The sequence below is a fragment of the Apibacter raozihei genome (assembly GCF_004014855.1).
GTDB lineage: Bacteria > Bacteroidota > Bacteroidia > Flavobacteriales > Weeksellaceae > Apibacter > Apibacter raozihei.
The window spans coordinates 1,038,088-1,095,758 of record NZ_CP034930.1 but is presented as its reverse complement, the minus strand read 5'-3'; the positions used below and the strand labels follow the sequence as shown (position 1 = coordinate 1,095,758).

59 protein-coding genes, 1 tRNA gene and 2 pseudogenes (2 of these 62 only partly in view) are annotated in these 57,671 nt (G+C 33.2%); 45 read left to right on the top strand and 17 right to left on the bottom strand.

Annotated elements, in window-relative coordinates; all coding sequences use genetic code 11:
* Positions 1–178, top strand: partial view of a hypothetical protein gene (locus tag EOV51_RS05045; protein ID WP_128150488.1) — the 3' portion only. The gene continues 317 nt to the left of window position 1, outside the view; the window shows 178 of its 495 coding nt (coding positions 318–495); its start codon lies off the left edge, out of view; the stop codon is at positions 176–178.
* A 280-nt stretch (positions 179–458) separates the two neighbouring features.
* Here EOV51_RS05045 and EOV51_RS05040 read toward each other — a convergent pair whose 3' ends face one another.
* The 7 genes from EOV51_RS05040 to EOV51_RS05010 form a co-directional block, all read right to left on the bottom strand.
* Positions 459–1,043 (bottom strand): HAD-IB family hydrolase, encoded by a 585-nt coding sequence (locus tag EOV51_RS05040; protein WP_128150486.1) that lies wholly within the window; start codon positions 1,041–1,043, stop codon positions 459–461.
* Positions 1,044–1,055: 12 nt separating this feature from the next.
* Complete coding sequence (locus EOV51_RS05035) at positions 1,056–1,784, bottom strand: SDR family NAD(P)-dependent oxidoreductase (protein ID WP_128150484.1); 729 nt, start codon at positions 1,782–1,784, stop codon at positions 1,056–1,058.
* 502 nt (positions 1,785–2,286) lie between these two features.
* Positions 2,287–3,594: an FAD-binding oxidoreductase gene (locus EOV51_RS05030; RefSeq protein WP_181951009.1), complete on the bottom strand. Its 1,308-nt coding sequence runs from the start codon at positions 3,592–3,594 to the stop codon at positions 2,287–2,289.
* Between the two features lie 22 nt (positions 3,595–3,616).
* A complete protein-coding gene (locus tag EOV51_RS05025; protein ID WP_128150480.1) occupies positions 3,617–4,480 on the bottom strand; it encodes a decaprenyl-phosphate phosphoribosyltransferase in 864 nt (287 codons plus the stop codon).
* Between the two features lie 71 nt (positions 4,481–4,551).
* On the bottom strand, positions 4,552–5,148 hold the full coding sequence (locus tag EOV51_RS05020; protein ID WP_128150478.1) for a ribonuclease HII: 597 nt from the start codon (positions 5,146–5,148) through the stop codon (positions 4,552–4,554).
* Positions 5,149–5,215: 67 nt separating this feature from the next.
* A complete protein-coding gene (locus EOV51_RS05015) occupies positions 5,216–5,986 on the bottom strand; it encodes a C40 family peptidase (protein WP_128150476.1) in 771 nt (256 codons plus the stop codon).
* Positions 5,987–5,996: 10 nt separating this feature from the next.
* Entirely contained in the window at positions 5,997–6,629 is a 633-nt protein-coding gene (locus tag EOV51_RS05010) for an O-methyltransferase (RefSeq protein ID WP_128150474.1), read from the bottom strand.
* 254 nt (positions 6,630–6,883) lie between these two features.
* Between EOV51_RS05010 and EOV51_RS05005 the strand changes: the two genes are divergently transcribed.
* The 3 genes from EOV51_RS05005 (at position 6,884) to uvrA (ending at position 11,610) form a co-directional block, all read left to right on the top strand.
* Complete coding sequence (locus tag EOV51_RS05005) at positions 6,884–8,005, top strand: GTP cyclohydrolase (RefSeq protein ID WP_128150472.1); 1,122 nt, start codon at positions 6,884–6,886, stop codon at positions 8,003–8,005.
* A 276-nt stretch (positions 8,006–8,281) separates the two neighbouring features.
* The gene (locus tag EOV51_RS05000) at positions 8,282–8,608 is read left to right on the top strand and encodes a YegP family protein (protein WP_128150470.1); all 327 of its coding nucleotides are present in this window, start codon (positions 8,282–8,284) and stop codon (positions 8,606–8,608) included.
* A gap of 188 nt (positions 8,609–8,796) precedes the next feature.
* Entirely contained in the window at positions 8,797–11,610 is a 2,814-nt protein-coding gene (uvrA, locus tag EOV51_RS04995) for an excinuclease ABC subunit UvrA (protein ID WP_394343664.1), read from the top strand.
* A gap of 347 nt (positions 11,611–11,957) precedes the next feature.
* Here uvrA and EOV51_RS04990 read toward each other — a convergent pair whose 3' ends face one another.
* The 3 genes from EOV51_RS04990 to EOV51_RS04980 form a co-directional block, all read right to left on the bottom strand.
* The gene (locus EOV51_RS04990) at positions 11,958–12,401 is read right to left on the bottom strand and encodes a PepSY-like domain-containing protein (RefSeq protein ID WP_128150468.1); all 444 of its coding nucleotides are present in this window, start codon (positions 12,399–12,401) and stop codon (positions 11,958–11,960) included.
* 132 nt (positions 12,402–12,533) lie between these two features.
* A complete protein-coding gene (locus EOV51_RS04985) occupies positions 12,534–14,888 on the bottom strand; it encodes a zinc-dependent metalloprotease family protein (protein ID WP_128150466.1) in 2,355 nt (784 codons plus the stop codon).
* Between the two features lie 265 nt (positions 14,889–15,153).
* Positions 15,154–17,424: an aconitate hydratase gene (locus EOV51_RS04980; protein ID WP_128150464.1), complete on the bottom strand. Its 2,271-nt coding sequence runs from the start codon at positions 17,422–17,424 to the stop codon at positions 15,154–15,156.
* Between the two features lie 757 nt (positions 17,425–18,181).
* Here EOV51_RS04980 and EOV51_RS04975 point away from each other — a divergent pair.
* From EOV51_RS04975 to EOV51_RS04910, 14 genes and pseudogenes are all read left to right on the top strand, one after another.
* Positions 18,182–19,780 carry a T9SS type A sorting domain-containing protein gene (locus EOV51_RS04975; protein WP_128150462.1) on the top strand — a complete coding sequence of 533 codons (1,599 nt, stop codon included), beginning with the start codon at positions 18,182–18,184 and terminating at the stop codon, positions 19,778–19,780.
* Positions 19,781–19,803: 23 nt separating this feature from the next.
* Complete coding sequence (locus EOV51_RS04970) at positions 19,804–23,025, top strand: hypothetical protein (RefSeq protein ID WP_128150460.1); 3,222 nt, start codon at positions 19,804–19,806, stop codon at positions 23,023–23,025.
* 5 nt (positions 23,026–23,030) lie between these two features.
* Complete coding sequence (locus tag EOV51_RS04965) at positions 23,031–24,242, top strand: hypothetical protein (protein ID WP_128150458.1); 1,212 nt, start codon at positions 23,031–23,033, stop codon at positions 24,240–24,242.
* A 12-nt stretch (positions 24,243–24,254) separates the two neighbouring features.
* Positions 24,255–27,923, top strand: a complete 3,669-nt coding sequence (locus EOV51_RS04960; protein ID WP_228427735.1) for a DUF6443 domain-containing protein — start codon at positions 24,255–24,257, stop codon at positions 27,921–27,923.
* Entirely contained in the window at positions 27,916–28,296 is a 381-nt protein-coding gene (locus EOV51_RS04955; RefSeq protein WP_128150456.1) for a hypothetical protein, read from the top strand. The genes EOV51_RS04960 and EOV51_RS04955 overlap by 8 nt, the downstream gene beginning before the upstream one ends.
* Positions 28,297–28,555: 259 nt before the next feature.
* Entirely contained in the window at positions 28,556–29,302 is a 747-nt protein-coding gene (locus EOV51_RS04950) for a hypothetical protein (protein WP_128150454.1), read from the top strand.
* Complete coding sequence (locus EOV51_RS04945; RefSeq protein WP_128150452.1) at positions 29,289–29,798, top strand: hypothetical protein; 510 nt, start codon at positions 29,289–29,291, stop codon at positions 29,796–29,798. The genes EOV51_RS04950 and EOV51_RS04945 overlap by 14 nt, the downstream gene beginning before the upstream one ends.
* Positions 29,799–29,835: 37 nt before the next feature.
* Complete coding sequence (locus EOV51_RS04940) at positions 29,836–30,744, top strand: RHS repeat-associated core domain-containing protein (protein WP_128150450.1); 909 nt, start codon at positions 29,836–29,838, stop codon at positions 30,742–30,744.
* Positions 30,741–31,121, top strand: a complete 381-nt coding sequence (locus EOV51_RS04935) for a hypothetical protein (RefSeq protein ID WP_128150448.1) — start codon at positions 30,741–30,743, stop codon at positions 31,119–31,121. Before EOV51_RS04940 ends, EOV51_RS04935 begins: the two co-directional genes overlap by 4 nt.
* Before the next feature lie 251 nt (positions 31,122–31,372).
* A pseudogene (locus EOV51_RS14980) lies at positions 31,373–31,567 on the top strand (RHS repeat-associated core domain-containing protein); the annotation flags it as partial.
* A 661-nt stretch (positions 31,568–32,228) separates the two neighbouring features.
* A complete protein-coding gene (locus EOV51_RS04925) occupies positions 32,229–32,741 on the top strand; it encodes a hypothetical protein (protein WP_128150443.1) in 513 nt (170 codons plus the stop codon).
* A gap of 334 nt (positions 32,742–33,075) precedes the next feature.
* Positions 33,076–33,363, top strand: a complete 288-nt coding sequence (locus tag EOV51_RS04920; protein WP_228427734.1) for a hypothetical protein — start codon at positions 33,076–33,078, stop codon at positions 33,361–33,363.
* 113 nt (positions 33,364–33,476) lie between these two features.
* Positions 33,477–33,689 (top strand): hypothetical protein, encoded by a 213-nt coding sequence (locus tag EOV51_RS04915; protein ID WP_128150439.1) that lies wholly within the window; start codon positions 33,477–33,479, stop codon positions 33,687–33,689.
* A gap of 14 nt (positions 33,690–33,703) precedes the next feature.
* Positions 33,704–33,991 (top strand): hypothetical protein, encoded by a 288-nt coding sequence (locus tag EOV51_RS04910; RefSeq protein ID WP_128150437.1) that lies wholly within the window; start codon positions 33,704–33,706, stop codon positions 33,989–33,991.
* Between the two features lie 133 nt (positions 33,992–34,124).
* On the opposite strand, the gene EOV51_RS14635 is transcribed toward EOV51_RS04910, so the two are convergent.
* On the bottom strand, positions 34,125–34,271 hold the full coding sequence (locus EOV51_RS14635) for a hypothetical protein (protein ID WP_164875247.1): 147 nt from the start codon (positions 34,269–34,271) through the stop codon (positions 34,125–34,127).
* Positions 34,272–34,339: 68 nt separating this feature from the next.
* Here EOV51_RS14635 and EOV51_RS04905 point away from each other — a divergent pair, with 68 nt between their 5' ends.
* From EOV51_RS04905 to EOV51_RS04855, 11 genes and pseudogenes are all read left to right on the top strand, one after another.
* Positions 34,340–34,855: a hypothetical protein gene (locus EOV51_RS04905; RefSeq protein ID WP_128150435.1), complete on the top strand. Its 516-nt coding sequence runs from the start codon at positions 34,340–34,342 to the stop codon at positions 34,853–34,855.
* Between the two features lie 3 nt (positions 34,856–34,858).
* Positions 34,859–35,356 carry an RHS repeat-associated core domain-containing protein gene (locus EOV51_RS04900; RefSeq protein ID WP_128150433.1) on the top strand — a complete coding sequence of 166 codons (498 nt, stop codon included), beginning with the start codon at positions 34,859–34,861 and terminating at the stop codon, positions 35,354–35,356.
* A 155-nt stretch (positions 35,357–35,511) separates the two neighbouring features.
* Complete coding sequence (locus EOV51_RS14760) at positions 35,512–35,769, top strand: hypothetical protein (protein ID WP_228427733.1); 258 nt, start codon at positions 35,512–35,514, stop codon at positions 35,767–35,769.
* Entirely contained in the window at positions 35,729–36,316 is a 588-nt protein-coding gene (locus EOV51_RS04890; RefSeq protein ID WP_164875246.1) for a hypothetical protein, read from the top strand. Before EOV51_RS14760 ends, EOV51_RS04890 begins: the two co-directional genes overlap by 41 nt.
* Before the next feature lie 158 nt (positions 36,317–36,474).
* Positions 36,475–37,353 (top strand): RHS repeat-associated core domain-containing protein, encoded by an 879-nt coding sequence (locus tag EOV51_RS04885; RefSeq protein ID WP_228427732.1) that lies wholly within the window; start codon positions 36,475–36,477, stop codon positions 37,351–37,353.
* Positions 37,354–37,366: 13 nt separating this feature from the next.
* Complete coding sequence (locus tag EOV51_RS04880; protein WP_128150425.1) at positions 37,367–37,813, top strand: hypothetical protein; 447 nt, start codon at positions 37,367–37,369, stop codon at positions 37,811–37,813.
* Positions 37,814–37,883: 70 nt separating this feature from the next.
* Positions 37,884–38,027: pseudogene (locus EOV51_RS14950) on the top strand (RHS repeat-associated core domain-containing protein); the annotation flags it as partial.
* Between the two features lie 251 nt (positions 38,028–38,278).
* Positions 38,279–38,560 carry a hypothetical protein gene (locus tag EOV51_RS04870; protein ID WP_128150421.1) on the top strand — a complete coding sequence of 94 codons (282 nt, stop codon included), beginning with the start codon at positions 38,279–38,281 and terminating at the stop codon, positions 38,558–38,560.
* 966 nt (positions 38,561–39,526) lie between these two features.
* Positions 39,527–40,495: an RHS repeat-associated core domain-containing protein gene (locus EOV51_RS04865; RefSeq protein WP_228427730.1), complete on the top strand. Its 969-nt coding sequence runs from the start codon at positions 39,527–39,529 to the stop codon at positions 40,493–40,495.
* A 2-nt stretch (positions 40,496–40,497) separates the two neighbouring features.
* Positions 40,498–40,884 carry a hypothetical protein gene (locus EOV51_RS04860; protein ID WP_128150417.1) on the top strand — a complete coding sequence of 129 codons (387 nt, stop codon included), beginning with the start codon at positions 40,498–40,500 and terminating at the stop codon, positions 40,882–40,884.
* A gap of 282 nt (positions 40,885–41,166) precedes the next feature.
* Complete coding sequence (locus EOV51_RS04855) at positions 41,167–41,730, top strand: flavodoxin family protein (RefSeq protein ID WP_128150415.1); 564 nt, start codon at positions 41,167–41,169, stop codon at positions 41,728–41,730.
* 58 nt (positions 41,731–41,788) lie between these two features.
* Here EOV51_RS04855 and EOV51_RS04850 read toward each other — a convergent pair.
* Positions 41,789–41,862, bottom strand: a tRNA-Ala gene (locus EOV51_RS04850).
* 76 nt (positions 41,863–41,938) lie between these two features.
* On the opposite strand from EOV51_RS04850, the gene EOV51_RS04845 reads away from it, so the two are divergent.
* Complete coding sequence (locus EOV51_RS04845; RefSeq protein ID WP_128150413.1) at positions 41,939–42,367, top strand: NUDIX hydrolase; 429 nt, start codon at positions 41,939–41,941, stop codon at positions 42,365–42,367.
* Here EOV51_RS04845 and EOV51_RS04840 read toward each other — a convergent pair.
* Genes EOV51_RS04840 through EOV51_RS04830 form a run of 3 tightly spaced genes read right to left on the bottom strand, consistent with a single transcriptional unit; the run spans position 42,336 to position 44,127 of the window.
* Positions 42,336–42,761, bottom strand: coding sequence for an RrF2 family transcriptional regulator (locus tag EOV51_RS04840; protein ID WP_128150411.1), 426 nt, complete (start codon positions 42,759–42,761; stop codon positions 42,336–42,338). The two genes, EOV51_RS04845 and EOV51_RS04840, sit on opposite strands and share 32 nt — an antisense overlap.
* 13 nt (positions 42,762–42,774) lie before the next feature.
* A complete protein-coding gene (gene rsmI, locus EOV51_RS04835) occupies positions 42,775–43,446 on the bottom strand; it encodes a 16S rRNA (cytidine(1402)-2'-O)-methyltransferase (RefSeq protein ID WP_128150409.1) in 672 nt (223 codons plus the stop codon).
* 6 nt (positions 43,447–43,452) lie between these two features.
* On the bottom strand, positions 43,453–44,127 hold the full coding sequence (locus EOV51_RS04830) for a hypothetical protein (protein ID WP_128150407.1): 675 nt from the start codon (positions 44,125–44,127) through the stop codon (positions 43,453–43,455).
* Positions 44,128–44,200: 73 nt separating this feature from the next.
* On the opposite strand from EOV51_RS04830, the gene EOV51_RS04825 reads away from it, so the two are divergent.
* From EOV51_RS04825 to EOV51_RS04815, 3 genes are all read left to right on the top strand, one after another.
* The gene (locus EOV51_RS04825; protein ID WP_128150405.1) at positions 44,201–44,815 is read left to right on the top strand and encodes a thymidine kinase; all 615 of its coding nucleotides are present in this window, start codon (positions 44,201–44,203) and stop codon (positions 44,813–44,815) included.
* A gap of 13 nt (positions 44,816–44,828) precedes the next feature.
* On the top strand, positions 44,829–47,276 hold the full coding sequence (locus EOV51_RS04820) for a bifunctional UDP-N-acetylmuramoyl-tripeptide:D-alanyl-D-alanine ligase/alanine racemase (RefSeq protein WP_128150403.1): 2,448 nt from the start codon (positions 44,829–44,831) through the stop codon (positions 47,274–47,276).
* A gap of 82 nt (positions 47,277–47,358) precedes the next feature.
* A complete protein-coding gene (locus EOV51_RS04815; RefSeq protein WP_128150401.1) occupies positions 47,359–48,549 on the top strand; it encodes a TonB-dependent receptor plug domain-containing protein in 1,191 nt (396 codons plus the stop codon).
* A gap of 12 nt (positions 48,550–48,561) precedes the next feature.
* Here EOV51_RS04815 and EOV51_RS04810 read toward each other — a convergent pair whose 3' ends face one another.
* The gene (locus EOV51_RS04810; RefSeq protein ID WP_128150399.1) at positions 48,562–49,293 is read right to left on the bottom strand and encodes a S24 family peptidase; all 732 of its coding nucleotides are present in this window, start codon (positions 49,291–49,293) and stop codon (positions 48,562–48,564) included.
* Between the two features lie 235 nt (positions 49,294–49,528).
* Here EOV51_RS04810 and EOV51_RS04805 point away from each other — a divergent pair, with 235 nt between their 5' ends.
* From EOV51_RS04805 to EOV51_RS04775, 7 genes are all read left to right on the top strand, one after another.
* Entirely contained in the window at positions 49,529–50,047 is a 519-nt protein-coding gene (locus EOV51_RS04805; RefSeq protein WP_128150397.1) for a hypothetical protein, read from the top strand.
* A 72-nt stretch (positions 50,048–50,119) separates the two neighbouring features.
* Complete coding sequence (locus EOV51_RS04800; protein ID WP_128150395.1) at positions 50,120–50,386, top strand: hypothetical protein; 267 nt, start codon at positions 50,120–50,122, stop codon at positions 50,384–50,386.
* Between the two features lie 251 nt (positions 50,387–50,637).
* Positions 50,638–50,976 (top strand): hypothetical protein, encoded by a 339-nt coding sequence (locus tag EOV51_RS04795; RefSeq protein WP_128150393.1) that lies wholly within the window; start codon positions 50,638–50,640, stop codon positions 50,974–50,976.
* 17 nt (positions 50,977–50,993) lie between these two features.
* The gene (locus EOV51_RS04790) at positions 50,994–51,422 is read left to right on the top strand and encodes a M15 family metallopeptidase (RefSeq protein WP_128150391.1); all 429 of its coding nucleotides are present in this window, start codon (positions 50,994–50,996) and stop codon (positions 51,420–51,422) included.
* A 4-nt stretch (positions 51,423–51,426) separates the two neighbouring features.
* Entirely contained in the window at positions 51,427–51,990 is a 564-nt protein-coding gene (locus tag EOV51_RS04785) for a hypothetical protein (RefSeq protein ID WP_128150389.1), read from the top strand.
* A 176-nt stretch (positions 51,991–52,166) separates the two neighbouring features.
* Entirely contained in the window at positions 52,167–52,838 is a 672-nt protein-coding gene (locus EOV51_RS04780; RefSeq protein ID WP_128150387.1) for a cysteine peptidase family C39 domain-containing protein, read from the top strand.
* 20 nt (positions 52,839–52,858) lie between these two features.
* Entirely contained in the window at positions 52,859–53,380 is a 522-nt protein-coding gene (locus tag EOV51_RS04775; protein WP_128150386.1) for a hypothetical protein, read from the top strand.
* Between the two features lie 620 nt (positions 53,381–54,000).
* Here EOV51_RS04775 and EOV51_RS04770 read toward each other — a convergent pair.
* Positions 54,001–54,210 carry a hypothetical protein gene (locus EOV51_RS04770; RefSeq protein ID WP_128150384.1) on the bottom strand — a complete coding sequence of 70 codons (210 nt, stop codon included), beginning with the start codon at positions 54,208–54,210 and terminating at the stop codon, positions 54,001–54,003.
* Between the two features lie 222 nt (positions 54,211–54,432).
* On the opposite strand from EOV51_RS04770, the gene EOV51_RS04765 reads away from it, so the two are divergent.
* From EOV51_RS04765 to sufC, 5 genes are all read left to right on the top strand, one after another.
* A complete protein-coding gene (locus tag EOV51_RS04765; RefSeq protein ID WP_128150382.1) occupies positions 54,433–54,801 on the top strand; it encodes a hypothetical protein in 369 nt (122 codons plus the stop codon).
* A gap of 348 nt (positions 54,802–55,149) precedes the next feature.
* Positions 55,150–55,368, top strand: a complete 219-nt coding sequence (locus tag EOV51_RS04760) for a hypothetical protein (protein ID WP_228427728.1) — start codon at positions 55,150–55,152, stop codon at positions 55,366–55,368.
* Between the two features lie 58 nt (positions 55,369–55,426).
* The gene (locus EOV51_RS04755) at positions 55,427–56,071 is read left to right on the top strand and encodes a cysteine peptidase family C39 domain-containing protein (RefSeq protein WP_317126983.1); all 645 of its coding nucleotides are present in this window, start codon (positions 55,427–55,429) and stop codon (positions 56,069–56,071) included.
* Positions 56,068–56,586 (top strand): hypothetical protein, encoded by a 519-nt coding sequence (locus tag EOV51_RS04750; protein ID WP_128150376.1) that lies wholly within the window; start codon positions 56,068–56,070, stop codon positions 56,584–56,586. The genes EOV51_RS04755 and EOV51_RS04750 overlap by 4 nt, the downstream gene beginning before the upstream one ends.
* 405 nt (positions 56,587–56,991) lie before the next feature.
* Positions 56,992–57,671: the 5' portion of a Fe-S cluster assembly ATPase SufC gene (gene sufC, locus EOV51_RS04745; protein ID WP_128150374.1), read on the top strand. It continues 55 nt past the right edge of the window; 680 of the gene's 735 nt are visible here — the first part of the coding sequence; the start codon lies at positions 56,992–56,994; its stop codon lies beyond the right edge, outside the window.

Here is a 57,671-nt window from a genome sequence, read left to right as displayed (position 1 = left end):
TAATGATGAGGATAATTTGGAAACAGACGAAAACGATTTAAAATTTGGAAAAGATGAACAAGGAAATTTAAAACTTATCTGGAAAGGCTATTGTGAAGATTTTATCACCCAGGAAGATCCAATGAAGTTTAAAATTTCATGTTCTTTTACTCAGGATAAATTAGATATTGAGGATTAAAAACTACATTTGTTAATTTCTATATCTGAAGTTCTTTACTGTGTAAACTCAGGCTGAAAGATATTTATTATATTAGCATTAAAGGTTTATTAAGTCTTTAAATAAAATTTATGAGTTATAATACCACTCACTCTGAAAAATACATTATGCATATGCATAATTTGTATTCAATTAAATTACATTGATACATCATGATTCTTTCATGAATCAATAATTATAAAAAAGAAGGATATTTAAATTAAATATCCTTCTTTTTTATGTTGTAATTATCTTTTAATACTTATTCAAAATACTTGAAATGGGGATTGGTTGCCAGTTTTAGCATAAATTTATCTCCATTTGTATCTCCAAATGCATATACTTCCTTAAATTGAGATAATTGAATCTCTCCAATAACACGAGCAACTTTTTGTTTATAATTACAATTGGGAGTTGCAAAATTTCCTGTAAAAACATCGTTTACAAATTCTGCCTGAGTAGATATTAATCTTACACCTAAATATTTTGCAAATGGCTTAACCCATATGTCCAGAGAAGCAGTTACAATATATTTATTTTCTTCATGAGCTAAATCTTTAACATAACTGAGTGCTCTTTTTCTAAATATTGAATCTTTCCTATATTCAAAATAGTTATTGGATAAAATCTCTATCTCATCCTTGGTTTTCCCTTTTAAAAAGTGAGCAATAAATTTTTGTTTTGCTTTCTCCGCTTTTAAAATTTTAAATTTAGTTAATAGAAAAATCGGCACAAATCGTATAAAAGCCGTTGTGTAATTCTTAGGGAAACTAAATTGTAAAAAGTCAAACATGGTATCTTTATTAGTAAGAGTACCATCAAAATCAAAAAGATAAAGTCTTTTCATCTACCTATAAAATTACATTTTCATTTTTTTGAAAATAAACTCTGGAATGTTAGTTACTATAGACATTATTACCCACCATATTCCTGTAACATAGATTTTATTTTTTTTCTTTTTATATGCTTTATAAATGATTGAAGCTGCTTGAGAAGGATTGGCTGTTAATGGTTTAGGCAAAGGAAGTCCTGCAGTCATTTTAGTATCCATAAAACCCGGAAGTACCGTCATAACGTGAACATTTTTATGAAAGAGATAATTTCTTAATCCATCTAAATAAACCATAAATCCGGCTTTTGCGCTTCCATATATAAAGTTACTTTGCCTTCCTCTTAATCCGGCAACAGAAGATAGTCCTATAATAGTTCCTTTTCTAGCCTCTTCGAATTTTTGAGCCCAAAAGTTAATAAGCGGAACCAGTTTAGAGTAATTGATTTCAATTATTCTTTCTGTATTTTTTTCATCATATAATCCATCCTCAGTATTTTTACCTAAAAATCCGGTAGCGCAAAACACTAATTGAGATTCAATGTTTTGAAATAATGAATAGTCGATTTCTTTGGTAATATCCAAATGAATTACTTTAGACTCTTGCTTGTACTTTACCTGTATATGTCTGGCAAATCTTTCTGTTTCTTTTGGATTTGAAGTTATCAAATACACTTCTGGAATAATTTCTTTTGTTTCCGATAACACCTTTTCAACAAAAGCTTGTGAGATGTCTGAAGTAGCTCCTAATATTATCATCTTAATTCTGAATTATATATAATTAAATTTTTATTTCTTATAGTACTATCACTTTTTATTAATACAATATTTGGATTATATGTCCTTACAATTGTTGAATTAATAAAACCTGATTGCATATAGAGATGGATATATTTTATTTTTTATTTGTAAAAAGTATTCTGTAAATAGAAATATTTTTTCATTTGTTATTCTATCTAAATTAAGTTTAGATAAAAATTTTATGAGATTCTTTAAATGATTCACAAATATAAAGGAAATGAAAATAATACTTGAATTAAAATAAAATTCGTAAGTAAAATAGTATCCTAGTTTTAACAATAAAGGATATCCAATAGGAAATAGATTACTTGTTACTTGGGGAAATTCTTTTGCTAATTTAAAATATGCAACTGCATCGCTATTGATTCCTCCATAAGATAAAAAAAACGGGACAAAGCTAATTCCTGCTACTAAGAGAACAAATAAAAAATAATATTTATATTCTCCGTTCTTCATTAAATTATCTATTGCTTTTTATTCTTTGATGCTGAACAGAATCAAACTTTCCTGTTTCAGGCACCTTTACATAATCAATCAAAGATTTTTTAGACATTGAATCTTTAGCCAAATAAATTCGTCCATTATACTGTTCAACAATCTCATCAAGCTGAGATACCAGTGCAGGAAGCTTACTGTTAATTTTAAAATCCAGCGCCAAACTATATCCGTCTATAGGAAAAGAATTATGGGCTTCAGGGCTACCTTTTTTATACAGCTTTAGTACAGCCAAAAAAGAACCTTGACCACTATTTGCTATTGTCTTAAGTATTTCAGTCATCCCTTTTTTACCAACTTCTTTAGGAATGATAAATTGATATTGAATAAAACCGTTTTTCCCATAAATACGGTTCCAGTTGTTTATTGCATCTAAAGGGTAGAAAAAGGTATCATAATCTACCACATTATTAATTATCTTTTGACGTTGCTTGAAGTAGTAAAGAAAATTAAAGGCCTTAACCGTTAACGTGTTTAAAACGAAAGATGGAAAATTAAACGGAATATTTAATTTTTTCTTTTTCTTCGGGTTTAAAGGATTTCCTTTCCATTTAGTTGGCAAATCTGTTAGATTTGCACTTTCTCCTACCATTAATATTGAACGCCCTATTTTATCGCCTTTCTGTAGACAATCAATCCATGCTACACTATAGGGCCATTTTTCGAGTTCATCAAAATACTGAAAAATCTGATCTAAGTTATCTGCTTTCAATACTCTTTGCCTTATATAAGCAGTTTGAATTTTTTTTAGTTTAAATCTGGCAGAAATTACTACCCCGGTAAGCCCCATTCCTCCTAGTGTATCCCAAAACAACTGCGAATTTTCTTCTCTTGAACATTTTTTTATTTCTCCTGTTTCTGTAATGATAACAAAGTCTATTAAACAATCCCCAAAACATCCTTCTTTATGATTATTTTTTCCATGTACATCCGAGCCTATTGCTCCTCCGACTGTAATTAATTTAGTTCCGGGTGTTACTTTAAGGAAAAAACCTTCCGGTACAACGGTATCTAAAATGTCAGAAAGAATTACTCCCGATTCACATTCAAAAATTCCGTTCTCACGATCAAACGATATAAATTTATTCAGTTTTATCGTTGAAACAATGTTCTCTTTATTAAGTGAGTTATCTCCGTAAGATCTTCCATTTCCTCTGGCTATAACCGAACCACTTTCTTTTATAATCTTTTGTATTTTTAAAATATCAGATGTTTCATGAAATTGAGTTTCTACTACCGGATATTTCCCCCAGTTTGTAATTTCATGTTTCATAGCCGTTTTTTGCATATTATGGTTATTTTGAGTATTTGAGTATAAACACAACAGCCACCCATAGAACTATAACAATCTGAAGAAAATGATCTTTATATACCACTTTTGTGGGTGATTCTGTTTTATTATAGACAAAAGTTAGTTGCAAATATCTTAATATTCCCAGTATTACGAATATTACAGTATAAACAACGGAATAATGGAAATTCTTTTTAACATCGGGATCCAACGTATACATGATGTAACAAACGACGGAACATGTTGAAACGACGGTCATAGCTACATCTGTAAATTGGATATTATATCCATCAAGAGCTTTGCGAGTTTTTCCGGTTAATTCAGCATTGATGAGTTCTCCCCTCCTTTTACCTATACCCATAATCAAAGCCAGGAAAAATGTAAGCATTATAGCCCATATGGAAACCAGAAGGCCTGTTGCATAACCTCCCACAAAAACCCGTAACAAGAAACCTAAAGCAATAATGGTTATATCAATTAATGCAATATGTTTAAGTTTAAAACTATACGCCAGATTCATGATAAAATAAACTGAGATTATTATCGCAACTTTTACTGAATCCAAAACGAAACAACATAAAAAAGCTAAAGCAAACAAGGTGATAAATACCAATATTGCCTGTTTTTTATTTATTTTACCGCTCGCTAAAGGCCGGTTCTTTTTTTCAGGATGCTGACGGTCACTTTCAATATCTACATAGTCATTAATAACATATATAGAACTTGCAATAAATGAAAATGCAAAAAAGCCAATGATAGTATTCATTAATAATTGAAAATCCAATAATTTACCGGCAAAAAAAATAGGTAAAAAAACAAAAGAATTTTTAACCCACTGTTGAATTCTAATTAATTTTAAATACTCCACGCTATATAAAAATTTCTAGTTGCAAATATACCTTTTTTTTCCCAATTTTCCCGTAAATCATGTAAATCTATTTAAAAATCCAACGTTAATTGGGTCGACAACAATCTGAATGATTTACGGTGATGAACAGTTATTCCGCACCTTGAAATAGCTTCGCGATGAGCAATCGTTGGATAGCCTTTATTTTTAGCCCATTGGTATTGAGGAAATTCCTGTGCCAGCTTTTCCATCAAATGATCTCTGTAATTTTTTGCTAAAATCGACGCAGCTGCAATATTTAAATAAAGAGAATCTCCTTTTACTGCACAGTAATGAGGAATATTTTTATATGGATTGAACCGATTCCCATCAACTAATAAAAATTCAGGTAAGACAGTTAACGCATTTATCGCCTTATGCATAGCTAAAAAACTAGCATTCAGTATATTAATTTCATCTATTTTTTGAGGAGAAACCTCTGCAATAGCAAAATCAACGGCATTCTCTTTTATCTGAACTTCCAGCTCTTTACGCTTAGAAGCACTTAATTTCTTTGAATCTGTAATTTCATCATGAAAGTATGATTCCGGAAAAACAACAGCAGCAGCTACAACCGGCCCGGCCAGGCAACCCCTCCCCACTTCATCTAGCGCAACTTCAATCTTGTACTCTGAAAATTTATTCTTCATATTTTTCTACGTTCTTTTCATGCAATTGAAAAAACACGTTTTAAGTAGTGGCTATAACCTGTTGCACTTAGAAAATTTTCCTCATTACTCTCAACTGATGTGTATACCTGTTTAAATCAGAATTAAAAATGCCTGTATAATCCAAGTTATCAACTCGTACTTTGCCATGAGCATGAAGAATTTTTTGATCAGCTAAAATAAACCCGACATGAATAATTCTACCCTCTTCATTTTCAAAAAAAGCCAAATCTCCAGGCTCAGCTTCTTCGATAAAACTAAGCACCTGACCAACTTCAGCTTGTTGATAAGTATCTCTGGGTAATTTATACCCGGCCATTTTATAAACCATTTGTACTAATCCGCTACAATCTACCCCATAAGTACTTTTTCCTCCCCATAAGTAAGGCGTATTGATATATTTAAAAGCTAATTCCAGAATTTGACTTTTATTTTGTTTCCCTTTTATTAATGGTTCATCTACAAGAAACTTGTTATTGGAAGTAAGTTCGAATTCTCCTTCTTCATTGAGAAGGTGGATTTCTGCACCGATAGTTACTGGAAAAGGTTCATTTTTAGAAACCAGTAAGCTAAAAGGTTCAGAAATGAACATAATTTCTTGCTGAAAATTTGCATATTCAAGCTCACTTAAACTTGTAACCTGTTTCGAATCTATCCATCCTTCATATTCATCGAAAATAATTTTTATCTTAATCCATTGTTTCTTTACTTCTAAGACCTCACATATTTCTCCAAACAAAAGTTGCGTAACCATTTCTGAAGCATCTGAAGGTTCTTTTCGGACAGGAGCTACACTAACCTGACAAATAGATTTACTCATAACTGCAAATTTATTTTTTTCTAATGATACTTATGCCATCACGAACTGGTAAAATAACTACCTCCCAGTCTTTATCTTCGTTAATTTTTTTATTGAAAGCTCTAATTGACTCAGTCTTATTATCATTAGCATCAGATGCAACTTTGCCTTTCCACAAAATATTATCTGCTAAAATAACTCCTCCTGAACTTAATAAGGGCTTTATAAGATCCACATAATCTGAATATCTTTCTTTATCTGCATCCAGAAAAACCAAATTAATAGCCGTCTTAATACCCCTCAATGCATTTAGTGCATCATCCTCAATAAATTTAATTTGATTTACATATTCAGACTGCTTAAAATATTTTTTAGGCAGGTAAGAAGTTTCTTTATTTTTATCAATAGTTATGATTTCACCATCTTTTCGCAATCCTTCGGCTAAGCATAAAGTAGAATATCCGGTAAATGTTCCTACTTCCACAATAAGTTTGGGAGAAATAATTTTTGAAAGGATACTTAATATCCTTCCCTGCAATATTCCGGATATCATATGGGGCTGAGTGGTTTTCTGATAGGTTTCTCTTCTTAATAATCGTAACAAGGCCGGCTCTTCGTCCATATTTTGTTCAATATAACTCTCTAGGTTAGGAGACAAATTCATGTTTAATTAATTCTGATTTTATATTGTTCTTATTTCGATAAATTTTACAAATATAATCATTTAGACACTGATATAAAACTAAACAAATAGTTACATTTAACACAATCAAAATGTTTTAAAACTATTTTATTAACTTTAAATACAATTAATTACCCAGCTTATTTTAATACATTTTATTAGCGATTTGATAATTATAGCACGCAGATAATAAAGTATTGGTAATAAATAATGCATGCCTTATATTTGCAGCTCTTATGGAAATTGAAGTAAAAGAAATTGCTTCTTCAAGCGGTTTAAAAAATTTTGTAAAATTCCCATTATCTTTATATAAAGGGAATAAGTTCTATGTACCTTCATTAATACAGGAAGAACTTGAGTGCTTGGACAAGAATAAAAATCCTGTTTTTGAACATGCCGAAGTGTTCTATTTTTTAGCTTATAAGGATAAAAAAGTTGTTGGAAGAATTGCCGCTATTATAAATAATCAAGAAATTGAAAAGCAAAAAAAATTAAAAATTCGCTTTGGCTGGTTTGATGTAATTGATGACATTGAAGTTACTAAAAAACTTATTCATAAGGTTATTGAGATAGGCAAGAAAAAAAGATTAGAATATATCGAAGGACCGGTTGGTTTTTCCAATTTAGACAAAGCAGGTTTACTGACAGAAGGTTTTGAAAAAAAATCTACTATGATAGCATTGTACAATTACAGATATTACGAATCTCATCTAAAAGCTTTAGGTTTTACTACCGCTAATGAGTGGGTCGAAAATTACTTAACACTTCCGGAAGAACTGCCCGAAAAAGTCACAAAATTTGCAGATATAATTCAGAAAAGATACGATTTAAAAAGTTTTACATTTAGAAATAAGCAGGAAATGGAACCTTTTATATATCCTATTTTTGACTTGCTTGAGAAAACCTATGGCTCTTTAGATTCTTATGTACCTATTACAAAAAATGAAATAAGCTTTTACAAAAAGAAATATCTGAAAATTCTAATTCCTGAATTTGTCAACTGCGTAACTGATAAAAATGGAAAACTATGTGCCTTTGCCGTTACATCTCCATCTTTTGCAGATGCTTTACAAAAGTCCGGAGGTAAATTATTCCCATGGGGTTGGTATCATTTATATACGGCTGTGAAGAAGACCAATACGGCTGAGTCTTTATTGATCGGAGTTCATCCTAATTATCAGAAAAAAGGGATTACTTCATTGGTTTTCCGTAATATATTTCAAACATATAAAAAATATGGGTTACGATATATGGAAACAAATCCGCAACTTATAGACAATTTAAATGTTCAGCTATTATGGAAAGAATTTAATCCTGTAGTGCATAAAAAACGTAAAACATTTAAAAAATTGATATAACTGAATATCTCGTAATTTTCAAGCCTTTGATTAATTTATTTTATCCCATAAGTATAATATTAATTAAGAAAAATAATAATTTACATTGATTTACGCCTCGCATCTTCACTTTTTTCAAATTAATAAAAAACCGCTAAAACCCATTATTTATCTGACTTTAAGTTTTTATTAAGATTTATTACACTAACCCTTAACATAGAAAGCCTAAGAGTTTATAAAAATTTGGCACGATATTTTCTTACATTATGTCATATTAACATTAAAAAATAGACAACTATGTTTGAAATTTTTAAAGACAAAACAGGAAATTTTAGATTTAGACTAAAAGAAAAAAGCGGACATACAATTCTTTCAAGTGAAAGTTATACCCAAAAAACCAATTGTCAGAAAGGAGTTAGTTCCGTAAAAAGAAATTCTAAAAATGAAGATCGTTTCGAATTGAAACAAGCCTCTAACAAAAAATGGTATTTTAACTTAAAAGCAGGTAACGGTCAGGTAGTAGGAACCAGCGATCATTACGATAGTGAAGCTAGTGTAAAAAACGCAGTTAAAACGGTAGCAGATATTGCACCGGGAGCTGATACTGTTGACCTTTCAAAATAAACGGGAAATATCCTTAGATGTTATGAAAACGATAAAAACCACCTGTTAAGGTGGTTTTTATTTTTGTAATCAATAAATTATTTGAATTACTCCTTCATTAAATTTTTAAATTCAGTATCTTTGTTCCTTGTTTTTACAAACTTCGAAAACTGTTTATAATTTATCACAATTAAATTAAAATCAATAACTTGAATACAAAAGTCTCTGAAAAAGATTCCTCCATCAATCAGGATCTAATTTATATTAAAAATGCACATTTACATAACCTTAAAAATATCGACCTTTCCATTCCTAAAAATCAATTAACTGTAGTAACCGGGGTTTCGGGTAGTGGAAAATCCACATTAGCATTTGATACTCTATATGCGGAAGGTCAGCGAAGATATGTTGAAAGTTTAAGTTCTTATGCTCGTCAGTTTTTAGGAAAACTTGAAAAACCCCTGGTTGATGATATTAAAGGCTTAGCTCCTGCTATTGCCATACAGCAAAAAGTAATTTCCGGTAATCCTCGTTCAACAGTAGGCACAACAACTGAAATCTATGACTACTTACGTTTGATGTTTTCGAGGATAGGCAAAACATATTCTCCTGTATCAGGCGAAGAGGTTAAAAAAGATGAAGTCTCCGATGTTATCAATTATGTAAATTCTTTATCTGAAGGAGGTAAATACCTGTTATTATCGCCATTAGATTTAATGGATAAAGATTTTAATCAATTACTTCAAACACTTAAAGGGCAAGGCTATGTTCGCCTTGAAATTGAGGGAAAGGTAATATCAATAGAAGATTTGGAAAGTTTTGGATATTCTCCGGAGAAAAATACGTTGATCCATTTGGTCATTGAAAGATTTTCCATTGAACATCAAGAAGAATTTCTTCAACGTTTTGCCGATAGTGTGCAAACTGCTTTTTATGAAGGAAAAGGACAATGTATCATAGTAAATACAGAAAGCGGAGAAACTACCCATTTTTCCAATGCATTTGAATTGGATGACATACAATTCTTAGAACCTACAATTCATTTCTTTAGTTTTAATAATCCTTATGGAGCTTGTCCAGTGTGTGAAGGATATGGTAAAATTCTTGGAATTGATCAGGATTTAGTTATTCCTAATAAAAACATATCAATTTTTGAAGATGCTATAGTTTGCTGGAAGGGTGAAAAAATGAGTGAATGGAAAGACAATTTTATTAAACAAACTTCAAAGCTTAAATTTCCAATTCATAAACCTTATTATGAACTCACAGACGATCAAAAAGATATTCTTTGGAAGGGAGAAGGCAGTAAAAATTTCCCTTCTCTGAATAATTTCTTCAAAATGCTGGAAGAAAATACGTATAAAATACAGTATAGGGTCATGTTGTCAAGATACAGAGGCAGAACTATCTGCCCAGAATGCAACGGCAAACGTTTAAGACCCGAAACCAACTATGTCAAAATAGATGGATATTCTATCAATGACTGGATAGATTTACCTTTAAATCAGTTGTACGAAATTATTAAAAATCTAAAGCTAACCGAGTTTCAACAGCAAATAGCAAAGCGTCTTCTCCTCGAGATTAACAGCAGAGTAGAGTTTCTACTTGATGTAGGTTTAGGGTACCTTACTTTAAACCGAGCATCCAATACCCTTTCCGGTGGAGAATCGCAAAGAATTAATCTAGCAACTTCTTTGGGAAGCAGTCTGGTTGGATCTATATATATACTGGATGAGCCCAGCATTGGACTTCATGGCCGTGACACGGATCGTTTAATTTCTGTATTGAAAAGACTACGAGATCTGGGAAATACGGTGGTTGTGGTTGAACATGATGAAGATATTATGAAAGCTGCTGATTATCTCGTTGACATAGGCCCTCAAGCGGGCAGTCTTGGTGGAAAAGTAGTTTTTGCAGGAACCTACAGCGAAATGATGAAAACTCATACATTGACTTCTGAATACTTAAATGGTCAAAGAGAAATTAAAGTTCCTAAGATTAGAAGAAAAACAAAAGAATTTATTGAAATAACCGGAGCCCGTGAAAACAACCTTAAAGGGATTGATGTAAAACTCCCCCTACACTGTCTTACTGTTATAACCGGAGTCAGTGGATCAGGAAAAAGCACTTTAATGAAAGGAATAGTAACTCCTGCCCTTCAAAGAAAACTGGGTATCAGTGCAGATAAGCCCGGTAGCTTTTCAGAACTTAAAGGAAATTGGAAAGAAATTGAAAATCTGGAGTTGGTGGATCAAAATCCTATCGGTAAATCTTCCCGTTCCAATCCGGCAACCTATGTAAAAGCTTTTGATGACATACGGGATTTATTTGCAAAGCAAAAGTTAAGTAAACTAAACGATTATAAGCCAAAACATTTTTCATTTAATGTGGAAGGCGGTAGATGTGAAACCTGTCAGGGAGAAGGTCATATTACGGTTGAGATGCAATTTATGGCCGACATTGAGCTGGAATGCGAAACCTGTCATGGCAAACGGTTTAAACAAGAGATACTTGATGTTAAATATGAAGGAAAAAATATAGCTGATATTCTGGAAATGACCATTGACGAAGCTATAGACTTCTTCACAACTCATAAACAGGAAAAGATAACCTCTAAGCTTATTCCTCTTCAGGATGTAGGTTTAGGCTACCTTCAACTGGGACAATCTTCAGGAACACTTTCCGGTGGTGAAGCGCAAAGAATTAAATTGGCATCTTTTTTAGTTAAAGGAAATACTTCAAACCAAACTTTGTTTATTTTCGATGAACCCAGTACTGGTCTTCATTTTGATGATATTAACAAATTACTAAAATCTTTCAATGCTCTTATTGAAAAAGGACATAGCGTAATGGTTATCGAGCATCATCCGGATATAATTAAATGTGCTGATTATCTGGTAGACATAGGCCCTGAGGCTGGAATTAACGGGGGGGAAATAATTTTTAGCGGAACACCGGAAGATATTGTAAAATGTAAAAAATCTTTTACAGGAAAATATTTAAGAGATAAGATTAAAAGCTAAACCTAAAGAGTTTTCTCGGATTGATATGGGGATTAGTATTTAAATTTATGATATTCCAACTTAACAAAAATTAATATTTAACTAAGATAATAATTATACAAAAAGCTGTTTCCTTAAGGAAACAGCTTTTTGATTTCAAATAAATTTATAATTAAAATTTTAATTATCAAAACAAGGGATTTAAGAACTAGGTCAAACATTGAATTTAACCGATTGACGTACTAAGGTTTATTCTATACAGAGCTTATCTAATCATTGGCTTTGATCTCATCACCTGTAGTTAATACCTATGAAATAAAAGAGAGAGTTATTTTATTATCAGGTAAGCAATTGATATTGATTATTGGCTAATCGTCAATCCTGACAAAATCTCCCGCAGTATTGAAATCCAATTCCAATCCATTAGATAATTTAACTTCATATTTAAATGGATTTTTTTCAATCTTACTGATGGTTGTCCCTGGATATTGTTTAGTTACATAATTAATAATTTTTGAAGGAATGAACCCAGTAGGAAGTGCCTGATATTCACCATCAACTTCTTTCCAGTTCCCTTCAGCATCAAATTCAATTTCCATTCCGTTAGCAAAATGCACATCATAATCTACAGATCTGGTTTCTATATCTTTAACTATATACCCAACTGTTTGATTTGAAAAATAAGATTTCAAAAAAGATTGTGCCTTTTGAGGTAATTCATTTGAAGTTATTACTGTTTTTTGTGCAAAAATTACGGCTGTCATGGATAAAGTTAATACTAAACTTAATCCTATTTTTTTAATTGTTTTCATATCGTATAATTAAATATTTAATGCAAAGCTAAATGGAGATTTAGGAAAGATTTGGGAATAACTTTTAAAAATATCATTAAATTTAAAAAGTCAGATATTGACTATCTGACTTTTTAAAGATAAATTATTACATTAATATTTTTTCACGATCTTAAACGATCTGTTTTTAAACTTAATAATATAGGAACCTGGATTCATGTGGCTAAAATCAATTACCTTTTTTTCCTCACCTTTTAATAATACAACCTCCTTTATTAAAGCTCCTGTCCAATCATAAATGAATATCTTTTCCTCATAGTTTAGAGGAGTAGCTAATAATATATTTAATACCTGCCCTACTGGATTAGGACTTAATTGAATTAAAACTTTTTGCTCAGTAGGTTCATTAATTCCTAATGTCTTTTCTATCACAAGTTTCGTCTCAGCTGTAGCAGTAAAATGGTTATTGTCTTCTGGAGTGCTTGCTTTAACAATGTATGTTCCCTGATTAATCGGAGGTAATTCCGATAAAGGGTATTCAGTACCTTCAATTCCTTCATATTCAATTTTAATAGGTAAATCTGATACAGTATCCGATCCGCTTACCAACGGAGAATCAATAGAAACAGCCAGGCCGCTGTACGAAGCTTTCTTTTCCGTAAGTAAAATAACCGGTTGTGCTTTTAATACGGTAAAACGTGCAGAACTGCTATTAACCGAATGATAATTCTGATTACCTGCTATATAGGCTATAACAGTATAATTACCTGCCTCTAAAGCTAAGGGATAACTTAGATTATCTTTTGTGTAAACGTAAGTCACTGGCAATTGATCTGAATTTGCAAGATTGCTGACCTGTGCATCGTCTGTCTGTAGATGTTTTCCTGTATAAGTTACCGTTTTATCATTTAAACGTAATCTTACATTCCTTTTATTTATAGTTAAAATTCCATAATCCATATAATGATAGTATTCACAAGAAACTTCACGGTTTCCTCTATATACCTTACCCGTTATTAAATACCTTCCTGCATTTTCTCCCGGCTCTCTTACACCAATAATTTCATCTTCTTCAAGTAAAGATCCTCTTTTTACAAAATACTTATAAAAGTACGGATCTCTGTTTCCATAGGTTTTAAAATAGCTTTCCATCTTAAAGTACAATTGTTCTTCTGAATACATGGATGTTACATACTTATTTTTTTTGATCGTTAAAACATTATTTGCATACTGCGCATCTCCTATGGCAACACCATTGACGATCATATCGGGAGAAGAAAAATACGGAATATTAGGATGCTTGTTTCCATCACTGAAATATCTACCGTTTTCATATGTCATTACTGTAGAATACTTATTTCCGTTGAAATCAACACCTCTCCAGCCGGAAGAATATTTATAAATCCCAGGACCTGGATAAGATAATTGATCGCTGTGATGACTACAGCCCATATTGTGACCTATTTCGTGAACCATAGTATACGCCCAGCTGGACTGTTGTACCCTGCTTAAAGAAAAACCACAATGCTGGGAATCTCCTGCCTCAGTATATAATAATCCGGCAAGTCCGCCCGTAAAGTTAACTTTGGGCATAAAAACAACTAAATCTGCCTGATACAACTTACGCAGTTCATGCACCTCATCCATATACCCATCACCATTGATACGTATCCTACTTAAATCTTCACTGGTATCCGATTCTATATAATTTGTCAAATGTTTATAAACCAGATTGAAGGTTACTCCCGTTTGAGAATTATGCATCACCAGATTGGATTTTAACATAGCCTGATCAATTAGATGATCGATATCTGTAACCATCCAGTATTCACTTGCCCAATCTTGTGCTGCCGGTGTATATACTACCATCACATTAATGGTTACAGGTTCTTCTATTCCGGGAGAAATACACGAAGAAGCAACAGCATTCGATGAATTGTAGCCTGAATAGTATGCGGATTGTTCTGAATGATCTCCATTAAAATCTGTATCATTTTTTCCAATATGTATATCTCCTGCACAAGGAATTTCCAAATTTTTGATTTCAGACATTTTATATTGAAATAAATACGATTGGCCATGTTTCGTGCTAGCCAAATATTGCTCATCAGCTTCTGGAAGTTCAACAGAAAATGATATTCCTTCTAAGGATATGCTCAAAAAGCAATATCCGTATTTACAGTTCAAAACTTTTGCTGTTATCCCTGTAACCTCCTTATTTTTATCCTGTGATATTTTATCTATAACTGCTTTATATTTTTTATCCTCAAACAGGTTTAATAATAACGTATCTCCTACATTTTCCGGCTTTAATTTATTTAACTGAGTATTGTAGTTTAACTTTCTAACCCTTATATCTTTACCTGTCAGTAAATCATTTTTTAAAATAGCTGCTGGTATCACCTCCAACCTTTTCAGGTTTTTATCTGTACTATTAATTGTAATGGCTTGTTGTCCTTTTAGTAGTAAACCGAATAGAACTGCAAATACTAGGTATAAGTTCTTCATAATTGCTTTTTAATGTGTGTTATAAAGGTACATATATCTAACTTTAAATAAAAATAAAATTTTAATAAATTTTATTTTTATTTAACAAATTAGCATCTATTATGAAAAAGCATCAACTATTCAGCAGCATTTAAATGTAATATATAATTATTTACTTTTCATATTTGATTACAATTTAGAGCCTTAATTATACATTAAACTAAAGCGAGAAACCTCTGGTATACCAGAGGTTTCTCGCTTTTAACATAAAATACTTACTATGTTTTTACTTTTTGGCTTCGTTCATTTTAATAAGATTTAAAGCTGAACCGGCCTTGAACCATTCAATCTGACCTTCGTTATATGTATGGTTAGTAATAATAATATCTTTACTTCCGTCTGCATGAACTATTTCAATACTAATCGATTTACCCGGAGCAAATTGATCCAAATCTAAAAAGTTAAAAATATCATCTTCCTGAATTTTATCATAATCATCCGGCTGTGCAAAAGTTAATGCCAGCATTCCTTGCTTTTTAAGGTTTGTTTCGTGAATTCTGGCAAAAGATTTAACTAAAACCGCTCGAACTCCCAAATGTCTGGGCTGCATAGCTGCATGCTCCCTGGAGGAACCTTCACCATAGTTATAATCGCCTACAACCAGAGTAGGAACTCCGTCAGCCTTATATTTTCTCGCTGAATCCGGAACCGCCATATACTCTCCGGTATCTTCATTTTTAACCTTATTGGTTTCCATATTAAATGCATTCACTGCACCTATCAAGGTATTATTGGAAATATTATCCAGATGTCCGCGGTATTTCAACCAAGGACCTGCCATGGAGATATGGTCGGTAGTACATTTCCCATAGGCTTTAATAAGTAACCGTATCCCTGTAATATTTTTACCATCCCAGGCAGGAAAGCTTTCCAAAAGCTGTATGCGATCAGAATCTGGAGAAACTTCTACCTGTATTGAAGAACCATCTGCTGCAGGAGCCTGATATCCTGGATCATCTACGTCAAAACCTCTGGGAGGAAGTTCAAACCCATTAGGCTCTTCCAGCAATATTTCTTCTCCCTGCTCATTTTTCAAGGTATCTTTGCGTGGATCAAAAGTTAAATCTCCGGCAATAGCCAAAGCAGTTACTAATTCCGGTGAACCTACAAAAGCGTACGTATTGGGGTTACCGTCTGATCTTTTAGCAAAATTACGGTTAAAGGAGTGTACGATCGTATTTTTCTCCTGCTTTTCAGCTCCTTCCCTCGCCCATTGTCCGATGCACGGACCGCAGGCATTGGCAAAAACTTTTCCTCCGATTTTATCAAATATATCCAGGTAACCATCTCGTTCCACGGTATATCTTACCAGCTCAGATCCTGGAGTAATCGTATATTCCGCTTTGGGCTTTATTCCTTTTTCTGCTGCCTGTTTAGCTATGGAAGCAGCACGTGAGATATCTTCATACGATGAATTCGTACAAGATCCTATCAAACCTACTTCTATCTGCAACGGCCAGCCGTTTTTCTCAGCCACTTCTTTCATTTGGGATATCGGCGTAGCTATATCCGGTGAAAAAGGACCGTTTAGGTGAGGTTCCAAATTGTTTAAATCTATTTCGATTAATTGATCAAAATATTGCGCCGGATTTTCGTACACTTCTTTGTCCGCACGAAGTTCATCTTTTAACAAATCCGCTTCGTCTGCAATTTCTGCCCGGCTGGTACTTCTCAGGTATCTGCTCATACTTTCATCGTAAGCAAAAATGGAAGTGGTAGCTCCTACCTCGGCTCCCATATTACATATCGTACCCTTACCTGTACAGGAAAGCGATTCCGCTCCTTCTCCGAAATATTCAACAATACAGCCCGTTCCTCCTTTTACAGTTAATAAACCGGAAACTTCCAATATAATATCTTTAGGAGATGTCCAACCGCTTAGTTTACCAATAAGCTTAACACCTATAAGTTTAGGAAACTTCAACTCCCAGGCCATGCCTGCCATAACATCCACGGCATCTGCTCCACCTACACCAATAGCTACCATTCCTAACCCTCCGGCATTTACCGTATGAGAGTCCGTCCCAATCATCATCCCCCCTGGAAATGCATAATTTTCAAGGATTACCTGATGTATAATTCCTGCTCCGGGTTTCCAGAATCCAATACCATATTTATTAGATACTGAGGATAAGAAATTATAAACCTCATTATTTTTATTTAGTGCTTCCTGCAAATCTTTGTCAGCACCTACCCTGGCCTGTATAAGATGATCGGCATGCACCGTAGAAGGAACCGCTGCGTTTTTTTTACCTGCCTGCATAAACTGAAGCAGTGCCATCTGCGCTGTAGCATCCTGCATCGCTACGCGATCCGGAGTAAAATCCACATAGGACTCTCCACGGACAAAAGCTTCGGTAGGATCTCCGGCAAATAAGTGAGAATATAATATTTTTTCAGAATAAGTCAAAGGTTTTCCTGCTACTTTTCGAGCTTTTTCAACTCTTGACACATAACGGCCGTATACCGCTTTAATCATATTTAAATCAAAAATCATAGCTATATTTTATTGGTTTTATATTATACTTGCTTTTTTCACAACTGATTTACTACTAACAACTTACTATTTCAATTCTTCTTTTATACCCTTCGGCATCTATTAGCTGATTAGGTTTCCTAATATACAATTTAAATTAATATTTTTATGATTTTTGTCACATTTTAAAGAAATTTGTACTGATTCTAAATTATCTCAATTTTCAATTTACGGTTATCGTCAACCTTCATTTTCATTTTGTTTGTTCATTATGATTCATAACTTTTTACACGCCCATAGTAATATTTACATAAATATTTTAAAAAAGATTTATTTAATTGATTAAACAACTAATAAAATTAAAAAATCAATTGTATTTCTAGGTAAAAAAACACCATGAAAAACTTAATAAACATAAACACTTTTTTACTATTTTAATTAAACAAAATATCTTGTTTAAATTAAACAAAAATTATTAAAAAATTTAATTAATCTCTTTATATAAAATAATATGTTGAATTTACATTTTACAAAAAATTTAATTTAAATTAAACATAATTACTGTTTATTATTAAACAAATTCCAGTCATTTCACATTCATCCAATTACGTTAAGAGCAGCAATACTATACACTATAATGAACCTGACAATTAATTAAATAAATTAAACGTTTAAATTGTTACAACAATAATACAATTCCGTTTTTTATCTCATATTTTATTTTATTTATCCGGATAAACCTTTATCTTTGTTACTTCATTTGCTGAAAACTAACTTTATGAAATATTTATACACTGATCAACTCAGGCATCTGGTGCCTTTATTTTTGATGTTTTATTTTTCTTCACTTCCCCTTTACTCTCAGGATATTTCCTGGCAGAAAAGTATCGGAGGAAAACAGGGGGAATATCTTTTTGATGCGCTACCTACTCCGGATTATGGAAGCATCCTTGCCGGAAGTTCGGTTTCGGTTAAATCCGGAGATTTACAGCATACTACTCAGGGCAGCCTGGATTATTTCCTATGGAAACTTAATGAACAAGGACATCAGGAATGGCAAAAATCGTTGGGAGGAAACCAGGCGGATTATCTGTACAGTATAGGGCTTACTCAGGACGGAGGCTATATTCTGGGAGGAAGTTCTTTTTCGGGAATTTCAGGGGATAAAACGGATTCCTGCAGAGGACTAAATGATTACTGGATTGTAAAGCTGGATGCCAGGGGAGAAATACAATGGCAAAAAACACTGGGTGGGGCCGGTTCCGACCAGCTCCTATCCATAAGACAAACTTCTGATCTGGGTTATATTCTCGGAGGTTCTTCTGATTCCCCTGCTTCTTCGGAAAAGAAGGAGCCATCGAGGGGCTCCATGGATTTCTGGATTATCAAGCTGGATAGTAAGGGAACTATTCTCTGGCAGAAAACACTGGGTGGAGAAAATTACGAATTGTTGAAAAGTATCCGGGAAATTCCCGGGGGATATATAGCTGCGGGATATTCCAACTCTCCTGCCGGGTTCGATAAATCTGAAAATTCCTACGGAGAAAACGACTATTGGCTGGTCCGCCTGGATAACCAGGGAACGGTAGTTTGGGAAAAAAGCTATGGAGGTAAAGGAAATGATGAACTGGCAGATATGATCGTTACCCGGGACGGCGGATTTTTACTGGCCGGAAGCTCTGATTCTCCTCCTGAAGGAACTAAATCTGCGAGCCTGGGGGAAGGTTCTGATATCTGGCTGATTAAAACTGATCCGTCCGGAAATCCGGTTTGGCAGCAGTCGGTGGATATGGGGGCTGTAGATATTCCCTCGAAAATTATGGAAACCGAACCGGGTGATTTTTTGATTGCCGGCAGTTCATTGTCTGTGGATGCGAACGGAATTATGCAAAGTGATTATATGACTGTAAAAATTTCTGCTTCCGGAGAAATTTTATGGAAAAAGAAAATTGGAGGAGATCGGACGGATTTGTTATCCTGTGCTGCGGAAACCCGTAACGGAAGCCTGCTTTTGGCGGGTACCTCCAATTCTTCCCTATCTAGGGACAAAACTGTGGATACGCAGGGACAAACGGATTTCTGGGTGGTCAAGATGCTCACGGATGAAAAACAAACTACTGAAACTCAAAGAAAATCCTGGGAAATATATCCCAACCCTACGGAACGATTTGTGAATGTAATTATTGCCGGAGAATTAAAGGGTCATGAGAATATTCAGGTTTTTGATTTAAGCGGAAAATTGCTTCAACAAAAATCTGTTCGGTATTCTACTACTCCCATAGATTTATCCGGATATACTCCGGGCGTATATCTCTTTTCTATTACTCTTCCTTCGGGTATTAGAGAATCTGTGAAAATTATTAAATCCGGAAATTAAATTTTTATTTTAAAACTATCTCAATGAAAAAAAACAAACTACTTTTTATTATTTTATTTTTTTTACAAGTTGGTATCGGTTTTTCACAGAGAAAAGACCAATACAATATAGAAAACTTAACTCCTCCTACCCCAATTTCTGAAAGTTTAGGCTCTTATGGAAATATAAACGTTGGACTGTTTACAGGAAGTCCTGACATATCTATCCCTATCTACACATTTAAACACGGAAGCAACAACTATCCTATAAAAGCCACCTATTCTTCAAATGGAGTTAGGGTTGATGAAATATCTAAACAACTAGGTCTCAGTTGGAACCTTATCTCAACTGGAGTTATTAACAGAACCATACGCAAGGAACCCGATGAAACATCATCTTTTTTTGATTTAGAGAAATTCCCTGCTGCCTTATCATGTCAAAAAAATGATCCAAATTTACTTATAGCTATAAAACCAGACTACGATACGGAAAAGGATGTTTTTACTCTTACTATTCCTGATATTTTATCTGTGAAATTTATTTTAGATAAAGGCAAAATTATACAATTAGAACCTTCTAATATTAAAATTGAAACTTTCACATCAAAAGATTTACCTACATGCCTACACTTTAAAGTCACTAATATAGACGGTACAGAATATTACTTTGGTGAACATGAAAATTCAATTGAATTTGTAAGACAAAGATCTTCCGCCCAAATCCACCCCAAACAAGTAAATACAGCCTGGTACTTAACCAGAATCAAAACCACTCAGGGAGAAGAACTAAAATTCAATTATATAACTAAAGGTTTTAATTATATTTCTTCATATTCCCAAACTGCAACAGGGAAATACAATGATAAAACCCCTTTAGACATCACGGCTAACATACCTATCCCCCAATATGAACTTAGCAGAGTTCCTTATTTAAATTCAATTATAGATGACAAAGGCAATCAAGTTGAGTTTTTTTATGAAATATTTAAAATTCCTGCTCAAAAAAGCAATAATGAGTCATGCCAGCTTACAAAAATAAACATTAAAAGTACATACCAATTATTGAAGTCTTTTGAATTTAATTATATAAGAGTACCCGTAAATAATTCTTATAGCAATAACTATACACATTTAAATGACGAAAGAATATTTCTTAGTGCTATTAAAGAAATATCTTCTACAAATTCAGTTATAAAACAGCATACTTTTGAATATTATTACCCGCAGGAATTACCAGCACGTCATTCATATGCTAAAGATATATATGGATATTTTAATAATGCTAATAATTTTAATCTAATCTATGATAATCTTCCTTTAAATTCAAGATTTTTTAAAAATACAAATCGAAATTCTAACCCAAAAACTTCGTATTATGGACTTTTAAAAAAAATTGTTTATCCTACAAGAGGATTTACTGAAATTCAATATGAACCCAATACAAGAAACATTGATGAGTATGTAATTCCACCGCCAGTCCCCCAAGAAAATGTCTTAACTTACTATGGTTCTAACTATACTGGTCACAAAAATGATTTTGTCGAATTTGAGGTACCTTTCTCACAGGAAGGAAAGTTATCCATAACTATTGATTTTGACGATGGTGATCCAAAATGTACATATGATCCTATACATAATAAAGTAGGTGGAAATATTACTCTACTTGATTCCAAAGACAATATTGTTTCTATCGGTAACCACACTTCAGAAATTGTATATAAATTTCCGTATTATTTAGCTGAAGGTATGTACAAACTAAAAGCGACAGGATTAAGAAAATGTACTTATGTCAGCGGTACCATTTTCTACTCAAAAATAAAACCTTATTATCAAAATGTAAATAAACCGTATGCAGGTAATCGAGTAAGCAAAATTATTAATTACACTGAAGAGAATAAAATCAGTCACATAAAAAAATATTATTACGCTAGCAATATTAATAACATGGACAGGAGCAGTGGGGAATTTGTAACTGCCTCACCGGATTTATCACCTAACATAGATTCATATGGCGAGGGGAATGTTCAACTTATTACTCTTTATTCTAATCCAGCAGTTCCTCTATATTCTATGGATGGTTATAGTATCGTATACCCAACGGTTATAGAAAGTATAGGCGGAGATAATTTTGAGCAAGGTGGAATCAAGCATTCTTTTATCTTGAATCAAGAAGAACTTCCTTATAGTGAATGTCGTGCATTTGAAAATGGAGATGTAAATACATCACGAGGAGTCAGTATGGGAAATGCTTTTCTTAATGGAAAGCCATTAACTGAATTAAAATTTAAAAAAGATATTGATACAATTCAACATTTAGAATTTAAAAAATATACTTACAAAAAACAAAAAAGTTTAGATTATAAATATAAAAATTACGTTCCAAAACAAATTGGGTATGATCTTATGCAAACCATCGGTGAAGTACCAAATCAACTAAATAAAGGATACCATTATAATGTGGACAGCTACTTCATCTATAGCCAAAGACATTATTTATCGTCCATTGAATCGTTTGTTTATACTACAAATGGAAATATCAAAACAACCACACAGTATAACTACGATAGTCCCAATCACTTACAGCTTACCAGTGAAAAAGTAAGCACCTCCACCGGAGAGCTGATTACCCAGTATCAATATCCTCCGGATTTAGCTGCAAGTCATCCTCTTATGCAGGAGCTAACGGCACAAAACCGCATTGCTGCTCCGGTATCCACTGAGGTACGAAGATTGGAAAACGGTACAGAAAAGCAGCTTTCTTTTAGCCGCATTGAATATGCTAAAGATGCAACTACCTCAAAGCTTATCCTGCCTAAGTTTGTTTACTCTAAAAAAGGAGAAGCCAGTGCCGAGAAGAAAATCACTTATGACCGTTACGATTCTCATGGAAATCTTCTGCAATACACACCGCAAGAGGGGCTGCCGGTCACTATTATCTGGGGATACAGCCAGACGTATCCTATTGCTAAAATTGAGGGAGCCACGTATAGTCAGATAGAAAACCAGGTCGAAAACCTCCAAAAACTTTCGGATGATGCCAATTCATCCGGCCTGTGGGAGGCTTTTGCCCGGCTCAGAGCCCAGCTTCCTGATGCCCGTATAACCTCCTACACTTACCAGCCCTTAGTGGGGGTTACCTCCATCACCGCTCCCAACAGCCTGACGGAATATTACAGCTACGATTCGATGGGAAGACTCATGCAAATCAAAGACTCCGAGGGAAACCTGCTTAAATCATTTGAATATAACTATAAATCTCAAAATTAATTATTATGAAAAAAAATATAATCGCTTTACTTTGTGCCTCTGCTCTGGTTTTAAACCTAAACGCTCAAAATACTTACCCCGTTACCCAAGGTTCCAATCTTCGTGTAGACGGAGGGCAGATTGAAATGATTTCACCCAATCCAACCTACAACTGGTCTGGTGGATTACTTTATAAAACTGATATATCTTCCGCAGCAACTGCAGGTATAGGACTTTTCGGTACCGGTACTAATAACCAAAGAATTTTCCTTGGGCACGGCGACTCTCCCTGGACTACATCGAACGGAGTTTATATTCTTAAAAGAGGTGATGTGGGCATTGGTACCTCTAACGTAGAAAATAGAAACGGCTGGGGAAAAGTATTGCACTTATACGGAAACTCCCATGCCAAATTTTTAATTAACGGAGGGAATATTGTCACCGGAATGTGGGCGCATCAGGGATATTTTAATTCTCTTCCCGGTGGGATAATAGGTACTGAAAGCAATCATAATTTTTCATTTATCACTAATGCTACTAACCGGATGACTATCACTGCCGCCGGAGATGTGGGCATAGGTACTACCAAAGTAAATAAAAGCGGTTGGGAAAAAGTATTACATTTATATGGAAACTCCCATGCCAAATTCTTGATTAACGGAGGAAATATTGTCACCGGAATGTGGGCGCATCAGGGATATTTTAATTCTCTTCCCGGTGGGATAATAGGTACTGAAAGCAATCATAATTTTTCATTTATCACTCATGCTACTAACCGGATGACTATCACTGCAGCCGGAAACGTGGGAATTGGGACTACCAAGCCCGATGAAAAACTAACCGTTAACGGAACCCTGCATGCTTCCGAAGTAAGAGTGGATCTTCAGATTCCTGCCGATTATGTTTTCCAGAAATACTATACCGGAAAGTCCTCTTTAAAGCCGGAATATGCGTTGCCTTCATTAAAAGAGCTGGAAATTTTCATACAAAACAACCATCATCTGCCCGAAATGCCTTCTGCACGGGAAATTCAGGATAAAGGTCTTAAGGTCGGAGAATTTTCTAACTTACTGCTCCAAAAAATTGAAGAGCTTACCCTGTATTCTATAGAACAGGAAAAACTCATTCAAAAGCAGGATGCTTTCCTTGAAGCCCAGCAAAAGGAATTGAGTTCTCTGCAGCAACAGCTTAACGAAATACGAAAATTGATTCCCGCTCCTGCCAACAGCAACTTATAAAGATTTGACCTTATGAAAAAAACGATACTCCTATCCCTGCTCCCTTACCTGGTCTCATTTTTTCCTGTTACGGGTTCGGCGCAGCTGATTTTAAATACAACCAAAAATCCCAGCCAGGAGGTTTCCGATGAGGTATCTGTCAGGATGCTCCCCGGCTTCAGGATAACTGCCGAGACGCTCAGCTCCTTTCATGTCTTTATCAGCCCGCCGGGGGTTATCGCCACGGCTCCCCTGGGAAACATAACTCCTACCTCCGGAGAAAACTACATTAAAACTACAGAGTATCTCTCCGAAGAGGGGGAAAGCGGACATAAGAAAGTAGCTATCGTTTATTACGACGGGCTGGGAAGGGAAAAGCAATCCGTTTCCGTGGGGGCTACCCCTTCCGGAAAGGATATACTGGTTCATCATGAATACGATGAGTTCGGAAGAATTATCAAAGAATTCCTGCCCGTGCCTTCTTCTTCGTCCGATGGTTCCTTTATGGCAGCTCCCGCCTCGCTCTACTCTCAGTACTATGCGAATCCGAAAACCTATAACAGCTCGTATTTTTATGCTGAAAAAGAGCTGGAAGCTTCTCCTTTGAACCGTTTGTTCCAACAGGCTGCACCCGGAGATTCCTGGAAGATGGGAAGCGGACATGAGATTAGGTACGAATACCTCACCAATTCCGACGGGGAAGTGAGACGTTTTAGGGTAACTCTGGCATCCGGTTATACTCCCTCTCTTGTTGAAGATGGTACGTACCCTGCCGGACAATTATATAAAAATCTGGTGAAAAAGGAAAACTGGAAGGCTTCCGAGGGAAAAAACCATACCGCTGAAGAATTCAAGGACAAGGAAGGGCGTGTAATCCTTAAAAGAAACTACAGCGGAGGAGCCAGCCATGATACGTATTATGTATACGACTGCTACGGAAACCTTACCTATGTGCTTCCTCCCCTGCTCTGTTCCCAACCTGCCATGACCTCTGCCCTGCTGGATCATCTCGCATACCAGTACCGTTACGATGAAAGAAACCGTATGGTGGAAAAAAAGCTTCCCGGAAAAGGAAGGGAATATTTGGTGTATGACCAACAGGATCGCCTGGTGATGACTCAGGACAGCGAGCAAAGAAAAAACAATAACCAATGGACTTTCTCTAAATACGATGCCTGGGGGAGAATTGTATACACCGGTTTTACCCATAGTAACTATAACCGCTTACAGATGCAGGCGGAAGCAAACCGTAGGGGGAACAATAATGAAACGATTTCTTCTTCCGGATTTTCATCCAAGGGTGTACAGGTCTATTATGCGAATACCCGCGCTATTCCTTCCAACATCTCCGAAGTTCTGAGTGTAAACTACTACGATTCTTATACCTATACCGGGGCTCCATCAGCCAGTTCCGTGGAGGGACAACCGCTGCTCACTGCCCGGGATATCCGTCTTACGGGTGCCCTGACGGCTTCTTTTGCCAAGCTGCTGGACAACAATACTCAGGGAAAAGGAAACTGGACCTTTACCTATTACGATAAAAAAATACGTCCGCTCCGGGTGCTTACTCAGAATCCTTTCGGGGGATTCACCCGCGTGGATTCCCGTATTGAAAGCTTCCGGGGTAAAACCCTCTATACGCTCACCACCCACAGCAGGGCTTCCCTTGCTGCGGAAATTACCGTTAAGGAATCCTTTACCTACGACCGGCAGGAGCGATTGCTCAGCCATACCCACCAGCTCAACGGAGGGGAAGTAGAAAACCTGGTGCGAAATACCTACGACGAACTGGGCCAGCTCACCGTTAAAAAAGTAGGAGGACAAAGCCTTGCCGGACTGCAACAGGTAGATTTCCGGTACAATATACGGGGATGGCTTACTCACATTAACCAGCCCGACCAACTCAGTCCTGCGGGACAGCCCCGTGATTTGTTCGCCCTGCAACTCAGCTACGACCAGCCTCTGTACAAGGGGGCACAGGCCCTGTACAACGGAAATATTTCTGAGACTATCTGGAAAAGCAGTTCCGATAATCAAAAAAGGCAGTATGTGTACCAGTACGACCCGCTACACCGTCTTACCCAGGCTATATACCTGAAAAACCATAATCCGGCTTCCGGTAGTTTTTCCGTGGCTAATGCCTATAATGAAAAAGTTTCTTACGATAAAAACGGAAATATTCTTTCTATGGATCGTAACGGAGCCCAGGATATCAGCAACAATGTAACTACTATTGACCTGCTTTCCTATACCTACCTGCCCGGATCTAATCAGCTATCTACAGTCAGGGACCGATCCAACCACCCGGAAGGTTTTGCTCAGAAAAATACCTCCGGAAAGGATTTTGAGTACGACACCAACGGAAACCTCATTCTGGATGCGCATAAGGGAATCTCCTCTATTTCTTATAATCACCTGAATCTCCCTTATGAAATATTTTTTACTGCGGGTAATAAAATTTCGTATCTTTACGATGCTTCGGGTTCTAAAATGCAAAAAACGGTGACACAAAACGGCAGAGTTACTCCCACCCTGTATCTGGGCGGTTTTCAGTATGAAAACAACCAACTCCAATTCTTCCCCCACAGTGAAGGTTATGTGAAAAAGTATCCCCAACGCTTTAGCTATGTCTATAATTATACCGATCATCTAGGCAACATACGTCTAAGCTATGAGGATAAAAACAAAGACGGACAGATTAAAGATTACGCTTCACAAGTTCATATTGGATGGTGGAACAATGGTGAAGGTTCTCCTTATACCATACGTGAGGTTCTGGAAGAAAATAACTATTATCCTTTCGGGTTAAAACATACAGGATACAATTCACATACTGAACTAACAAGCTATACGTACAAATATAATGGGAAGGAACTACAGGAAGAGCTTGGGCTTAATGTCTATGACTATGGAGCTCGTAACTACGACCCGGCTATAGGTCGTTGGTTTACTATTGACCCATTAGCCGAGAAAATGAGAAGACATTCGCCATACAACTATGCATTTAATAATCCTATCTACTTTATAGACCCGGATGGACTTTCTCCTAAACCTCCTAAACTAACAGGCATTACTAATGTTACAAATGTTTTATATGGCAAAAAATGGATTAGTTATGGTAGTAATGTAAATGTGACTTCAACAAGAAGTATTTTTGGTTTTGAGATAAGTAGAAGTACTGAAACAAGGAGTTCAAGTAATGGAACATATGAATGTGCTGATTATAGTAGGCTCCAAGTCAGGCAAGGCGGTGGAAATTATACGGCCGTTGGCTCAAAAAAGAGGGTTGATATGTTTGTGAAAACTGGAGGAGATAAATCTAAACTTGATTTACAAAAAGGCATAAATACCATTGTTGATAATTTAAAAGAAGGTAAGGCCGTTATGGCAGGTGTAATGTATGATGCAAATAAAGAGACAGGTAATGCAAATTCAGCAACAAATCACTATGTTACAATCGTTGGAATGGGAAAAGATGATGATGGCCATTATTTTTCTTACTATGATAATTTTACAGGAGGTGAAGGAAAAGATGTGGGTACAGATGTAACATTAAATAAGTTTAGATTATATAAATCATCTGATGATTCTTACTATTTTTCTGATGGTAAAGATGGAAATATCCCATATAATGGAAATAAACCAGCAACAGAGGGAAGACCAACAAGATATATATTAACCGAAGTTAGAGATAATGAATAAAATATTAATATTACTTATACTACTATTTTGTTGTTTAGCTTGTAATAAAGATAAATACATCGTAGGACTTTATAAAATAGATAAATATGTAATTTTAAATCAAGAAAACAATATTGAAAATTACCAGTATTTAGAGATAAGACCAGAGGGAATTTTTAATGCTTTCCATTGTAAGACAGATACTATAAATCAAATTCAAGGTAAATGGAAATTTTCAAGTAAAACAAATGATAATGGTTTATTAATCCAATTTGAATATGAAGGAAAAAAAATAGAAGGAACTCTAAAAGGAAATATTTTTCACTTCATACATCCAAACGATTTTCATAATAATAAATACCAAAGTGTTTTATATATTAAATCTTTAAAATAATAAGCTTATTCAATAACAAAATAAAACGTCAATCTATACACCTTGGCGTTTTGTTATAAAATATATTGTATTTTTCATTTGGTAATAAAAGCATCGATAATGGATATGATGTGGTTTTTGGCTGTTTATTCAAACTTAGAAACCTCTAAAATACGGCTACTATTATCTTTATCAATTGTACATCTTCTTTACCAGTAAGGTAATCCAAATACAAGTGCTTCACACGCACAAGCCCTAATGTACACACGAGAAAAAAATTATGCAGATATGGCTTTATATTGACCCATTAACGGAGAAATACCTTAACTTTTCTCCGTACGTGTATGCGGCTAATAATCCAATAGTATTTGTAGATCCTGATGGGATGATGCCTATAGACGATCATTTTAATAAACTAGGTCAATATCTATATACAGATAAAAAAATAACTAATCATATAGTGATAGATGGAACTTTTGAAAGCTCGGAAACTGTAAATCAAAAAAGGGAAACAGGTACATATTTCCCTATATCCGAAATAGAATTAAAAGATTATACTTTTGATTCTCAAGGTTCTTTTGAAATGTTAGACAATATAGCCCAACATTATGCTCCGGAAGCAGGTGTTAATGTATCAGAATTACTCAATGGTAAATTTTCGGTAGAGGCTTTTAATAATATTAGTTATGAAGGTGGACAGGCTAGAGGATTTAAAAGATCCTATAATGATGGAAAATATTGGGGAATAACATCAGATGACTCAACTTCAATTATGCATACAGACACCAATCAAAAACAAATAACCATAAATATTACCAATGGAAAAATAGACAATTTACTTAATGATAAATACAACTTTATCAGCGTCTTAGGGCATGAAGGAGGAGCTAAAGGGCATTTAGGTAATCCCAAAGCCAGCCATTCACAAATATATAGTGATCAGAAAAAACAACCTTTATATCCCAAATCCACGCCTGAATTTAAAAAACATATTGAAGATAATATTAAATATTATGGGAAAAAATAAAATAAAAATAGTTTACATTTTTGTCTTTACGATAATTACAATGTTATTTTTTAATTGTAAAAATAAATCTCTTCAAGTTAAAATTGAAAATCAAGAGCCTTGGTACGATTCTATAAATAAAAAGGATAGTTTATTTACCATAAAGTTATTTACTACCTTAAGTTTTAAAAATGAGAATGAAACGGCATTTACTCTGGAAAGAAAAGATTATAATAGTTTCTTTATAATTTTCAGAAAGGATACATTTGCTTTAGTTCCTAAAATAAATTATGCAAAAAAGGTAGTTGAAAAGGGAGATAGTATTTCTATAGTATATTTAACAGATTTATATCATAAGGAAAAATACTTTGATAATCCTGCCTTCTTGAAAGAGATTGAAAACTGTCCAATTAAACAATATAACAATCAGGAAAAAATCAAAAAATCTTCTGAATACGAGATTCAGTCTAGTATAAGTTTATGGAATGCTCCTCCCACTCCAAATACTATTGATTGATTTTATATAATAAGAAGAATTATAAACAGAGTTAAGATTGAATATTTATGACTACAGAGCGCGTAACTACGACCCGGCTATAGGTCGTTGGTTTACTATTGACCCGTTGGCGGAGCAATATCGTAGATATTCGCCTTACAATTATGCTTTTAATAATCCTATCTATTTTATAGATCCGGATGGGATGGCTCCGGATGGGTGGATTGAACAATTAAGTGAAAATGGAAATAAAACATATACTTATAGGTCTGATATTAATACAGTAGAAAAAGCTGAAGCGGCTGGGTTTAGTAACGTGTCAGGAGTATCGGATAGTTATACTTTATCAAATGACACTTATGGTTATAAGTATAATTTAAATGCTGATGGAACTTACACACTTAATCAGAGTATCTTTAGTTCTACTGCAAGTGTATACGATTCGGAAACTTTCACAACTCAAGGAGGAAGTACAATTACAGGCTATAAATGTACAACATGTGCTACCATAGATACTCCAAAAAGTACTTATTTTGATAGATGGGATCATCAGGTAGCAATGGGCGTAGGTCAAGGAGGGGCAGAAATGTTGGTAGGGTATGGTATTGGGAAAGTGTTGAAACCTGTTTCTAGATTAGTAACAACATCCGATGGATTTTTATTTGGAGGCATAAAAATTAAAGCTCCAATGAATATTCCAGTACAAAGGTTTGGAAGTATGAAAGTTAGTGGTGGAGATTTTTGGGGATTAAGAATAGGTTCTGGGGAGTTGCAAAATAGGACATTTGCTGCTATAAAAACAGAATGGAATCCTTTAACACAATATACACAAGGGGTAATACCAAGAGGAACTTCTATAAAGTTTGGTATAATCGGGCCACAAGGTGGAATGTATACAGGTGGAAGTTTGCAATTTATAACGGAATCAAAATCGGTTATTAATCAATCATTTAAATTAGTTAGATGAAAAAAATAGAAAGTCCATTTTATTTTAGATATGATTTTAATGTAAAAGAATATCACATAAAGTATAGTTCCCTTTTTGAAGTAACACAAGGTGGTCCAGAGATAGGTAACCTTTCTATAAATGACACATTAATTCCTAAGATGAGATTTGGGGGACCATCTCTATATGAAGATGATTTTTTATACTTACCATTATTTTTAAGAAAGTTGTGTGTATCTGGATTTGTTTTATGTAAAATTGATTTAAAATCATTAAATGTAGTTTTTATAAGTAAAAAAGTATATGAGTTAATTGATTTGATAGAAATAGAAGAAGGTAAAATATTTTTTTATACAGATTTAAATCAAAAAAATATTGAAATTGCTTATATTGGATAAGTGGTTTTTAAATGATTTTTAAATTTTAAAGCAATATACCAATAAAAGCCCTCGCTATGCGAGGGCTTTTTATTTATCAAGGAGCCTATTTACACAGCATACGCCTTTTTAGTTTTATAGTCACGCAGGAACGCGTCTAGTAAAGCATTGCAATTAATTATTATATTTAATATTTATACAAAGCTATGAATACTAAAATGAAGAAGTCGATTATACAAAGAGAAAACCTCTCTCAAAGTGAACAGCCGTCATACACATATAAATACAACGGAAAAGAACTACAGGAAGAGCTTGGGCTCAATGTCTATGATTACGGAGCGCGTAACTACGACCCGGCTATAGGTCGTTGGTTTACTATTGACCCGTTGGCGGAGCAAATGAGAAGACACTCACCATACAACTATGCGTTTAATAATCCTATCTATTTTATTGATCCGGATGGGATGGCTCCCACTGATATATACAAAATGAATCCCAACGGTTCTTTGGAATGGGTTGCTGAATCAAATAAAGATGTGGTTTATAAAGCCAATGATTTTAATTCAGATAATACTGTAAAGGAAGGGGCTACTGGTTTTGAAGTTGGAGACAAAGGGTTTATTGCTGAAAATACAAAAACACAAAATGGTAACACCTATATAGATTTTGGAAAGGATCAACAAAAAGGAATGGATTATTTTAATCAGATAGCAGACTGGACTGCCTCTGGCGATGTGAATGTGGAGTTTAATATACAAACAGCTAAAAAATTTAAAATGAATACATTTGGCGCTCCTGTGGAAAACGGCGAAAGTACCATTGTTGGAACGAACAATCTCCCAACAAAAGTTTACGGTGTTTATTCAGGAGATCATGTAAGTCTTAACGGTCATCATCCGGGTAAAATGCCAAATACAGAAGGACTTGTTGCAAGTGTATTAAATCCATCAGGGCTTATGATGCATAAGTTTCCAACAAAAGAGAATGGATATACATTTAAAGTTGCAGGTTCAAGTGAAACCAATGACATAGGGGCGGCAAAAAATGTTCCAAATGCCATTAATTTTATTTATGTACCATCTTATAATACGACACTTATTTATAATGGAAAAACAATGACCAACGCATATGAAGGTAAATTTAAAAAATAGAATAATTGTATTTTTAGTATTGTGTTTTACTGGTGTAAATGGTAATGCACAAAGGAAAGAGAATAAGGAAGTTTTTTATAATTTTTTAGATAATTTTCTTGAAAAATTTATTGCTCTTAATAACGAGAATAAGATAGATGATCGTTTATGGTTTGTGGAAATAAATACAGTAAAAAAATGTGACAGAAATATATTTTTTTCATTTAATTCGGTTTATTTATTACCTTCAATTGAACAAGATTATTATGTATATAATTATAAAAATAATTTAATTATTTACAGGGTTAATCCTAAAGAAAAGTCGCGAAAAATTAAATTTTTTTTCAACCAATATTTAAAAAAAACTAACTATAATATAAATTTATTACCTAAAGAAGGAAAAGTAAATGGGCATCAATCAATTATAAATGGAGTGGGATTACTTTACTTTGAAGGTAAGTTATATACGAAATCATCTGAATTTGAATTAATAAAGAAGTATTGCGAATGAACAATAACCAAAAAACTCCTCGTATTGCGAGGAGTTTCTTGTGAGGTCATGCTCTTTGTCTAATAAATCCAACACTACTCTTATTTACAACAGTAAAACAATAACTCAAGCATATGAAGGTAAATATGAAAAATAAAACTATCCTAACTCTTCTTGTCTTGCTAATCACTGTATACTCTTGTGGCGTAAATTCAAACTATAAAAGCGCGGAGTTGTACAGCGTATTAGATAATGTTATTGAATCGTCTGATAATTCGCCAATTGACTTTTATATTGAAATTAAAGAATTCAAAAGTGTCATAAAGATGTATTATATGGAGTTTCCATTAGATATATGATTAATTTAATAAACACAGATACTTACCATACTTATAAATATAAAAATAAAATTATAATTTTTGTATCAAATGAGAAAAATCAAATGAAAAACTTTTTCGATACTTACCTTATAAAGTGTAATTGTGATCTATCTGGATTTCCTAAAGAAGAATGGAGTGAGACCAAAGGATTTCGATATCAGTCTATAGTAAATACAATAGCTTTATTGTATAAAGATTCAATGTTTTATAAAAATGAAGAAATAATACAAAATTTTATGGATCAGGATTGTAAATTTGACTAAACAAAGTATTCATTCTAGTTGAAAAAACATTATAGGTATGAGTAGTCTAAAAGATTACTAATTTGTTTACAAAACAACAATTATTTATAATAGTAAAACAATATTAGATGTTAATGAAGGAAAACACAAGAAATAGAATTATTATTTATTTATTACTATCAATACTATTTATCCCGTGTCAAGCTCAGGAAAGAGCTAAAATTAATGATAACTCAGAAATATATTCTGTGATTGACAAGTATATAAATAACTATTTTTCAAAAAATGAAACAAAGTATTTTGAATATTTAGATATATCTCTTGAAAACAGTGTAATGATTATTTGATTTTCATGATTAGTATGCGTATTTTAAGATACCCATCAGCCAAACAGTATAAAGTATATAATTATAAGGATAAATTAATTATATATACGATAGACGAAAAAGAAAAGGATAAAAATATACTCAATTTTTTTGACCCTTATTTTGAAAAGTCTAATTTTAATATTAATCAAATACCCAAAGAGGGATATAACAATCGATTTCAATCATTAGTAATAGGTAATGCTTTATTGTATCTAAATAACACATTTTATGGAGATACAGGCATGATACAAAGATATATAGATAAGGATTGTATTAAATAAGTATGCATATTTAATTGGCTCGTATAATATAACAATATTATCATGAATACTAAAAGTTATCCCCAACATGTTAGATGTATTTATTCATAAAACAGAGTAAGTTGCAACGTATATACTCATCCGGGAAAAATGCCTAAAATTGTAATTTTTTTGTACAATTAAATCCAAGAGGTTTTGCTATGTTTAAATTTCCAACAAAAGAGAATGGATATACATTTAAAGTTGCAGGTTCAAGTGAAACCAATGACATAGGGGCGGCAAAAAACGTTCCAAATGCCATTAATTTTATTTATGTACCATCTTATAATACGACACTTATTTACAACAGTAAAACAATAACTCAAGCTTATGAAGGAAAATATAGGAAGAAGTAAAATAATACTTTTAATTTGTACACTCTATCTTTTAGTAGGCTGTGGAACAGAATCCTTCCTCAATAATAAAGATTTAGTGCAAAATACCCTTAACGAATTGATTAAATATAACACAGATAAAATTAAATATATTGAAATTTCACCTAAATTTGAATGTGAAAATAATTTAATTTTTGAATTTACAGCCCATAATATTTCATACTTGGATCCACAAAAAAATATTTTTTTTGGGTATCAATATAAGGAATATATCGTTGTTTATTCTATTAATAAAAATGCTGATGATGAAACAAAGAAAATCTTTGATAATTATTTCCCAAAGTTGGATTATGATATTTCGGAATTTTATATTAATCTTAATCATGTTATTAATTATGATCCTGTGAGCTTACATCTTTTATACAAAAAGAAGATATTCTATTCCGATAGGAATAAGATCTTAAATTTCTTAGAAAAAGAATGTAAAAATGATGCAGAAACTTATAAATAACTTTTGTTCGCTAACTTTAATAAATTCAACGGAAAGGAACTACAGGAAGAGCTTGGACTCAATGTCTATGACTACGGAGCGCGTAACTACGACCCGACTATAGGTCGTTGGTTTGACTTAGACCCGCTGGCAGAAGAATACCGTAGATGGTCGCCTTATACATATGCAGTGAATAACCCTATTCGTTTTATCGATCCTGACGGAATGAGTGTGGATGATTGGGTAGAGAAAGCTAATGGTAATATTTATTGGGATAATAATGCAACTTCACAAGCAACAACTAAAGACGGAGAAACTTATAGAGGTAAGAATTATACCAGATATAAAGAATGGGATAATAAGAGAGGAAAAGGATTGGTACAAGAAAAGTATAAGGAAGATAAGGTTCTCCATTATGAGGTGCATAAGGGAGATTTTCAATTAGATTTTAAAGGAAAAGTTTCTACAGCTAAGGAAATAACAGGAAAAACCTTGGAAGCAATCACGCTGAATATGGCATAGAAGGTACAGTTTATCAAAATGCTGTCTTTTCAGATGGTGGCACCTATACAGTTGAAAATTATGAATTTACTAGTGGTCCTTATGGAAATGGCCCTACTCCAAATAAAAGTTATACAGCAACTAAAGTTGTTCCTACCAATGAGAGCGGAATGCTTATGTATGGGAAAACAGGATGGAAAGTTTACATGGAAGATTATAATGGAAGAACTGGTTTAAGAATACACCCAGATACTAATTCTAGAGGCACAATGGGGTGTATAGGAATTAATGGTTCAGCAGAACAATTAACTAAATTTGGAGCATTTTTTAAAGAATACTTTAAAACTCATCAAAAGATGAAGATTAATTTTCAAATACCTGGTAATCCTAATTATGGAAATAATGGAAAAGCAAACCCAACTCTTGGACAGTAAATTAATGATTTTTACAACCTTAGTCCTATTTCTGTTTATTACATGTAATAAACAACCTATACCTTCAAAATTTGATAATCAATATAATAGTAGTGTAATTAAAGATACAGCTGTTAATAAATTTATATTACAGGATACATTAAGTATATTGAGACAAGTAGGAGATATTAGTGAATTAATAGAAGATGATTTCAATTTAGGAGAATGTGTTACTTTATTTAATAATTCAGAATCGGAATATTTGAAGCTAAAAAGGGAGTATGGAGGATTCAATAATCAATATAGTTATTTTTATGTAGGTTATAAAAATGAGAAAGTACAAAAAAGTAAAATATTGAGAGATAGTAATTTTACTTCAAATAAAGGAGCCTTTTTAGGAATGTTACAAGAAGATTTTTTAAAAAAATATTCAGAAATTGCCTTTAATAAAGTAGCAGATAAAGATACAATAACCTATGTTTTTATAAATAAACAAAATATATATGAAGCAAGATATGTTTTTGTAAATAATAAATTAATTAAGTTTGAATTTGGATATCAAGATTAGAAACATATAATAAGCCCCGCTAAGTGCGGGGCTATTTTTATTGAAGATATTTACACAGCATACGCTTTTTTAGTTTTATAGTCACGCAGAAATGCATCTAGTAAAGCATTGCAATTAATTATTATATTTAATATTTATACAAAGCTATGAATACTAAAATGAAGAAGTCGATTATACAAAGAGAAAACCTCTCTCAAAGTGAACAGCCGTCATACACATATAAATACAACGGAAAAGAACTACAGGAAGAGCTTGGGCTCAATGTCTATGATTACGGAGCGCGTAACTACGACCCGGCTATAGGTCGTTGGTTTACTATTGACCCGTTGGCGGAGCAATATCGTAGATATTCACCGTATGTTTATGCGGTAAACAACCCTATATTCTTCATTGATCCGGATGGGATGAGCATTGATAATGATTATATATTAAAAAAAGATGGTAAAATAGAATTAATCAAAGTAACTAATGATAAATTTGACAGACTCTTTGTAGAAAGTGATATAAAAGCATATGAACAAAATCATTTAGTGATTAATGAGCAATCTATTTTATTTGAATTAGCTGAGAAAAAAGCTCCTCTTAGAAATGATCAAAATCACGCCATATCAAAAGATGCCAACGAAATGGCTAAATTATATGATTTTTTAATTGATAATACGAATGTAGAATGGAATTTGTCTGGTTGGGAAACCTCTAATGGTATACAGTATAGTATACATACTGATAAAAAGGAAGGAAAAGTAAATTCTCTATTTAACGAAAAAAGGTATGGATTAAGTCAATTTAAATTGAAGAATTTATCATTTACTATACATAACCATGAAAAAACAAGTAAACCCTCCATAAGTGAAGATTTTTATGACGATTTTGATGTAGCAAAAAATATATCAAATCAATATTATAAAGATACCGGAAAAACTAATTCCCTAAATTTTATGTCATTCATGAACCAACTCGAAGTTTACATGAATATAATGGATATTCAAAAACTAAAACATTTTCAACTACTAAAATTAAAGGACATATCAACTTAGAAAAAATGGGCAAATGAAAATATCAAAAATCTCTCTTCTTTTTTTTATTTTTTTTCTATCCTGTGAAAATATAAATAGAAAAATACCTTGCATCTCTAATAAATTCTTAGAAAAAGAAATAAAAAACACCATAAAATATAATGAAGAAAACTACCCAAAAGCATCTAAATATTTTTATATATTTACAAATAATAAAAATAATTTATTTATAATAGGATTACCTGATAAGACAATATTAAAACACCCATATTTAGGTTATATTCATTATGAATCAAAAAATATATTTGTAACTAAAAAAAACGATAGAATATTAGATTTTATAAAAGTTAATTGTTTAAGTTATCATGATATAGAAGAAGATTATATTTCTGGTTACGATGGAAAAGCTTTTGGAAGTATTTATAAAATTACTAATACAAATTCTTTAATTCTGGAACAAAGAGGAGTGTTAGATTTATAATTTCATAACTACATACAAAAGATTTCATTATCCTTGAAAATATATATTATAGAAGAAATTTAACCTGAATATCTACGATTACGGAGCGCGTAACTACGACCCGAATATAGGTCGTTGGTTTAACTTAGACACATTAGCCGAAAAAATGAGAAGACACTCGCCGTATAATTATGCGTTTAATAATCCTATTCGGTTTATTGATCCCGACGGGATGATGTCTATAGATGATCGTATTATTCGTTTAGATGAAAATGGGTATGTATCACAAATAGAAATTCAAGAAGGAGAACATATAGTTTTAGATCATAATGGAAATAGACTTGATTTCAATGATAATGCGTTTGATCAAGAACAACTTTTAACGCAATAGCAGAATATGCCCTTACAAAATCTGATTATGAAATAAATTATGGAGATGAACAAGAAGATAGAGTAGGGTTATTCATTCCCCTGAGTAATAAAGAAATGTCTAATATGTTTAATAGTGTAGGAATTGGTAAAATAAAATCAAAAGTTGATAATTACATCAAATGGAAAAATATTCCAGCTTATTTTGGATATGCCTATTTTTTAGGTCATGCGAATTTTGACTTTGCAGATGATTTAGCAGGAATAACACGAAAAGGAGGTAACTATCCCAAAGCGCAAGGTACTTTTCCAAAAGATGGTTTTGTTGGTTTTATTAAATTTCAAAATAGTAATACATTATATAGTGTATATGATGCTGGAAACTTTATGACAGGTTAAGCTTTTCAATTAGTTAATTATAAAATAATAAAAGTTCTTGGAGGCGCTGAAATAAGTAGCATAATGAGATTTGATGGTTCTGACTCAGTTGCCGATCAAAGAGCTGTTACAAATGGATTTAAATATAAAGGAATAACATTATGAAAATATCCTATATAGCCTTTTTAATATTTATTATATGTATTTTTAAATATTATCTAATTAATGTAATGCAAATTATAAATCCCAGAGGGATTTTTCATGCATTGATAAGTCTAATTATTTTCCCATTATCTTTACTAGGATTATATCTCTCAATACGAGAAATATATAAGAGCATCTTTACTTTAAAAAAGATTAACTGGTTAAATATTTTTTTATATATACCCATAATTATATTTTGCATATATTTTTATATCATAAAATAACTGCATAAATGAATAGTAAAATTTTTATAATTTTTTGCATGCAAGAAAATATATAATTATAAAGAAATTATATGGAGAAAATAAATATAAAATCAATTTTTACATTTGGAATTTTTTGTATAAACATTATATTTTTATTTTATGTTAAGATATTTATTGCTCCAAATACATATTTATCATCAGTAAAAATAGTCTATGTATTTGTTTTATTTCCATTAAATATAATAGGGGGATGTGTTTCTATCTATATTTTATTAAAAAATATTAAAAGTTTAGAAAAAAAATATTTAGATATTGTGCTTAGTCTTCCTTTGTTGATTTATGTATTTTATTTTTATATTCTTCCTTTGTTTTAATCTAATTCATATACAGAAGAATAAAAAGCCTCGCTTTTGCTCTTCCACAAAACGTTAGACACTAATTGTGGGCTTTTTTATATTAAGTAATCAATTTAGAGGAGTATACCTTTTTAGTTTTATAGGCACGCAGGAAGGCATCTAGTAAAGCATTAACAATTAATTATTATATTTAATATTTATACAAAGCTATGAATACTAAAATGAAGAAGCCTATCTTACAAAAAGAAAACCACGCTCAAAGTGAACAGCTGTCATACACATATAAATACAACGGAAAAGAACTACAGGAAGAGCTTGGGCTCAATGTCTATGACTATGGAGCGCGTAACTACGACCCGGCTATTGGGCGTTGGTTTAACTTAGACCCGTTAACGGAAAAATACCTTAACTTATCTCCTTATGTATATGCGGCTAATAATCCTATAATATTTATTGATCCCGATGGGATGCCCCCTTTATGGAGTGATAATCCCGATATAACTGACCAAACCGAAATGACGGGAGAGAGTACAGGAGTTACAAAAAATGAAGATGGAACTTATACAGTGGTTAATGCTAGGAACGATGGAGATACATGGATTTATTTAGCTGACAAAGATGGGAATTATGATGTAAATTCGAGCGAGAAAATAGGAAATACTTTAAACCCTTGGGATTATATGGATGCAAATGATTCTACAAGTACATTTCCGGGTGTTGAACCAAATACTATGTTTAATCCAAATTCAAACGTGAATTTTTATACATTAATTTATAAAAATGACTATAAGCCTTCAGGTTATTCGGAAGGATCTGATTTAGCTGAACTGGCTCTATCCTCAAGAAATAATGGAGATAAAGACATAAAAACAAAATATGGTCACTATACGACAGTCGTAGTTGATGCGGAGAAAAAAATATATACTACGGTTAGATATACTTCAAATGTTAGTTTTGGAAAAAATATGAGAAATATTTATTCTCAATACGCAGAGAATTATAACGGGAAACCGAGAGATTTTTATATAAAATTAATGCCTTTTGTTGGGAAATATAATCAGTACCAAAATGGTGGAAACGGTTATAATAAAGGATATCCTTTTTATGGAGAACATACTTATTACGGTTCTGGAATATATAATGGGTTTTATTTTAAAGCAAATTATAGTAAATATCTTAAATATAAGTAAAGATGAGGAATCTAATTGTATTATTTGTTAGTGCTTGTTTTTTGTATGGCTGTAAAAATTTTTTAGATGATAAAGATTTAAACAGAAAGGTTATAGAAAGTTCAAAATATAAAGTAGTCTGGTATACAAAAGGTGGATTTAGTATAACAAAAGTATACCCGGAGTATATTAAAATTATAAACAAGGAGGAAAAAACAAATAGTGTTATAGAAGAAAAAGAAATAGATGATATTAATTTGTTATTAGGTGATACTTTAGAAATAACTTATGGTAGACATTATAGGTTAAATAAAGATAAAAAGGATACTGTTATTAATGATTTATTGATTAGATATCAAAATTCAAAACTTGATTATAATAACACCGTACGTTATAAAACCTTTGAATAGTATATTTTTTTATAAATAGAAAAAACAAAAATTAATAAATAAAAAAGCGGAACTAATTGTTCCGCTTTTTTATAAGGAGTATGCTTTTTTAGTTTTGTAATCATGCAGGAACGCGTCTAGTAAAATATTGACAATTAAAAGAATTATAATGAATAATTAAATTTTCTATAAATTATAATAAAAATAATACTGTAATACAGGTTAAAAATCCTGTAATTAGGGTAATCCTATAAACTTTAAATTACAATAAATTTGTATCTCTAACCCATTAAAAAAATAAAAATGACAATATCCATAGTTTACCACAGTGTATACGGACATACAGCCAAACTGGCACAGGCAGTTGCCAAAGGAGCACAAATAAACGAAGACACAACCGTTCACTTAATTTCAGTTGATGATACACAAATTAAATGGGATCTTTTAGAAAAAAGCGATGCCATTATATTTGGCTCACCGACTTACAACGGAACAATAAGTTCAGGACTGAAAAAATTTTTTGAAGATTCTACTAAAGCTGCCTGGCTGGAGTTTAAATGGAGAAATAAAATAGCTGCCGGGTTTACCAATTCAGGAGCATTTAGCGGAGATAAGTTAAACTCTCTGATAACCATAGCCTTATTTGCTGCTCAGCATGGAATGATATGGACCGGACTGGACTTACATCCTGCCAATGAAAAGAATAATGTTCCAACAAAAAATTTAAATCGTTTGGGTAGCTGGCTGGGCTCTATGGCTCAGTCAGACGATGACAGCCCAGAAGTAACTCCTGGGAAAGACGATCTGGATACCGCTCAATACCTGGGAAAAAGAGTGGCTGAAATCACCAAGCAATTTATTCGCTGATAATAACAAAAAACACCAGACTATAAAGTCCGGTGTTTTTTATTAACTTATAATTCTGTGGAGCTGATGGGGCTCGAACCCACGACCTTTAGACTGCCAGTCTAACACTCTAGCCAACTGAGCTACAGCCCCTGAATTTTCATGCAAAAGTAAACATTTTTACATACTAAACAAAAAGTTATTATCTTTATCCTTCATTTTTTTATCTATGAAACCTCAACTACTCCATACCTCGGGATTACTGATTTGTAATAAAAACTCAATACTTCTGGCTTACAGTACAAACAAAAAAGCCTGGTATTTGCCCGGAGGAAAGATAGAAAAAGGCGAAACAGCCTTGCAAGCTTTAGTACGGGAAATACAAGAAGAAATAAATGTTACCTTAGACGTTAACCGTTTGAGCTACTTCTGCCATATCACTGCTCCTGCCTACGGTGAAAAACAAAACATCAGTATGGAACAGGAATGTTTTAAATACAAATTACTACCTGAAGAAAAGCCAACCCCTTCCAAAGAAATAGAAGAACTTCGTTTTTTTGACCTGGAAACCTATAAAAAGGAAAAAGCTCAGGTACCGGGCGTGCTGCAACTTTTTAATCTTCTTTTTAATGACACAAAGGAAGACCGGCAAGCTTAGCTAAAGTGGTTTTTCGATAGATGGACAGCGTAGCGTCCCGCACCTCGATAAATACATCACGTATCGTGCAGTTTTCCTCTGTAGAACACGTATCACAAGGCTGATGGTACATAAGCGAAACACAAGGCAATAAAGCAATAGGACCATCCATAATCCGTATTATTTCTATCAGTGTAACTTCTTCCGGATCTTTGTTTAAACGATACCCTCCTTTGGCTCCCCTTTTACTGGTAAGAAACTGGGCATTTTTTAAATCTCTGAGAATATTTTCCAAAAACTTTTTAGGAATATTTTCATCTTTGGAAATTTCTGATGAGAACACACTTTTATCCTCTTCCTGCCTCGCTATGTAGATTAATGCTTTTAAAGCATACTTACACCGATTAGATATCATTCTTTAAATATAACTATTTTCCTTCAATTACTAAAACTATTTCACCTTTCAGTGGTTTTTGCTTGCATAATTCGTAAATTTCAACCGCTGTTCCCCTCAACGTTTCTTCGTACATCTTGGAAATTTCACGACTGATACTTACTCTCCGCTCCGCACCAAAATATTCTGCTACCTGCCCCAACGTAGCCGTTATTTTATGCGGACTTTCATACAACATAACGGTTCTTTTTTCTTCCGCCAGCTCTTTCAGCTTACTTTGCCTCCCTTTTTTATGAGGCAAAAAACCGGCAAAAATAAATTCATGCGAAGGTAGCCCGGATACCACCAATGCCGGAACAAAAGCAGTGGCTCCCGGCAGGCATTCCAATACCACCCCGTGGTCAATGCAGGATTTTGCCAGCATATACCCCGGATCAGAAATTCCAGGAGTACCTGCATCTGTAATCAAAGCCAAGTGCTTGCCCGACAGCATTTGCTCTGTAAAATATTCCGTTTTCTGATGTTCGTTATGCAAATGGTACGATTGCATAGGCACCTGTATTTCATAATGCTTCAGAAGCTTCCCCGATGTACGGGTATCCTCTGCAAGAATTAAATCCACTTCCTTCAGTATCCTTAGGGCACGAAGGGTAATATCTTCCAGATTACCTACCGGAGTAGGCACCAAATATAATTTTCCGCTCATGAACAATTACGATTCAAAACGATGAACAATAAGAGCCGATAATCTTTCTACGTATTCCTCTTTATCTCTCCAGTTATACTTATGAAACATTTCTTCCATCCACTTTTTAGCTTCTACCATCGATCGGGTTTCATTAAGTAATACAAACTCCGCATCCATATAAGATTTATTTCCTCCGAATAATTGACTGATAAATGCTATTGAATCATTAAAATCGAGCTTTACCGGATTTAGTTTACGATCCTTTTCCACAGGCTTAATTTCTGCAATCTGAATACCCAAAGGTTTTAAACTTTCCTTTGCAGGTTTGGCCTCATTCACCTCTGCGGGCTTTTCATCCTCCAAAACATTCAGCTCCGCACCGGCTATGATTTTTTCTGCTGATGCTTCTGTTATTTTACTCACTTCTTCAACCGGCTGCATTTCCTGAAAATCCCTCTTATCAACAGCAATTGCTCCTTTCACGTTATTCTTTTCCATTTCAGGCAGGACCGTTCCCTCCATAAAATGCTCATATCGAGAAGTATGTAATTGTTTTAAAAATATATATTTTTCATACAGATTCTGGATTTTCTGTTGATGAGCCAACAACCCCGAAAAGCTCTGAACCATACTTAAATCTTTTGCTATAGCCTTGATATCTTCCAGTACCTGTTTTTGAAATAATTCCTTCGACTCCATAATTTGCTTTTTAATCTGTTACTTAATTTCTACTTTTGTAAAAAATTTTTCTTTTAACGTCCGAAATTTACAAATGTTTCTTGAAAATACAATAAATAGCACTAAACAAACCGGTTGGATTGAAGTAATCTGTGGGTCTATGTTTTCCGGAAAAACGGAAGAACTCATCCGCAGATTAAATCGAGCACGGTTTGCCCGGCAGAAAGTTGAGATATTCAAACCTTCCTTAGATGTCCGGTATGATGAAAATGAAGTAGTTTCCCATGATGAGAATTCCATTCCCAGCACTCCGATTGACAACCCTATGGAAATTCCCTTGCTGGCAGCAGACTGTGATGTGGTGGGCATAGACGAAGCTCAGTTCTTCAGCGAAAACATTGTAGATGTCTGCAACCTGCTCGCAAATGACGGAAAACGAGTGATTGTCGCCGGGCTCGATATGGATTTCATGGGCAGACCTTTTGGTCCTATGCCCAACCTTATGGCTACAGCCGAATATGTAACCAAGGTACATGCTATTTGTGTAAAAACAGGTAATCTTGCCAACTATTCACATCGTATTTCCTCAGGTAAAAAACTGGTGGAACTGGGTGAAAAAGACAAATATGAGCCTTTGAGCCGCCAGGCTTTTTGGGAAGCGCTCAATAAAGAAAAAGAACAAGAAGCAAAAAACAATACGAAAACCTAAACAAAAGGCTGAAATGAAATATTCCGTTTTAGAACTAGCAAAAATTGTAGATGCAGAAATTGTAGGCAAACCCGATGCCTGTATCACACAATTGTTTTACGACAGCAGATGCATCATTGCTCCGCAGGACGGAGTTTTTTTTGCTATATCCGGAATACATGACGGACATTCGTTTATAGAAGAAGCGTACGCGAAAAGCATCCGTATTTTTGTTTGCAGGCATATTCCGATATTTCACGAAGATGCTGTTTATCTAATCGTTCAGGATCCGCTACAAGCACTTCAAAAATGGGCGGCTTTTCATAGGGATCAATTCAGCTTCCCCACAATAGGCATAACCGGGAGCAATGGCAAAACCATAGTAAAAGAATGGCTTTATCAGTGTATTTGGGAAGAATATAATATTGTAAGAAGCCCGAAGAGTTTCAATTCTCAAATAGGCCTGCCTGTCTCAATTCTTCAGTCTGGAGAAGAAAATACACTGGGTATATTTGAAGTGGGTATCTCTCAACCCGGAGAAATTCTCAAACAGGAAAAAATGCTTCATCCTACCTACGGTGTATTAACCAATGTACTTTCTGCTCATTCTGAATATTTTCAAAATAAAGAGGAACAGATATCTGAAAAAATAAAGCTTTTTAAAAATTCACCCGTCATCATATATCCGGCTGAAGAAAAAATTAAAGCGCAAATCAACAGCAACTATGGTGATAGAAAGCTCATTTCTTTCGGATTAAAAAATGCTGACATAGAACTAATAGACTCTCAGATTACTTCTTCCGGAAGAGAGTTAAAAATAAAGGTTTTCGATAAACTCCTAACATTATCCATAGCATTCACGGATGAAGCCTCTGTGCAGAACATTTTGTGCCTGGTAGCCATTTTAAATGAATTACAATTTGACTTTAAATTTATAAAGGAAAAATTCAGTCAGCTTCAGTCTGTCTCCATGCGCCTGGAAATAATAAAAGGACTGAATAACAACGTAATTATTAATGATTCATTTAATTCCGATTATAAATCGCTCGAAATTGCTCTCAATTTCTTATCTCTTCAGAACAAACCTAAAAAAGCATTAATATTATCAGATATTCTGCAATCCCACACACCCGTAAAAGAATTATATCACAACATTTCCAAACTGGTAAATTCTTTTATTGTTGATAATCTTTTCCTGATAGGAGATAATATAAAAGAATACCAGCATTTATTTACAGCCCAACCACAACTATTCTCATCTCAGCAGGAAATTACAGAATTTCTGGATACTCATCCGGTAAGAGATACAGCAATACTTATAAAGGGAGCACGTAAATTTAGCCTGGAAAAAATTGCTTCTCATCTGGAAATGCAGACTCATGACACCATATTGGAAGTGGACCTGCATGCTTTGATGACGAATGTAAATTATTTTAAAAGCCTTTTAAAGCCTGAAACAAAAATAATAGGAATGGTTAAAGCCTCTTCGTACGGACTTGGAAGTTTTGAAGTTGCCGAAGTTCTCCAATATTATCATATAGATTATCTGGCTGTTGCATATGCCGACGAAGGAGCTTTACTTCGTGAAAAAGGTATTTACCTTCCTATTATGGTTATGAATCCTGAAATCAGCAGTTATGATTCAGTAATAGACAACAGCCTTGAACCCGAAATATACAGTTTCCGCGTACTGGAAAAATTTATACGGAAAATAAAAGAAAAGTCTATTTCCGAAAAATATCCGATTCATATAAAAATAGACACCGGTATGCATCGTCTGGGATTTTTACCTGAAGAAGTAGAAGAACTGGCTCTGAAACTCAAAAATAATCCTTTTGTAGAAGTTAAATCTGTTTTCAGTCATTTCGCGGCCTCGGATATGCCTGAACAGGAAGAAGATTTTACCCGCTTACAAGCGAAAAGACTTAGATCGTCCTATGAAATTATAATTGTTATTTTAGGCTATAAACCTTTATTACATATTTCCAATTCCCCGGGAATTATTAATTACCCGGAATATCAGTTCGATGCTGTACGGCTGGGAATTGGTATGTATGGTTATATTGAAAATGATAAAGCATTTAAAAAACTGGAGAATGTAGCTACCCTGAAAACGGTCATCTCAAATATTCATATTCTGGACACAGGTGAAACCATTGGATACGGGAGAAGATTTAAAGCCCAAAGAAAATCTTCTATAGCTACTTTACCGATAGGCTATGCAGATGGTATCCGGAGAATGGTTGGAAATGAAAAAGGATATGTAACCGTTTCTGGGAAAAAAGCTCCGATAGTAGGAACTGTTTGTATGGATATGCTGATGATTGATGTTACTGACATTCCCTGCAAAGAAGGTGATTCAGTGGTTATATTGGGAGAAAATCCGGGGTTGAAAGAATATGCTGAATGGTGTGAGACAATACCTTACGAAATACTTACCTCTATTTCTCCCAGAGTCAAGCGAATTTATTATAGAGAATAATTATCGGATATATAATTATTATATATCATAATTTTTTTCTACATTTATCGCAAATTTTAAAACTTAAATAATTAATTACAAAATGTTTATCTCAACTGTTACTCAAAAACTAAACACTCGATCTTTAATCAAATTATCCGCAGCTTTTCTTTTAGCATTCAGCTTATACTTATTACAAAGCTGTCAGTCTAAAGAAGCTAAACAAGCTTCGTCTCCGCAGCAAGAAGAGCCTGCAAAAACAGAAACTGCTTTTGAAAAAACAGAAATACAAACAGAAGAAAATAATCCGTCGGTAGAAGCAAGCACCAAAATTGAAACTACTGATTTAACAGCCGAAACACTACATCCAAAAGTTTCAGAACCAGTATCTGTAAAAAATAATACAGAAGTACAATTGAGTACCACTACCGAATCATCCAAAGATGATATTTCCGGAGATTATATATATCTTACTTCTGAAGGCAATTTTGTTTCGTCCGATCAGCCTCAGGCCTTTGCTTATCAAGCTAAAAATATAAAGGAAGAAGATTCTGAAACAGGAACATCTACTTTTATAGAAAACAATCATCCTGCGGATTCAAACACTCAGTCTGAAACGATTTCAGCCCAGGAAAAAAATACAGAAATTCAGAATATAAAAGAACCGTCAATTCCATCAATTGAAAAGTCCTCCAAGAATATAGAAGACTCTCAAGAGACACCGGATTTTTCTCCTGAAAAGCCGGATACCCAATCACATATTGTAATAAACGGCGCACCTGTTAATGCAAAACAAGATTTTAAAGAAATAAAGATATCTGACATTCAATCCATTCAAGTGGCAAACCAGGAAGACATAAAAGTTAATGCTCCTAAACCGGAAGTAATAAATGTTGCCGAAAAAATACAACAAAGCAATTCTGATATTGTTCGTTTATATTATCCGAATCATTCCAACTATGTTTATGATGCATTGCTTATTAGTAAAAATTATCCTGAGCAGGCTCAGCCTTTATATGTTATTGATGGAACGAGAATTGAGCGGACTGATTTATATATGGCTATTGTGAGAAGACTTAATCCAGAGGATATAGATTCTATATCCTTTATCAAGGGTAATGCAGCCACGCCGCTTTATGGAAATAAAGCTTCAGAGGGAGCTCTGGTAATTAACTCCAAATCCGGAAATTTATTACAAAACATCATCCGCGAGTCAACAGGCAAATCTCAAAAAAAATCAGACAAAGAAAACGCCAAACCTAAATCTACAGCAACTTTTGTAGTGAAAGGATAATAACCGGAATCCTTAGTTATGGATTCTTATACTGGCACGAATCAGGGCTATCGCTGTGATTTGCTCAACGGGTATGTCTTTGGGCTGATGATGTTGATTTTGTGAAACTAATTTTACATACTCTTCTCCCAACTCTGATTTTTGCACAAATTTAACAGTTATATATTCACTCCATTCATCTATTTTTATAGAAAGCAGGTACATTTCTCCCCAAAATATGCGTTCTACACTTATCTCTTTATAAAGGACAATATCGCCGCTTTTAAGTAAGGGATACATAGAATCGCCCTTCACATACACACCTCCGTCACAATTTGCAATTCCTGGAATACGTATTCTGTCAAGAACTGCATCACTGGGTGTTCCCTTAAAAAGTTCAACCAAACCGGCTGTTGCTTCCAAATCGTATAAAGGAACATCCTGCAAATCCTGAATAGGATCTATTGTTTTTCGATGAATACTGATAGGCGCAGCATAAAAAGGCTGACCTGCGAGTTCTTTCCCTTCAGATTTAAGCATGGATTCTTTGCCTGTTAAAAGCCAGTTCACATTTACATCTTCAAACTTGTTTGCAATATCTTCTAAAATATCGAATGAAGGCTTGGCTCCTAACTTTTTTAATCGGTTTATTTTTTCTGAAGAGCTATATCCCAGACCATTAACTGAGAAATCATTTACACTTCTAAATCCTTTATACTCTAAAAGTTGCACGATTCTTTCAAAAAAAGTTGTATTAATTTTCATCTTTGTTTGTATTTTATCAAATATGTTTGTATATTTGCCTCATGATTGTTTGACAAAATTACTAAACAATTTTGAAATAATAAGATAATTAATTATAAATTAAATCATTAAAAAAAATAATAAAACCAAACAACTGATTAACAATTAAATACAATTTAAAATCACATTTTTGAGATATAATTAAAAACCTAAAAAATACAAACGTATTTGTGAAATATTGAAAAACCATAATGCCATGTTAACAAAAACTAATTTTATTGAAGAAACCAACTATCATTTCTGCCGATTATCTGAAATTACCTCAGTAGCTTATAATGAAATGCTTTTTACTTGCGGATGTAAATATGCTGAAACCTTCTGCCAGAAAAACAATAGGGTAAACTGGAAAAGGGATGTCAATATTCTTTTATCTTCTTCTCTGTTCTGGAACTGGTGGAAATATTCCTGGAGTTTAAAAATCAATGAATTGATTAAAAAAGCCGGAGTGAATACAAATACAGCAAATATAAATAAAGACATGTCTTTATTCCTATCTGCCGGCTTCGAAGAGCTTACACATTTTTCACCATCTGACTGGAACTATATTAATCCTGGCATTCTTAATCAACTTAATATAAAAGTCCATGAAAAACAATCCCTATTACCTTATCCGTTATCAAATTCAACAGGTACCGGAAAGGAATCTCGTAAAAAGAGTGGGTCTTTTAAGTTACGAAATACAAACTTCCGAAAACAGAGAGGACCGATTGCTTAAAACAGCACAAAGAGAATATTTATTACAAGAATTAGTACGCAGAGACGAAAAAACAACCTTAATATGATTCCTATGAGAAAAAAAATAAAAATTGAAGATTTACGAACTTGTCTATCTTACGATACAGAAGAGAAAAAGTTTTTGAGCCTAAATGAAAGATGCATGATTCATTTAAATCAAATCAAAATTATTAACCGTTCCTATCCTTTGGAACTAACGCCTGAGCTTTCAGAAAAAATTAAATCCAAACTTACGGAAATTAAGCGGAGAAGATGGCGAAGACCTGAATACCGATTTGAAAAAGAGCTAGGTTCGATTGTAAGAGTAAAAATAAAATAAAATTATACACCTCCATTTAAAAATAAAAAACTACTAGTCAACCATATCCAATCAATCCGGAAAAATTACTTGTCAGGGAAACCTCTTTTTAATACACCCATCCTTGTTCATTAATATTTTTCAAACCTACTCATTTTCATTTTTCTTCTTTAAGTCTATACATTTAGCACCTGACACATTTTCCGGATTGATTTTTAAGTGATTACAATTTCTTAATAATTATAATTACAAAAAAACCTTAAAACCTAAAAATGAAAATTTTAATAAATAACCTTATTGAGTCAGTATTTGATTTTATCAATCGATTTGGACTGATATTTCTTACAACACTCATTAGCATGATTGCAAGAGCCGTTTACAAGGGAACTTCTATTAAACGATTACTTTTAAAAATACCTATATCAGCTGTCATAGGAATAGCTGCCAGTATACTCTTGCAAGAATACACAGATGTATCTACTAACAGCATAATGGTCGTCTGTGCGATAACCGGAGCCTACTCTGGAGAAGTGCTGGACGGATTAGAACAACTCATCAACTGGCTACCCGAATTTATAAAAAAAATTATAAATAAAAATTTTAATCTTTAAAACTAAAACCAATTATCATGTTTAAATTCAGCAAACGTAGTTATCGCAATTTGAAAGATATTCATCCGGAACTAATTACTGTTTTAGTAATATCTATAAAAAATAGCCCATACGACTTTACACTGACTAATGGAGTCAGGACAACCAGCGATCAACGAGAATTATATGCAAAAGGACGTACCTTACCAGGAAACATCGTAACTAATTCCGATGGCATTCAAACATTTTCTAAGCATCAAATTCAGTCAGACGGATTTGGATATGCTGTTGATCTGTATCCTTATTTTAACGGAACTGTTCATACAGAGGGCGAAGATGTGAATCTAAGACTTACAGCTATTGCCCGTCATATTATAAAAACGGCTAAAGAATTAGATATTACAATACAATGGGGTGGCGATTGGAAAAACTTTAAAGACACTCCACATTTTGAATTAAAAAAATAAACCTATGAAATCAAATATAAAAGTATGGCTGGGTTTTTTAATTATTATCTTCTCTGTAGGCCTTTATGCATACCAGTCAGGAAAAAATTCAGTTAAAACAAAGCAGGTACAATCCGAAATTAAAGTATCCAAAACAAAGGTAAAAACCTATCAAAAAGAATATGACAGCCTGCAAAAAGTGTATGCTGTTTTGGAAAAGCAGAAACAAAAGGTGAAAACTTTTTATATCCAAGGAAAAGAAAAAATTAGACATATTACTATCGAAAGAACTGAAAACTACACAGATAGCTTATGTAAAAAAGATGTTCATCAATTAAAAAATCATATTACCTTCTCTGATAGCCTCATCTTTTTACAAAATAAACAAAAAGTGAACACTCTTAATCAACTGACTAACTCTGAAAATATCCGTAGGGAACAAGATCAACAAATAGAGCTGTATAAAAAAAGAAAAAATACTTTAAAGCCTTTTGGAATAGGAATTATAGCAGGATACGGAACCAATTTCCAACAAGGGTTATCTTCCTTTCTGGGAATAGGAATCAGCTATAATTTTATCCAAATATAAGTTACCTATTAATGAAAATTTAGAAAATAATTATAAACAAACTATCTATAATTATTAGAATCAATTTTTGATTGGCTTTATTAAGAAATGTCAATAAAAAGTCAGGATAATTATAAGAAACAAAGATTCAACAGATAAGCAGCATAACTATTTTTTAGAAAAGACTTATTTAATTCATTCATTATATACTTAGGAAAAAGCACGATCTTGCATATCAGGCTTTTTCTTTTATATTTGTTGAAACATGCAGCAAAGGCTGGAACGGTTTTAAACATTTTATCGAAAAGCTCCTTCACGGAAATACCGATGAGATTGTTAAAACGGAAGGAAAGGTTTTTGATGAGCTTGGAAATCTAAGAGATAATACCAAATCTTTCTTTGAAAATGCAGGAATCAAATTTCGAAAAGAACTTTCTTTAAAGAAAGTTTGGGGGCAAACCGAAGAATATACTTGTGCTGCCAATTCTTTGGGAATGCTTTTGGACGATTTAGGAATCCCTCGTTCTGAAAAATATCTGGCAGATGCATTACATACGGATAGAATTGGAGCAAATATTCTGGATATTCCAGAAGCATTAAAAAATGCTTACATTGATAATGTTAAAACCATTGCTCGTGGACATAAGGGTGATAAAATTTCTGTAAATGCTCTTGAAAAAGTTATGAAAACAGGAAATAAAAAAGCGGTGGTAAGTGTCTGGCATGAAGATTTTGGAGCACATGCCATTGTTGTTGACAAGATAAAAAACGGAAGAGTATATGTTAGAGATCCGCTACCTCAATTTCAGGGGTCCTCTTACAGCATTTCTTTAAAGGATTTTGAAGAAGTATTTTATAAAAAATTTTAACCATTCAAAAATAAATTGCCATGACAGAAAAACAAAGGATACTAACACTTAATAACGGGGAACTTCCTGATGAAAAATACGATATTCTTAGAATTAAAAACATCCCTAATCCGGAGGACGATCTTAATGCCTTTAAACAAAGCATTATAGCATTTTTGGAAAATAAAAACCTTAGTGCCGAAAGTCTTAAATGGGAAAAATTGCTTCCCCGAAAGCTCGTTGAATTTACCAATCAATTGGAAGATAGTGATTATCATAAAGATCAACTGTTAATGGGTATTTTTGGTATAGTGGATTGGCTTCAAAGTATTAAAAAATGGGAGTGGTACAGCTCACGAATCACAGATCATGGGTTTGAGGTGGTAACCAAAGGTTATTTTAACGGGCTTTTTATTCCTTTAGTACACCAACTAGGCATTCCTCATTCCTCTATTTTTATATATACACCAGGAGAAAAAGAATACCCGATTATTCGTTCCGGTACGGATGTTATGACTTATAAAACTTTTGATCCTATTACTTTTGAATTAAAGAAGAAATAAGATTTTCATTTTTAACTAATAAACATTCTGAAGTATACATTTCAGGATGTTTATTTTTGTCTACGTTTTGTTATTAGCGAAACTTTTAATACAATTATATATCTATAATATAGTTAAAATAAGACTATAAATATCCTATAATATGTAGGTTTTACGAAAAAGAAGAAAAAGATAATGATTTTAAACTTGATTATTGGGGGGGGAGATACAATTACAGCGACCCGGAAGCTGTTGGGGATGAATGGTTAAGATCTCCTGGCTCAGAATGGCTCATTACCATAGATGATGCAAAAGGAGAGGCAATTGCTATACATAGCTACACCGGACATTACGAAATTGCTTTAAATAAAGAAGGTAAATATGAAATTGTAAGACAATTGTATAGGAATAAGTAAAGTCTTTGCTATACTGAATCTAATAAAGCCTGATATATAAAATCAGGCTTTTTCTTTTATATTTGTTGAAACATGCAGCAAAGGCTGGAAAGGTTTTAAACATTTTATCGAAAAGCTCCTTCACGGAAATACCGATGAGATTGTTAAAACGGAAGGAAAGGTTTTTGATAGATTTCATTCTAAAGCTGATCCAGTTGCTGATATCTTAGGAGCTGCTAAAAATTCTCATCCGGATAGACTTTCTAAAATTATAAATGATCTTAAGACCAAAGAAGTAGAGATTATATATAGAGAAAATGAAGCCTTAGGATATTCTCCAGGATTATCAAAAGGACGACCAAGGCAAATTATAATCCATGATAAAGCTTCTATTTCTGCATGGGAACATGAATATAAGCACTTTTTAGATGATGAAGTAAATGGTTTTTTAGGCATGAATTCTCTTTATGATGTGAATTATAGATGTTTAACAGAATATAATGCATATAAAACGGAAATAGAGTTTATTTTAAAAAATAACATAATAAATTCACAAAAAATAATAGAACAATTAAAAGAAAATTTTATTGATGAAATCAATTATATTACTAATAATTTTGGCACTATTACAGATAAAAATGTATTATTAAAAATAAAAAAACTTAAAGAATATTGATAATGAAACATATTATTCCTATTGTAAATGAATTGAATAAATTAAGCAATGAAGAGTTGTTGAAAAATTTTGAATTAACATTCCCAAAATATGGCAGATTTAATTATTACCCAATTTTTTCAAAACGAAGTAGTTTTTTCAAAGATATTTTAAAACAAGAAGTACTCAAAAACGAAAATTTAGAGGAAAAAGTATTTGGAAATATTAGAGCTGCATGGTTAATAGTTATTTCAATATTGGATTATAGCAGTAGTGATAAATTTAAAAAAGAAATTATTCAGCTAATAAAAAAAAATTGGGCAAATAGTAATTATAAAGATTTAGAAAATTACACTAAAAATGAGAGTAGATTTGCAAAATATTTTAATTAAATTTTGTAAAATAACATTTTTGAGATTTTAGAATTTAAATCTACCAATAATTTTACCCATACTTCCTTAATTAATAAAAGCATTATAAAAGTGAAAAATAAATATTCTTTTTTAAAATAAATAACCACGATTTTTAGGGTTATTTCTAGATAATTTTGTTGAGAGAAGAAATAAGATTTTCATTTTTAACTAATAAACATCCTGAAGTATACATTTCAGGATGTTTATTTTTGTCTACGATTTGTTATTAGCGAAACTTTTAATACAATTATATATCTATAATATAGTTAAAACATGACTATAAATATCCTATATTATGTAGGTTTTACGAAAAAGAAAAAAAAGATAATGATCTTAAACTTGATTATTGGGGAGAGATACAATTACAGCGACCCGGAAGCTGTTGGGGATGAATGGTTAAGATCTCCTGGATCAGAATGGTTCATTACCATAGATGATGAAAAAGGAGAAGTTATCAGTTTCCACCACTACACCGGACATTACGAAATTGCTTTAAATAAAGAAGGTAAATATGAAATTGTAAGACAATTGTATAGGAATAAGTAAAGTCTTTGCTATACTGAATCTAATAAAGCCTGATATATAAAATCAGGCTTTTTCTTTTATATTTGTTGAAACATGCAGCAAAGGCTGGAAAGGTTTTAAACATTTTATCAAAAAGCTCCTTCACGGAAATACCGATGAGATTGTTAAAACGGAAGGAAAGGTTTTTAATGAGCTTGGAAAGCTAGGAGATAATACGAAATCTTTATTTGAAAATGCAGGAATCAAATTTCGAAAAGAACTTCCTTTAGGGAAAGTTTGGGGGCAAACCGAAGAATATACTTGTGCTGCCAATTCCCTAGGAATGCTTTTGGACGATTTAGGAATCCCTCGTTCTGAAAAATATCTGGCAGATGCATTACATACGGATAGAAATGGAGCAAATATTCTGGATATTCCCGAAGCATTAAAAAATGCTTACATTGATAATGTAAAAACTATTGCTCGTGGACATAAGGGTGATAAAATTTCTGTAAATGCTCTTGAAAAAGTTATGAAAACAGGAAATAAAAAAGCGGTGGTAAGTGTCTGGCATGAAGATTTTGGAGCACATGCCATAGTTGTTGACAAGATAAAAAACGGAAGAGTATATGTAAGAGATCCGCTACCTCTATTTCAGGGATCCTCTTATAGTATTTCTTTTGAGGATTTTAAAAAAGTATTTTACGAAAAATTTGTAACCATTCAAAAAAATAAATTGCCATGACAGAGAAACAAAGGATACTAACACTTAATAACGGAGAACTGCCGGAGGGAAAATACGATATACTGAGAATTAAAAACATTCCTAATCCGGAGGACGATCTTAATGTCTTTAAACAAAGTATTATAACATTTTTGGAGAATAAAAACCTTAGTGCCGAAAGTCTTAAATGGGAAAAATTACTCCCCCGGAAACTGGTTGAATTTACCAATCAACTGGAAAATAGTGATTATAGGGATGAGTTGGTAACTGGTATTTTCAATATTATAAATAGGCTTCAGAGTATTAGGGAATGGGAATGGTACAGCTCCCGGATCACGGATCATGGGTTTGAGGTGGTAACCAAAGGTTATTTCAACGGGCTTTTTATTCCTTTAGTACATCAACTAGGCATTCCTCATTCCTCTATTTTTATATATAGACCTGGAAAAAAAGAATATCCGATTATTCGTTCCGGTACAGATGTTATGACTTATAAAACCTTTGATCCTATTACTTTTGAATTAAAGAAGAAATAAGATTTTCATTTTTAACTAATAAACATCCTGAAGTATACATTTCAGGATGTTTATTTTTGTCTACGTTTTATTATTAGCGAAACTTTTAATACAATTATATATCTATATTATAGTTAAAACATGACTATTTAACTTAAAAGACATTCCCTCCAAACGACAGGGAGTTTGTATAGACAGAGTTTTAACATTAAGATAATAAAATTATGATAAACAAAGAACAAGCATTGAAAAATGTAAAAAGATATCTAAATGTTAAAGAAAGAGATTATTAAATGATTTATAGTTTAACAAAACAATCTCTCCAATAAAAAAATAAATAAAATCTATCACCCTTTTTTATTCGCTTAGCTAAAGATAGTATCTTTGCCTACAGAATAGAATATAAAGAAAAATAAGAAACAAAATATGTTAGTAATCAAAAATCTGCATGCAGAAATAGATGGTAAAGAAATTCTTAAAGGGATAAATCTGGAAATAAATAAAGGTGAGATTCATGCAATTATGGGTCCGAATGGAGGTGGTAAAAGCACTCTTTCCAATGTTATTACCGGACGGGATGATTATGAAGTTACTGGAGGAAGTATACTTTTTGAAGGGACAGATTTATTGGAGCTAGCACCAGAAGAAAGAGCCAATGCCGGAATATTTATGTCTTTTCAGTATCCGGTTGAAATTCCGGGAGTAAGTGTTTCTAACTTTTTAAAATCAGCCATAAATGCTAACCGTAAAGCTCATGGACAGGAAGATATTTCTGCTCAGGAATTTCTGAAAAAAGTGAAAGAAAAATCGGAGTTGCTGGAAATAAGAAAAGATTTTCTTTCCCGTTCACTTAACGAAGGATTTTCAGGAGGAGAAAAGAAAAGAAACGAGATATTTCAGATGGCTATGCTGGAACCTAAACTGGCTATTTTAGATGAAACCGATTCCGGACTGGATATTGATGCCCTGCGTATTGTTTCCAATGGGGTAAATAAACTTAAGAACAGTGAAAATGCCGTTTTAGTTATTACTCATTACCAACGTTTACTGGATTACATAGTTCCCGATTTTGTTCATGTTCTCCGTGACGGAAAAATTATAAAATC

Bases quoted from the DNA above. Each gene is read 5' to 3' on its own strand.
- EOV51_RS05040 (WP_128150486.1), bottom strand. From the start codon at position 1,043: ATGAAAAGACTTTATCTTTTTGATTTTGATGGTACTCTTACTAATAAA.
- EOV51_RS05035 (WP_128150484.1), bottom strand. From the start codon at position 1,784: ATGATAATATTAGGAGCTACTTCAGACATCTCACAAGCTTTTGTTGAA.
- EOV51_RS05030 (WP_181951009.1), bottom strand. From the start codon at position 3,594: ATGAAACATGAAATTACAAACTGGGGGAAATATCCGGTAGTAGAAACT.
- EOV51_RS05020 (WP_128150478.1), bottom strand. From the start codon at position 5,148: ATGAAGAATAAATTTTCAGAGTACAAGATTGAAGTTGCGCTAGATGAA.
- EOV51_RS05015 (WP_128150476.1), bottom strand. From the start codon at position 5,986: ATGAGTAAATCTATTTGTCAGGTTAGTGTAGCTCCTGTCCGAAAAGAA.
- EOV51_RS05010 (WP_128150474.1), bottom strand. From the start codon at position 6,629: ATGAATTTGTCTCCTAACCTAGAGAGTTATATTGAACAAAATATGGAC.
- EOV51_RS05005 (WP_128150472.1), top strand. From the start codon at position 6,884: ATGGAAATTGAAGTAAAAGAAATTGCTTCTTCAAGCGGTTTAAAAAAT.
- EOV51_RS05000 (WP_128150470.1), top strand. From the start codon at position 8,282: ATGTTTGAAATTTTTAAAGACAAAACAGGAAATTTTAGATTTAGACTA.
- EOV51_RS04990 (WP_128150468.1), bottom strand. From the start codon at position 12,401: ATGAAAACAATTAAAAAAATAGGATTAAGTTTAGTATTAACTTTATCC.
- EOV51_RS04985 (WP_128150466.1), bottom strand. From the start codon at position 14,888: ATGAAGAACTTATACCTAGTATTTGCAGTTCTATTCGGTTTACTACTA.
- EOV51_RS04980 (WP_128150464.1), bottom strand. From the start codon at position 17,424: ATGATTTTTGATTTAAATATGATTAAAGCGGTATACGGCCGTTATGTG.
- EOV51_RS04975 (WP_128150462.1), top strand. From the start codon at position 18,182: ATGAAATATTTATACACTGATCAACTCAGGCATCTGGTGCCTTTATTT.
- EOV51_RS04970 (WP_128150460.1), top strand. From the start codon at position 19,804: ATGAAAAAAAACAAACTACTTTTTATTATTTTATTTTTTTTACAAGTT.
- EOV51_RS04965 (WP_128150458.1), top strand. From the start codon at position 23,031: ATGAAAAAAAATATAATCGCTTTACTTTGTGCCTCTGCTCTGGTTTTA.
- EOV51_RS04960 (WP_228427735.1), top strand. From the start codon at position 24,255: ATGAAAAAAACGATACTCCTATCCCTGCTCCCTTACCTGGTCTCATTT.
- EOV51_RS04955 (WP_128150456.1), top strand. From the start codon at position 27,916: ATGAATAAAATATTAATATTACTTATACTACTATTTTGTTGTTTAGCT.
- EOV51_RS04950 (WP_128150454.1), top strand. From the start codon at position 28,556: ATGCAGATATGGCTTTATATTGACCCATTAACGGAGAAATACCTTAAC.
- EOV51_RS04945 (WP_128150452.1), top strand. From the start codon at position 29,289: ATGGGAAAAAATAAAATAAAAATAGTTTACATTTTTGTCTTTACGATA.
- EOV51_RS04935 (WP_128150448.1), top strand. From the start codon at position 30,741: ATGAAAAAAATAGAAAGTCCATTTTATTTTAGATATGATTTTAATGTA.
- EOV51_RS04925 (WP_128150443.1), top strand. From the start codon at position 32,229: ATGAAGGTAAATTTAAAAAATAGAATAATTGTATTTTTAGTATTGTGT.
- EOV51_RS04920 (WP_228427734.1), top strand. From the start codon at position 33,076: ATGATTAATTTAATAAACACAGATACTTACCATACTTATAAATATAAA.
- EOV51_RS04915 (WP_128150439.1), top strand. From the start codon at position 33,477: ATGAAGGAAAACACAAGAAATAGAATTATTATTTATTTATTACTATCA.
- EOV51_RS04910 (WP_128150437.1), top strand. From the start codon at position 33,704: ATGCGTATTTTAAGATACCCATCAGCCAAACAGTATAAAGTATATAAT.
- EOV51_RS14635 (WP_164875247.1), bottom strand. From the start codon at position 34,271: ATGGCATTTGGAACGTTTTTTGCCGCCCCTATGTCATTGGTTTCACTT.
- EOV51_RS04905 (WP_128150435.1), top strand. From the start codon at position 34,340: ATGAAGGAAAATATAGGAAGAAGTAAAATAATACTTTTAATTTGTACA.
- EOV51_RS14760 (WP_228427733.1), top strand. From the start codon at position 35,512: ATGTATGGGAAAACAGGATGGAAAGTTTACATGGAAGATTATAATGGA.
- EOV51_RS04890 (WP_164875246.1), top strand. From the start codon at position 35,729: ATGGAAATAATGGAAAAGCAAACCCAACTCTTGGACAGTAAATTAATG.
- EOV51_RS04885 (WP_228427732.1), top strand. From the start codon at position 36,475: ATGAAGAAGTCGATTATACAAAGAGAAAACCTCTCTCAAAGTGAACAG.
- EOV51_RS04880 (WP_128150425.1), top strand. From the start codon at position 37,367: ATGAAAATATCAAAAATCTCTCTTCTTTTTTTTATTTTTTTTCTATCC.
- EOV51_RS04870 (WP_128150421.1), top strand. From the start codon at position 38,279: ATGTCTAATATGTTTAATAGTGTAGGAATTGGTAAAATAAAATCAAAA.
- EOV51_RS04865 (WP_228427730.1), top strand. From the start codon at position 39,527: ATGAAGAAGCCTATCTTACAAAAAGAAAACCACGCTCAAAGTGAACAG.
- EOV51_RS04860 (WP_128150417.1), top strand. From the start codon at position 40,498: ATGAGGAATCTAATTGTATTATTTGTTAGTGCTTGTTTTTTGTATGGC.
- EOV51_RS04855 (WP_128150415.1), top strand. From the start codon at position 41,167: ATGACAATATCCATAGTTTACCACAGTGTATACGGACATACAGCCAAA.
- EOV51_RS04845 (WP_128150413.1), top strand. From the start codon at position 41,939: ATGAAACCTCAACTACTCCATACCTCGGGATTACTGATTTGTAATAAA.
- EOV51_RS04840 (WP_128150411.1), bottom strand. From the start codon at position 42,761: ATGATATCTAATCGGTGTAAGTATGCTTTAAAAGCATTAATCTACATA.
- rsmI (WP_128150409.1), bottom strand. From the start codon at position 43,446: ATGAGCGGAAAATTATATTTGGTGCCTACTCCGGTAGGTAATCTGGAA.
- EOV51_RS04830 (WP_128150407.1), bottom strand. From the start codon at position 44,127: ATGGAGTCGAAGGAATTATTTCAAAAACAGGTACTGGAAGATATCAAG.
- EOV51_RS04825 (WP_128150405.1), top strand. From the start codon at position 44,201: ATGTTTCTTGAAAATACAATAAATAGCACTAAACAAACCGGTTGGATT.
- EOV51_RS04820 (WP_128150403.1), top strand. From the start codon at position 44,829: ATGAAATATTCCGTTTTAGAACTAGCAAAAATTGTAGATGCAGAAATT.
- EOV51_RS04815 (WP_128150401.1), top strand. From the start codon at position 47,359: ATGTTTATCTCAACTGTTACTCAAAAACTAAACACTCGATCTTTAATC.
- EOV51_RS04810 (WP_128150399.1), bottom strand. From the start codon at position 49,293: ATGAAAATTAATACAACTTTTTTTGAAAGAATCGTGCAACTTTTAGAG.
- EOV51_RS04805 (WP_128150397.1), top strand. From the start codon at position 49,529: ATGTTAACAAAAACTAATTTTATTGAAGAAACCAACTATCATTTCTGC.
- EOV51_RS04800 (WP_128150395.1), top strand. From the start codon at position 50,120: ATGAGAAAAAAAATAAAAATTGAAGATTTACGAACTTGTCTATCTTAC.
- EOV51_RS04795 (WP_128150393.1), top strand. From the start codon at position 50,638: ATGAAAATTTTAATAAATAACCTTATTGAGTCAGTATTTGATTTTATC.
- EOV51_RS04790 (WP_128150391.1), top strand. From the start codon at position 50,994: ATGTTTAAATTCAGCAAACGTAGTTATCGCAATTTGAAAGATATTCAT.
- EOV51_RS04785 (WP_128150389.1), top strand. From the start codon at position 51,427: ATGAAATCAAATATAAAAGTATGGCTGGGTTTTTTAATTATTATCTTC.
- EOV51_RS04775 (WP_128150386.1), top strand. From the start codon at position 52,859: ATGACAGAAAAACAAAGGATACTAACACTTAATAACGGGGAACTTCCT.
- EOV51_RS04770 (WP_128150384.1), bottom strand. From the start codon at position 54,210: ATGCCTAAAAAACCATTTACTTCATCATCTAAAAAGTGCTTATATTCA.
- EOV51_RS04765 (WP_128150382.1), top strand. From the start codon at position 54,433: ATGAAACATATTATTCCTATTGTAAATGAATTGAATAAATTAAGCAAT.
- EOV51_RS04760 (WP_228427728.1), top strand. From the start codon at position 55,150: ATGATCTTAAACTTGATTATTGGGGAGAGATACAATTACAGCGACCCG.
- EOV51_RS04750 (WP_128150376.1), top strand. From the start codon at position 56,068: ATGACAGAGAAACAAAGGATACTAACACTTAATAACGGAGAACTGCCG.